Below are 55,326 nucleotides of genomic sequence, written 5' to 3'. Positions count from 1 at the left end.
TTCGCAAGACACCAGCGCTTACGGCGTTGACGTGAAATACCGCACCGGTTTCTGGAACGGCGCGCCGGTGAAAACCCGCATGACCGAACTCTGTGAAGCACTGAGCACTTTGGGCGTCTGGGTACGTCTGCACTACGTTTACCCGTACCCGCACGTTGACGAACTGATCCCGCTGATGGCCGCCGGCAAGATCCTGCCGTACCTGGACATCCCGTTCCAGCACGCCAGCCCGAAAGTCTTGAAGTCGATGAAACGTCCGGCGTTCGAAGACAAGACCCTGGCGCGGATCAAGAACTGGCGCGAAATCTGCCCGGATCTGATCATCCGTTCGACCTTCATCGTCGGCTTCCCGGGCGAAACCGAAGAAGACTTCCAGTACCTGCTGAACTGGTTGACCGAAGCGCAGCTCGACCGCGTCGGCTGCTTCCAGTACTCGCCGGTAGAAGGTGCTCCGGCCAACGATCTCGATCTGGAGATCGTTCCGGACGAGGTCAAGCAGGATCGTTGGGATCGCTTCATGGCGCACCAGCAAGCGATCAGCTCGGCGCGCCTGCAAATGCGCATCGGCCGTGAAATCGAAGTGTTGGTGGACGAAGTTGACGAGCAAGGCGCGGTTGGCCGCTGCTTCTTCGATGCCCCGGAAATCGACGGCAACGTGTTTATTGATAACGGCAGCAATCTGAAGCCGGGCGACAAGGTCTGGTGCAAAGTCACCGACGCTGACGAATACGATCTGTGGGCCGAACAGATCTAACACCGCATACCCTGTAGGAGCTGCCGAAGGCTGCGATCTTTTGATCTTGATCTCGATAAACAAGATCAAAAGATCGCAGCCTCGTTTCACTCGTCAGCTCCTACAGGGATTCGGGATAGCGCTGAATTCAAAAGCCCCGCTCTTTTTCCAAGATGCGGGGCTTTTTTACGGCTATCGTTTATCGGGGGACGGACTCCCTTGAACGAACAAGAGGCCAACAGGCATGCGTCACCACTCGGTTATCCACACGCCGAAACTCAGCGATTATCAGGAACTGACCCGGGTCTGGGAGGCCTCGGTTCGCGCCACCCATGATTTTCTGCCGGACAGCTACATCGAGCTGCTGCGTAATCTGGTGCTCACGCGTTATCTGGATGCGGTGATGCTGATCTGCACCAAGGACGCCGACCAGCGCATCACCGGGTTTGCCGGGGTTGCGGCGGGCAAGATTGAGATGCTGTTCATTGATCCCGATTTTCGCGGTCAAGGTTTGGGCAAGAAGCTGCTCAACTACGCGATGCAGCATTTGAACGCCGATGAGCTGGACGTCAACGAACAGAACCCGCAGGCACTGGGGTTTTACTTCAAGCAGGGTTTTGAGGTGATCGGCCGCTCGGAGGTGGATGGCATGGGCCAGCCGTATCCGTTGCTGCATATGCGTTTGCGGCAAAATCAGCAACGCTCCAGTAATGGTTGAAACCCTGTAGAACCCTGTGGGAGCGAGCTTGCTCGCGAATGCGGTGTACCAGTCACTGCACACATAGACTGGCAGGACGCCTTCGCGAGCAAGCTCGCTCCCACATTGAATTCAGCGCCTGTAAATGGAACCGGGCTTAACCGGCGCCACACAGGTACAATGCCCACCCCTTTTTTGTTACGGCCCTGTCATGACTGACCCGATTCGCCTCTCCAAACGCCTCATTGAACTGGTCGGTTGCTCCCGCCGGGAGGCCGAGCTGTTCATCGAGGGCGGCTGGGTCACCGTGGACGGCGAAGTCATCGACGAACCGCAGTTCAAGGTCGGCGACCAGAAGGTCGAGCTCGACAAGGACGCCCAGGCCACCGCGCCGGAGCCGGTGACTATCCTGCTCAACGCGCCGGCCGGCATGGACGTCGAAAGCGCCATGCAATCGCTGAGCATCGACACCCTCAGCGAAGAACACCGCTATGGCAAACGCCCGTTGCGCGGGCACTTCCTGCGCCTGACCGCCAGCGCCGACCTGCAAGCCAAGGCCAGCGGGCTGCTGGTGTTCACCCAGGACTGGAAAATCCTGCGCAAGCTCACCGCCGACGCCGCGAAGATCGAGCAGGAATACGTGGTCGAAGTCGAAGGTGACATGGTCGCCCACGGCCTCAACCGCTTGCAGCACGGCCTGACGCACAAGGGCAAGGAGTTGCCGCCGGTCAAGGCCAGCTGGCAGAACGAAAACCGCCTGCGCTTCGCCATGAAAAACCCGCAGCCGGGGATCATCGCCCAGTTCTGCGAAGCGGTGGGCCTGAAGGTCATCGGCATCCGCCGCATCCGCATCGGCGGCGTCTCGATCGGCAAAGTCCCGGTCGGCCAATGGCGCTACCTGTCCGGCAAAGAGAAGTTCTAAGACTTCCACTGCCGCCACACATTCCGGCAGCGCGCCCGCGTGCTGCCCACAACGCTTATCAGGATTACTCACATGATTCATAACGACGTATTGCGCAGCGTGCGCTACATGCTCGACATCAGTGACAAGAAAGTTGTCGAAATCATCAAACTCGGCGGCATGGACGTAGCACTCGCTGACGTGCTGACCTGGCTCGACAAGAAAGAAGAAGACGAAGAAGGTTTCGTGCGCTGCCCGGACCAAGTCATCGCGCACTTCCTCGACGGCCTGGTGATCTTCAAGCGTGGCAAGGATGAAAGCCGTCCGCCGCAGCCGATCGAAGTGCCGGTGACCAACAACATCATCCTGAAAAAGCTGCGCGTGGCCTTCGAACTGAAAGAAGACGACATGCACGCGATTCTCAAGGCTGCTGAGTTCCCGGTGTCCAAGCCTGAGCTCAGCGCACTGTTCCGCAAGGTCGGCCACACCAACTACCGCCCGTGTGGCGACCAGTTGTTGCGCAACTTCCTCAAGGGTCTGACCCTTCGCGTTCGCCCGGCCTGATCCTCGCTGCGGTGGCGATCGATGGTCGCCACTGCAATGCATGACCGTTCATTCCCTCCGAAAATAGTGGCTCCGCTTTTCGCGGCTGACGACTAGGGTGTATTGATCCCTAGCACTCAGGACTCGCCATGCACCCGTATTTCTCCCTGCAAGGCCGCACCGCTCTGGTGACCGGCGGCACCCGTGGTATCGGCAAAATGATCGCCAAAGCCTTCGTCGAGGCTGGCGCGCGTGTCTATGTCTGCTCGCGCGACGCCGAAGCCTGTCATCAAACCGCGGAAGAACTCAGCGCTTTGGGTACTTGCTACGGCATGGCAGCGAATCTGGCGACTGAAGAAGGCGTGCAGGAACTGGCCGCGCGTCTGGGCGAGCAAATCACCCATCTGGATATTCTGGTGAACAACGCCGGCACCACGTGGGGCGCGCCGCTGGAGAGCTACCCGGTCAAGGGCTGGGAAAAGGTCATGCAGCTCAACGTGACGTCGGTGTTCACCTGCATCCAGCAGTTTCTGCCGTTGCTGCGCAAGGCAGGCTCAGCGGCGAATCCGGCGCGGATTATCAATATTGGTTCGGTGGCGGGGATTTCTTCTTTTGGTGAACAGGCGTATGCCTACGGGCCGAGTAAGGCTGCCCTGCACCAATTGTCGCGAATTCTGGCGCGGGAGCTGGTGAGCCAGCACATCAATGTCAACGTGATCGCACCGGGAAGGTTTCCGAGCAAGATGACTCAGCATATTGGCAATGATGAAAAGGCGCTGGCGGAGGACACAGCGGTGATCCCGATGAAGCGTTGGGGGCGTGAGGAAGAGATGGCGGCGTTGGCGATCAGTTTGGCGAGTACCGCCGGGGCCTACATGACCGGGAATATCATTCCGTTGGATGGTGGGTTCAGCCTTTAAAAGATCGCAGCCTTCGGCAGCTCCTACATGGGATCGACGCGCCCCTGTAGGAGCTGCCGAAGGCTGCGATCTTTTGATCTTTAGTGCATCATTCCCACCCTGCCCCGCTTCGAATGCAAACCATGACTTACAGCGTCTCCCCCATCGGCTTCGTGCGCTCCTGCTTCAAGGAGAAATTCGCCATCCCGCGCCAGCCGCAACTGGCCCCCGCCGCCCGTGGCGTGCTGGAACTGGTGGCGCCGTTCGATCAGGGTGACGCCGTGCAAGGCCTGGAAAAGGTCAGTCACGTCTGGTTGCTGTTCCTGTTCCACCAAGCACTCGAAGAAAAACCACGCCTGAAAGTCCGCCCACCCCGCTTGGGCGGCAACAAGTCCATGGGCGTGTTCGCCACCCGCGCGACTCACCGACCCAACGGCATCGGCCAATCTGTGGTGAAACTGGACAAGGTCGAAGCCAATCGCCTGTTCATCTCGGGCATCGACTTGCTCGACGGCACGCCGGTTCTCGACGTCAAACCCTACGTGCCCTATGCCGATATCATCCCCGAAGCCTCCAACAGCATCGCCAGTGCAGCACCGCAGCTGATTGACGTGCAGTGGACGGACTCGGCACTGAAACAAGCGCACACACACGCTCAGCGCCTTGATGAGCCGTTGGTTGCGTTGATTGAACAGTGTCTGGCCCAGGATCCGCGTCCGGCATATCAGACCCCGGTGCCAGAGCGTGAATACGGCGCGCAGTTCTGGGATCTGGACGTACGCTGGCATTACCCGACGCCTGAGCAGATTCGCGTGCTAGAAGTTATCCCTGCCGCAGCCTGAGACCTCGGTCAATGTAGGAGCTGCCGAAGGCTGCGATCTTTTGATTTTGATCTTAAAAGCAAGATCAAAAGATCGCAGCCTTCGGCAGCTCCTACATGGATTGTGGCAGGCATGAAGGAAATGTTTCGGGCATAAAAAAGCCCCCATTGCCTTTGCAGGCAGTGGGGGCTGATCGTTCCCACGCTCTGCGTGGGAACGCATCCGTTGACGCTCTGCGTCACCTGAACAGCTTACTTCTCGACGAACGCACGCTCGATCAGGTAATCACCCGGCTCGCGCATCCGCGCCGAGATCTTCAGGCCGAAGCTATCAAGCACTTCACTGGTCTCGTCGAGCATGCTCGGGCTGCCGCAGATCATTGCACGGTCGTCCTGCGGGTTGATCGGTGGCAGGCCGATGTCGCTGAACAGCTTGCCGCTGCGCATCAGGTCGGTCAAACGGCCCTGATTCTCGAAAGGCTCGCGGGTCACGGTCGGGTAGTAGATCAGCTTGTCACGCAGCGCTTCGCCGAAGAACTCGTTCTGCGGCAGGTGCTCGGTGATGAATTCGCGGTAGGCGACTTCGTTGACGTAGCGTACGCCGTGAACCAGGATCACTTTTTCAAAGCGCTCGTAGGTTTCCGGATCCTGAATCACGCTCATGAACGGCGCCAGACCGGTGCCGGTGCTCAGCAGGTACAGGTGCTTACCCGGGTTCAGGTCATCAAGCACCAGGGTGCCGGTAGGCTTCTTCGAGATGATGATCTCGTCGCCTTCCTTCAAATGCTGCAGCTGCGAGGTCAGCGGGCCGTCCTGCACCTTGATGCTGAAGAACTCCAGATGCTCTTCCCAGTTCGGGCTGGCGATCGAGTAAGCGCGCATAAGCGGGCGGCCGTTAGGCTGTTGCAGGCCGATCATCACGAACTGACCGTTCTCGAAGCGCAGGCCCGGATCGCGGGTGCACTTGAAGCTGAACAGAGTGTCGTTCCAGTGATGAACACTGAGGACACGCTCGTGGTTCATGTTGCTCATGTACGTTTGACTCCTGGAGATTGGGTCTGCGCTGGCTTTTGAAGGCGACGGTGCGCAATTGCATCGCATTCTAATAGCGACGACAATATCTGTTAACTGGATTATTAAGATAAGGGTTATCGGTTATATCGATATGCGATTTACTCTCCGTCAACTGCAAGTCTTCGTCGCCGTCGCCCAGCAGGAAAGCGTATCCCGTGCTGCGGGTCTGCTCAACCTCTCGCAATCGGCCGCCAGCACCTCGATCACCGAGCTTGAGCGCCAGTCCAGCTGCCAGCTGTTCGACCGTGCCGGCAAACGGCTGAGCCTCAACGCCCTCGGCAAACAGCTGCTGCCGCAGGCGGTGGCCCTGCTCGATCAGGCCAAGGAAATCGAAGACCTGCTCAACGGCAAATCCGGTTTCGGCTCGCTGTCGGTCGGCGCCACGCTGACCATCGGCAATTACCTGGCGACCCTGTTGATCGGCAGTTTCATGCAGCGCCACCCGGAAAGTCAGGTGAAGCTGCACGTGCAGAACACTGCCAATATCGTGCAACAAGTTGCCCACTACGAAATTGATCTGGGTCTAATCGAAGGCGATTGCAGCCACCCGGACATCGAAGTGCAGAGCTGGGTTGAGGATGAGCTGGTGGTGTTTTGCGCGCCGCAGCATCCGTTGGCCAAACGCGGCACCGCAACGATGGAAGAGCTGACGCACGAGGCGTGGATTCTGCGTGAACAAGGTTCCGGCACGCGGCTGACCTTCGATCAGGCCATGCGTCATCATCGCAGCGCGCTGAATATCCGTCTGGAGCTGGAACACACCGAAGCGATCAAACGCGCGGTGGAATCGGGGCTGGGGATTGGCTGCATCTCGCGACTGGCGCTGCGTGATGCGTTCCGACGCGGCAGTCTGGTGCCGGTGGAAACGCCGGATCTGGATCTGGCGCGGCAGTTCTACTTCATCTGGCACAAACAGAAATACCAGACCTCGGCGATGCGCGAGTTTCTCGAACTGTGCCGCGCTTTCACCGCCGGGGTTCAGCGCAGCGACGAGATCGTCTTGCCAACGATCGCTTAAAGCAGAATCACTGCCCACACCAGACCGATCATGCTCAGCGCGACGAATTGCGCGGCGCTGCCCATGTCCTTGGCGTTCTTCGACAGTGGGTGCAGTTCCAGCGAGATGCGGTCGATGGCCGCTTCGACCGCCGAATTCAGCAGCTCGACGATCAGCGCCAGCAGGCACACCGCGATCAACAGCGCCTGCTCGACACGGCTGACATTCAGAAAGAACGTCACCGGAATCAGGATCACGTTGAGCAACACCAGTTGGCGGAACGCCGCTTCACCGGTGAAAGCTGCGCGCAGACCGTCCAGTGAATAACCGGAGGCATTAAGGATGCGTTTCAGGCCGGTCTGGCCCTTGAAAGGTGACATAACGTTGAGACCAACCAAAAAGGAGTGAGAAAGCTAGATCAACAAAAGTCAAAAAAGCGTGAAGGCGCCAGGCTTTATTGGCTCGGAATTGACTCAAGTTGTTGCAGAAGCAACGCAGCCTGCGTGCGGGTGCGCACATTCAGCTTGCGGAAGATCGCCGTGACGTGGGCCTTGATGGTCGCTTCCGACACACTCAACTCATAGGCAATCTGCTTGTTCAACAGGCCTTCGCAGACCATGGTCAGCACGCGGAACTGCTGCGGCGTCAGGCTGGCGAGGCCATCGCTGGCGGCTTTGGCTTCGTCGGAGACGGCGACTGCTTCGAACGCTTGCGGCGGCCAGAACACATCGCCATCGAGCACTTTGCGCACGGCTTGCTGAATCACGCTGAGGTCGCTGGACTTGGGAATAAAGCCACTGGCGCCGAACTCACGCGATTTGACCACCACCGAGGCTTCTTCCTGAGCCGAGACCATCACCACCGGAATCTGCGGATACTGCCCACGCAGCATGACCAACCCGGAAAAGCCGAAAGCGCCGGGCATGTTCAGATCCAGCAGCACCAGATCCCAGTCAGATTTTTCGGTCAGGCGCGCTTCCAGTTCGGCGATGCTCGCCACCTCCACCAGTCGCACATCGGGGCCAAGACCCAGCGTCACCGCTTGATGCAGGGCGCTACGAAACAGGGGGTGATCATCGGCAATCAGGATGTCGTATGTGGCCATTTTTCAAATGATCCTGTTTTTGATGGCAGACCCGATGCAGTCGGGTCTGGCCAAAGCAACTCAAGATGCCGCTTGCAAGCGGTATCCACAGGGGCACGTTCAACGCCAATAACCAGCAAAGACGGCGTTTCAAACCTTGGCCGCACCCTAATCGGCGCCAAGCATGCCCAGCGAAGACTGGGTGGTCAAGCAGCAAGGCCGCCGGTAGCTACAGTATGGGCCACTATTGCGCCAACTCCGGCTGCGGCTTTCGTATATAGGGCAGCAACTCGGCGTGCGCGGGGGTGGATTCGTTCATGTCCAGTTGTTGCTTGGCGCCGAGGTAATGCTGGCTGAACACATCGAAATAGGCGTCCAGCGCCGAGGCGGCATCCGAGTCGCCGGCCAGCTCCAGGCACAGCGCCGCGACTTCGGCGGTGCACAGGTGCTCGCTGCGGGTGGAACGGCGCAGGCGATAACGCGAGAGTTTGTCGGGCAGCAGGCTCAAGATCGGCAAGCGATCGAAATACGGGCTCTTGCGGAAAATTTTTCGCGCTTCCGTCCACGTCGCATCCAGCAGAATAAACAGCGGGCGCTTGCTGCTATCGGGCGCGACCGTATTGGTCACCCGCGACGGCTCGACGTATTCGCCGGGGAACACCAGATACGGCTGCCATTGCGGGTCGTTGAGCAGCGCCAGCATCTGCGGATCGGGCTCGGTGCGCGACCAGATGAACGCATGGTTATCGCGAACCACGTCGGCAATCAGCCAACCGGTGTTGCTTGGTTTGAACACTTCCTTGCCGGTCATGATCAGGCACACGCCTGAACGCGTGTCGACGCTTGGTCGCCACGCACACAGGCAATGGCTGATGATCACCCGGCAATCGCGGCAACGCTCGGAGCGAAAGCCACGGGCCTGAATCGGCTTGATGCCTTCATCTTCGCGCTGGTCACGCAAACGGGCGACGGCATTGGGGGCATGGTTCATCGCGGGCAACGCCGGCAGACAGGGAAACTCGACACGAACAGCACTCGGCAGGGCAATAAAGGCCGGCAGTTTACCAGAGCAACGGGGACAAGCCTGTACCCTCCCGACCGGCTCCCCTATAATTCGGCGCCACTGAACGCACAGCCCCGAGGCTGGTCGAACCACCAGTCACCGAATCAGGAGAGTTTCATGCTGCGCCTTATCGTTCCCACCGCTGCCATTCTGCTGGCGTCGTCCTTCACCGCTCAGGCTGCATCCTTGAGTGAGCAGAATCTGAACCGCGAGCTGCGCAACGTCGCCGCCCAGAGCAGCGTCGGCACGCCACGCGCCATCAGTGAAGACATTCTTGATCAGGGTTTCACCGTTGAAGGCACCACGCTGATCAACCACCTGAGCGTGCAGGCCAGTCATGCGCAGAAAATGCGTGCTGATCCCAAGGCTGTGTACTTTCAACTGGGCGCGTCGGTGTGCAACAACCCGGCGTTTCGCAAGCTGATGGCCAAAGGCGCGGTCATGCGTTACGACTTCACCGAAGTGAAAACCAACAAGGCGATCGGCTCCGCCAGCTATCAGGATTCGGATTGCCCGAAATCCGCTCCGGCGAAGAAGAAGTAATCATCGCGAATTCGCGCGCCGCTGTTCATCCTCGGCGCGCAATTCGGCCAGCAAGGCCTGAAGATACTGCGACGGATGCTCGCCACCCGCCAAACGCCGGCAGCATTCCTCTTCGAGACTGACCTGATGGGTCTCGGCAGATGCTTTCAACATTCGATACAACTGTGCATCGATCTCCAGAACCACTCTGGTCATGTCCCGCCTCCTGGCTACCCGCAAATCCTTCAAAAACGTGCACCTTGCGTACGGTTATTGCCGCAACGCTGTCGTACGGCGCCTGTAAGTTAGTTAATCAGAGGGTTTACCGCGCGTAGCACGTTCAGACGAGCGGTGTGCCGATCCCTGAATATCAACAAGCGGTTGCCAGTCAGAACATTGCGGCGCAATGATCGAGTCAGCGCAATTGCACGCAAGGGTCTAAATTCAAAGTATTCCCGATCATCTGTTAACGGCAGAAATGGAACTGCCGATCGTGTGTGTTTTTGCAGCGCGGCCCTGACGCCGCTCGTCAGGGCCACCCGCTCTGTGCAGAAGGAGACGTTGAATGCCTTACCAACCGAATGACCTGTTGAGTCGTCATTTTCAGGAAAGCGGCCCCGACCTCATCAGCCAGGTCGAAGCACAACTCAGCCGTGTTTCCCCCGACAGCCCGAACCTTCCCATTTACCGCGACATGATCCTGACCGTGCTGCGCATGGCTCAGGAAGACCACAATCGCTGGAACGCCAAGATCACCCTGCAAGCCCTGCGCGAACTGGAGCAAGCGTTTCGCGTGCTTGAGCAATTCAAGGGCCGACGTAAAGTCACTGTGTTCGGCTCGGCACGCACACCGGTCGAACATCCGCTGTATGCACTGGCCCGAGAACTCGGCGCGCAACTGGCACGCTCCGAAATGATGGTCATCACTGGTGCCGGTGGCGGCATCATGGCCGCCGCCCACGAAGGTGCCGGCCTCGATCACAGCCTCGGCTTCAATATCACCCTGCCCTTCGAACAGCATGCGAACCCGACTGTCGACGGCACCGGCAATTTGCTGCCGTTCCACTTCTTCTTCACCCGGAAACTGTTCTTCGTCAAAGAGGCCGACGCGCTGGTGCTGTGCCCCGGGGGTTTCGGCACGCTGGATGAAGCACTGGAAGTGCTGACGTTGATTCAGACCGGCAAAAGTCCGCTGGTGCCGGTGGTATTGCTGGATGTTCCGGGCGGCACGTTCTGGCAGGGCGCGATGGATTTCATTCGCCAGCAACTGGAGGAAAATCACTACATCCTGCCGACCGACATGAAACTGATGCGTCTGGTGTACACGGTCGAAGAGGCGGTGGAGCAGATCAACCAGTTCTACAGCAACTTCCACTCCAGCCGCTGGCTCAAGCGACAGTTTGTCATTCGCATGAATCACAAGCTCAGCGATCAGGCGCTAGAACATATGCAGGTCGCGTTTGCCGATCTGTGCCTCAGCGACCAATTCCATCAACACGCTTACAGCGGCGAGGAACATGATGACGCGCAATACAGCCATCTGGCGCGACTGGCTTTCGCCTTCAATGCGCGTAATCAAGGGCGTTTGAGGGAACTGATCGACTACATCAACCTGACGGAAAACTGGGCGCAGTCCAAACCGCAAGCAGCGCAACGTACGCGTGAGCCGTCAAAGGCAATTTAAAGGCAAAAAAAAACGGCCCGCTATTTCCATAGCGGGCCGTTTTTATTGAGGCGTCTTAATCGTCCATCCCTCGACCGCTGAACAAGCGGTTGATCATCTCCATCGAGAAGCCCCGATACGCAAGGAACCGGCCTTGCTTGGCTCGTTCTTTCGCATCAATCGGCAAGTGCCCGGAGAATTTGCGCTGCCACGTTTCCTGAAGTTGCTCGTGCCAACTGATACCGCTTTCGCGCAGGGCGAGTTCGATATCGGCGCGTTGCAAACCGCGCTGGCTCAGTTCTTCACGAATCCGCAATGGGCCATAGCCGGAGCGGGCACGGTAGGAAACAAAGCTTTCAAGGTAACGGGCTTCGGAAAGCAGTCCCTCTTCCGTCAAACGGTCGAGGGCTGTTTCGATCATCTCCGCCTCAGCGCCGCGCTGACGCAGTTTGCGCGTCAGCTCGACTCGACCGTGCTCGCGACGTGCAAGCAGATCCATGGCGGTTCGCCGCACCGCGACGAGGGTTTCGAGTACGACGGTGCTCATCGTTGCTATCAGATATCAGCGTCGGCCAGGTCGTCTTCGGTCTCTTTGACTGCAGAGGCCTTGGAATCGATCACCGCTGGGGTCAGCAGCTTGTCACGCAGTTGCTTCTCAAGCTTTTTCGCGACTTCCGGGTTGTCCGCCAGGAACTTGGCCGAGTTGGCCTTGCCCTGACCGATCTTGGTGCCTTCGTAGGCGTACCAGGCGCCAGACTTCTCGACGAAACCGTGCAGCACGCCCAGGTCGATCATCTCGCCGTTGAGGTAGATGCCCTTGCCGTAAAGAATCTGGAACTCGGCCTGACGGAACGGCGAAGCCACCTTGTTCTTCACAACCTTGACGCGGGTTTCGCTGCCGACTACTTCGTCGCCTTCTTTCACCGCGCCGGTACGGCGGATGTCGAGACGAACCGACGCATAGAACTTCAGCGCGTTACCACCGGTGGTGGTTTCCGGGCTACCGAACATCACGCCGATCTTCATACGGATCTGGTTGATGAAGATCACCAGGCAGTTGGCGTTCTTGATGTTACCGGTGATTTTACGCAGCGCCTGGGACATCAGACGGGCTTGCAGGCCCACGTGCATGTCACCCATTTCGCCTTCGATTTCAGCCTTCGGTACCAGGGCTGCCACGGAGTCGACGATGATCACGTCAACGGCGTTGGAGCGCACCAGCATGTCGGTGATTTCCAGTGCCTGTTCACCGGTGTCCGGCTGGGACACCAGCAAGTCGTCGACGTTGACGCCCAGTTTGCCGGCGTACTCAGGGTCGAGGGCGTGTTCGGCATCGACGAATGCGCAGGTCGCGCCAGCTTTCTGAGCCTGGGCAATCACGGACAGAGTCAATGTGGTTTTACCGGAGGATTCAGGACCGTAGATTTCAACGATACGGCCTTTTGGCAGACCGCCAATGCCGAGCGCGATGTCCAGACCCAGAGAGCCAGTGGAGATAGCCGGGATCGCCTGACGGTCCTGATCGCCCATACGCATTACGGCACCCTTGCCGAATTGACGTTCGATCTGACCCAGGGCCGCAGCCATGGCTTTCTTCTTGTTGTCGTCCCTTAATGTCCGCCCGTAAGGAATAAGGCCTGACGGCCAACACCTGTATAAGTAGCCAGTATTATTCCACAGCGTTCGCGGATCGCCTACCCCTGATTTTCGATTTCTCGTGCCGCTAGTCGCAGGAGCCCCTCTAGCGCGGCCTTCACCGTTTGTCGGCGGACTTCATCGCGGTTACCGGGGAAGTGTTGAACCTCACTGGTCACCGTCTCGCCAACGCCCCATGCCAGCCACACAGTGCCGACCGGCTTGTTCGGTGAACCACCGTCCGGCCCCGCCACACCGCTGACCGCCACGGCAAATCGCGCCAGACTTTTATCCTGCGCGCCACGCACCATCGCCTCGACCACCTCGGCACTGACCGCGCCCACCGTCTCGAACAACCCGGTCGGCACATTCAGTTGCTGGGTTTTCTGCCGGTTGGAATACGTCACGTAACCCGCTTCAAACCAGGCCGAGCTGCCGGGAATCCGCGTGATCGCTTCGGCGATGCCGCCACCGGTACACGACTCCGCAGTGGTGACATGGGCATTGAGCACTTGCAGGCGTCGGCCCAGTTCAGCTGCCAATTGGGTGATCTCTTTCACGGCGCACTCCGGATCGTGTGGAATGCCTCCACCGTACACGAGCCGGTTGCGCTTTCAAGACACAGAGTCATTCAAAATGTTCGGGCGCGAGCGCTCTGACATAGGCCTGACACGCCTGCAAGGCAATCAGTCCGCGGTCGCCGGTGTCGGTGATGGCGATAATTCGTTGAGCATGCGCCGGGTCAAGTCGGGCGCGTACGGCTGCATGATCCACGCCGCCGGGGCTGGCGGTGGCTGGCAGTTTGCAGCCTTGGGCAACATCGCCGGCGTCGAGGAGGACTGACAGGCGCACATCAGCAGTGGCAAGGCGATCGCGCAGGCGATCCTGATCACGTTGGGCATCGCTCAGTGCTCGATAGTGAGTTTGTTCACTGGTCGCGAGCCGTTGCTCGAGCGCCAGGCGTTTATCCTGCTCGGCCTGTTGCGCCGAGGCGGCGGCGAGATTCTGTTGATTCAACGTTTCGGTGTTTAAACGCGATTGCTCGGCGAGTTGGCGGCCGTAGCGCCAGTCCTGAAACTGCCAGGCCGCCACAAAAGCGCCGACGGCCAATAAGAGTAAGCCAATCATTCGCCAGGGGATTGGCATAGCACCGCCCTCGCCCGCGCCCAGATTTCCAGGCGATCCTGCAAGCCGTTCAACCCGCCGTTTATTCGCCGGGTGATGGTGTTGAACTGGTCGCGATCAGCCAGTTCGTTGAGGCCGTTCTGTTGCCAGAACCATGCGGCAGATTCGGCCGCCCATTGCGGTTGTTCGAGCAGTTCTGGCAGCGACAACAGGCGTTCATCGCCAAACAGACCGAGGCTGCACTGGCGATAGTTGCTGCGCCCGGTGATCTGGATGAGCCCGCGCCCGCGGTATTTTTGCCCGTCGCCGTCAGCTTCGGGCGTGTTGCCCAAGCGCAAGGCCAGGGTGCCGGTGTCGTATTTGCTCAGGTATTGGTTGTTGCCCAGTTCGCGTACGTACTGCAATTGCCCGGATTCGTGACCGACTTGCGCAAGAAACGCGGCGATGCGTTTGGGTGTGTCGATGCGCCGGCGAGCCATTGCGGTGTTGAGTGCAGAAACAAAAACGCCCGCTTGGGTGCGGGCGTTGGGCATGATGTTAGTTAAGTTGTTTTCGGTTATTTGCATAATGCTTGATCCTCCCTGGATATCCTTTGACTGATATCACGACTGACGGGAAATACCTGCCAGCCATTTTTTTGCCAGAGTTTTCAGAGGGCTCCCCGGCACCGCGTCCTCGACTGTTTCACCGACTGGCAGCACCTCGCCGCCCGATAACAGCCATTGCTGATACGCGAGCCAATCACGGTTGTCGGGATCTTGCGGAATAAACGCGGAATCCTCCATGCGCAACACACCGCTTGCGGTCAGTTGATAAGTCATGAGTTTCAACCCCTATATTTCTGCGTCTGCTGTCCATTCCAGTTGCAAGGTCTGGCCTGGCGCACTGTTAACGGGTGTGACTGTGGCAAACGAGATACTGCGATCCGTAACACCTTGCAGTGTGGTGCCGGTGCAAGCCTTCATCATCGTCTGATTCCAGACCTGATTGCTGGTGTCAGCCGGGCAATAAGTAGTGACGGTCGGCTGAACTCTTTTCTGCACCAGAAAGCCGATCGTCATACCGTATTGGCCAGTGTTGCCCGCCGGAACTTGGGTGAACGTCGAAATACACGTGTTGGTTCCGTTATTCGCTTTGACGGGAAGTCCGCTCGCAAAAGACTTTTCGAAATAACGCTGACAAAGCATCAACTCGTCAACGACAGATCGCTGCTCAAAGGGAGTGGAAACCGGGCCCTCCTCCAGTTGAATCAAGGTCAGATCGACTGTTTGCATAACGTTCAACGGTAAATCAAACGACAGCGTCAGGCAGTCGTTGACCCCCTTCATTTTTCCGGCGATGGCAGGTACCTGGAACGTCGCGGTGTATCGGGTCCACGCCGTATTCAGCTGAAAAACATCCACCACCTTCACAACCGCTTCTGAACCTCCGGTACCAAACTGTTGAGCGACAGCCACTTTCAATGGCCGCGCCGCATCCGATCGGGCCCAGAACGTCAGGGTCGCGGTTTTGCCAGCAAGCGTTCTGACCGATTCAATGTTCTGATAAATCCGGTGAGTGGTAGCGCCCACCCCCGCGGTGATTTGCTGCCAGCGAAGGAAACAGGCGGGTTCGCCAGGCACTTCCGTTTGCCCAAGGGAGAAACTTTGACGGGTGATACTGACGCCCGCGTTGCCGTTCCAGTCGCAGCGAAAACGATCCGCGACATATCCGCCAATATTCGGCGCCTGATTGGAAGCCCCCCGCTGCCAGATATCAAACCCGCCATTGATCAACAGATTCCTGCGATACACCTGCACCGGAAACTGTTGCAGCGGATCCGGTTTCGACAACTCTTTGATTGCCAGCGCCAGTTGATTGGTCTGCTCCTCATCGGGAGTCAATCCGGCAGCCTTGATGGCGTTGAGAATCTCTTGAGTAACGCTGTTACCCCAACTGGCCGGAATCAGTGAACCGGGTGTACCTGCGATGGCATCTTCATCGACAAACTTACCGTTCTCCAGGCCTGAACCGGGAACGTTTTTTGGATAATCCATTTCAACATCCTTGCTGACTTAAAACGCAGCCGCCAACCAACGCGGCGCGACTGGCCGATGCTCGCTAAAGGGAAAGAAAGAGCCTTGCGGCCAGTCGCGTAGTGCACGCCGGTAGGTTTGCAGTTCGGTGTATTGATCGGTGGTTAGCGTGGTACCGCCACCGTCTTCGAGTTCATCACGATCGCGCGCTACCAGACCATCAGTGGCGGCCAGTTGTGAAGTGCGCCAGTGACGTTCGGTTTCGGCTGCCTGATCCGCCGAAGGTGTTGGTGGATCAACCAATATCGGATAACCGTTAGCGAGGTTAACCCCGACCATTTTTGGCGTAACAGCCAGTTGCTGTAGCAGTGAAGTCCAGTAGGCCTGCGGGATTTCGATCACGTCTTCGGGAATGTCGGAAGAATTGATCCCCGGCACATAGACGCCAAGCGTACTGGCGCTGAACAAAACATTGTAAGCGTTCATTCAATAGCCCTTCGCATGATAGATAACAGTCCAGCCAGCCGAGACGCCCCCATTGAAACTACGAATCTTCAGCTGACAACCTTGTTTGCCTGCCGGAGATCCATTGAGGATGACCATCGCCCCATCACCCCCCGAATGCATCGCCACTATCGAACAGAAAGCGTTGGGGAAGGAGATTGGGAAAGAGACATAGATATCGCCGGCGGCATTTGAAATACCGGTGCCCCATTGATCGATGTTGCCACTCGGATGTTTCTGATAACCGGAGAAACCTGACTGGCCGGCAAACGCAGCTGCGTACTTCAGACTCGCCGTACCATGAACAGCCCAAATCCCGCTCTCATTAACAATGGTCGCACTCTCGCCACTGTTCATGATGATCGAAGTCAGATATGCACCTTGCGGGGTTATTTGCGCAGTGCCCGTGCATGCAATGGTGACGACCGCGTTACTCCGGCAATGCAGCGAAAATGTCCCACCATTGGGCACAGTCTTGATATCGGGCAAGCTCACCGTATAAGGCGAGTTTCCACCTATACCAATCGTCCATCCCACATCCGCAACGGTCAGTTGTGTCGCGGCAGTGACGCTGCGTGCCCCGGCGTAGTTGCCCAACGAACGCTGCACAAACTCGGTTGTAGCCACCGAACGACTGACGTCAAATGGTGCCCGGGTCTGATACAGCTGCGCACTTCGAAGTGCAGTTAACAATTGCGTGTTTGAAGTTTCGCTGGGCGTCATTCCGGCGGCCTGTACAACCCCGAGAATTTCCTGGGTCACACCATTGCCCCAACTCGCCGGAATCAAGGACCCGGGAGATCCGGCAAGCGGATCCTCATCGACAAATTTGCCATTGACCAAGCCAGCACTGGGAACGCTGATTGGATAATCCATTGCATTTCTCCTTTGCGATGTTTCAGGTGTTCGCGATCGTGCCTGGCACGATTGGCCAAGTGATTTGCGCAGGGAAACCTGGCTGTTTCTCGATGCGGTTCAACTCCACGCTGTAGAGCTTCCATTCGAGCAATTGCAACTGCTCTTCATGGCTGGCATCACCGATATCCTCGGCGTATTGCAGCGGAGCAATTCGCAGAACGGCCTCACGAAGCAGTGCATCGCGCGCTTGCAAAGTCTGCTGTCTGGCATCAGCCAATTGAGCCTGCTCATCCAGTTGCCAGTCGTTATCACGCCAGACGTAGAAATCACCCGGCCAAGGCTGCGGGGTGAAGGTCTCAGGCAACTCGCCCAACTCGTTCCAGAGTTGCTGAGCACCACCGTCCTTTCGGTAAACCCGACCCCGACGGTCGATGACTTCCCGCGGCACACCATTGACCAGCGCCCAGGTGCGGCCGGTTTCCGGTTCAGGCAATTCAAAAGACAGTTGCACGGCGTTGGCAGGAAGCTGAACGCCGATTCCGGGCGTGACGAAAAACTCGACAGGCCCGGACAATGCGCCCGAGCCGTCAAACAGATAATTGAACATGGGGAAGCCTCAGATAAGCTTGATTCGACCGGGATAGGCGATGTTGCGCGGGCGGGATTTGAAGGTGTAAAGCACAGTGCTGGCCGTATCTCGCTGATAATTGGTGCCGACCGGATAAACAGGACCACCATTGAGTAATCCTGAAACGAATTCGGCTTCTTCGCGGGTTTCAGCACCAAATCCGGTCAAGCTATCCGACCAGTAGGCACCCACAGCACCTCCGCCATTTGCACCTTGGGCGTAGGAATGAATCGAGCCTGATTGAGAGGTACCTGTTTGGCGATCTATGTCCACGCCCCGGCCTTCGTCCAGCACTCGCAAAAACTCACCCCTCCCCTCTGGCCCACGAAAGGTTGCTGCGCCATCGCCCGACGTCCACTTACCTTCGTTGCCGACGCGAGCAGCCTCGGTGCCGAGCATTCCCGATTGCTGCGCGTGATCCCAAAGCCACGGCCACTCGACACGCTTCATGACGGCGCCGTTGAGCGCACCGTAACCTCCGGGGCTCAGCAAGACTGTCGTCTCGAAAAACGGTCGCCCCAACGGCGTGTTATCGAAGCGCCCAACCGGCCACCAACTCCCCGCGCCATCGCTGCGCAAATGCCACCAGTCACCGCCCCCCATCAGGACCAAAAATGGATAACCACTGGCCGAAAGGTGCGTGTGAAAACGAATCCGGTCGCTGCCGGATGCTTGAACGACGAGCCGACTGCCGCTGTTGTCCACACGACGAACAATCACATCGCGCACACCCAATGGACCATCGGCCGCTGGCAACACAACAGTGACCGGCGCCGGACTGGCATCAATCAACACGAGACCAAGTTCCTGCTCGGTCAACGTCTTTGAAGCGGCTAGCCGGGTGATCACCGATCGCATCGGGTTGGCATTGCCGACAATCGATTGAATGGCTTTGAGCAGTTGCCGGGTGTCCGTCTCGGACGCAGCCATCCCGGCCGCATTGATCACATTCAGAATTTCTTGAGTAACGCTGTTGCCCCATGCCGCCGGGATCAATGAACCCGGTTTGCCTGCCTCCGGGTCTTCATCGGCGAAACGGCCGTTGACCAGGCCGACACTGGGGACAGTTATTGGATAATCCATAGGTTGTCTTTTCCTCTGTCATAACAAATGAACCGCACTGACGATCAAGGCGCTGCCTTCGTACCCACGGCTTTTTTCTGAAAATAAAAAGCCCACGGTGAAGTGGGCTTGGGGTGTTCAAGAAGGAAGGTATTGATTAGCCGGAGAGACCACCGAGCAGTTCGCGGATGGCGAGCAATCCCTCATCAGCGGCATCCCTCGCCAAGTCCATTCTGCCCTTGGCAGCCTGCGCACGAATTTGCGCTTTGGCCTTGAGGCGCAAGGTGCGCAGCGTCAGCAAATGATCCGTCAACTGATCGGCCTTGCTGAGGATTTGATCGGCGGCCTGTTTGGCCGTTCGACCTTTGACGACCCACGCAGCAACGGAAACCGGCACTTCTTTTTTCGGGTAACCCGCGTCTAGATAAGCCTGAGCGTCTGCGGCGGCCTGGGAGTACTCCATGGCTTTGAGGGGATCGCCGGCCAGTACGGGTCGGGCGCGGTCGGCGGCGGTGTCGACTTTGGTGCAAAGGCGCTCCGACTCCTTTTGCTCCAGCGCAGCCATTAACAAAGGATCCTGTATCCATTGCTGACCGTCCCACGTGTGATCAGGCGACGGTTGTGGCGAACGCAGTTCGTTACCAAATTGATGAAGTTCCTGGATAACCCTCATCGGATCAACTCCCACACGAAATGAACGTTGACGGCATTGACGAAGTTCAAGGCGATACCGGTGGTGTAATCCGCGATCGGGTGACCTTTTATTCCGATACCGTGTAGCAATTCGTCCTTATCGGCACTGCTGGAACCAAGCTGGTGCTGAGCCTGAAAGGTCTGCCACAGCGAGCGAAATTGCGAATGATCGAAACTGGCCGTCAACGACGACACGGTGACATCACCTATCTGATTGTTGGTGAAAATCACGCTTGTCGATTTGTCCGCCCACCCCGCCGGATTTCCACCAATCGCTTGAATTCCGGGACTCAGGAAGGTGTAGCTGGCTCCCACCCAATCTCCTTGGGCAAACGCTGCGTTAGTCACTAAAGTAGTCGAAGGCGTCGGGTTGCTGGCAATAAGCCGCGCAGAACGCGCATGCGCATCCAGTGGCAGATAAATCACCCCGGTGCCATTAACTGTCTGGCTCCAAGTGAGGCGCGAGCGGTTATAGATTGCTAGTACTGACGGCAGGGTTCCCACGGCGCCAGTGAGTATCCAGGCCACGCACATGTCCAGGCTGGTGGACGCAAAACCGCCGCCACCAACCGCTTCGGCGGTTCCTTTGAGTGAGGCAGGTGCAACGTCAGTCGGCAGACCACGCTGTACATAGAAAAACAATGCGCCGGCGACCACCTGAGCTCGCAAAAAATACGCGGTATTGGGTAACAGATCAGCGCTGACCCAGGCTGCGGTGGTGAACGTGCGCGAACGGGCCAACTGACCTGCGATCACTTCCTGAGCCAGGCTGACGGGCACTCCGGGGGGCACAGAAACTTTGCCTCCACTGGTGGCAGCAGCGCTGGCCACAACATTCAACCGGCCCTCGGTATTCGCCACGGTAGGCAGCGGCAACGACACAATCGGCAAAGCCGAATCCAGACTCCAGCCTTTGGCCGAAACGCTCTGAATCGCCTTCAACAATTGATCGTATTTCTTCTCGTCAGGCGTCAAACCACCAGCCTCGATCACGCTGATGATTTCCTGCGTGACACCGTTACCCCAGGCCGCCGGAATCAACGATCCCGGCGTGCCCAACAGCGGATTTTCATCGACAAATTTCCCATCCACCAAACCTGCGCTGGCGACACTCCTCGGATAATCCATCCCGTCACTCCTCCTTAGTCATAATTGATATGCACCGTGGTATGCGCCGGCGCGCTGCGATGGATCAAACACTCCAGCGCCGAGCCCGGATTGACGCCGAAGCGCTCACCCCAGTAACTCGCGCCGAAACGCCGACCTAGCAGCAAGCGCCCGCCGGTGTTAAGCGTCCACATGAATTGCGCCTCCCACGTGCCCCAGCGCGCTGAACCAAAACGTGCGCGGCCCATGCGCGGTGCCTCGTGCTCGGTGATGGTTGCGTTGGGGTAACCTTGGCTTTTGGCGATTTCCAGGTAGTAACCGACAGCCTGGCTGCCGACCGCTAGCAAGCGCCGGCGTACGGCGAGGCGACGGTCGTCGAACAACGGTTCGGCACCGAGGCAGGGGTCGGGCAGGTTCATCACCTGTTCCCAGTCCGGCACCAGTTCGCTGACGCCGGCCGGATCCATCTCGTTGAGCAGGTCGGCGGCGCGAGCATCGAGACGCGCCAGTTCGACCGCGACGCTTTGCAGGACTTCATCAAGTTCCGGCACGCGCTCCGGATCCCACGCCGGGCCGCTGGGCAGCAGCGCACGAAGCTGCGCCTGATATTGCGCGGCGGTTCTTATGCCCCCCATACGCAACCTCCGAAAGTGAGCAGCTCGCTTTTACCAACACCGACATCGGTGGCCGGTGCAGTCAGTACGTGATCGAACTCGCCACCGGCACTGCTGATCGCTTCGCGGATGTGGCTGATCAGCAACGACACGCCGAGATCGGCCTCACGGTTATGCAAGTCGCGCAACTGCGCTTCGATGGCCGCACGAACGGCAGTGGTGTCCGGGTTGACGCTTTTGAATCGATAAACCACTGGCACCTGAACCGGGCTTTGCACATGCACTTCGGCGGTGACCGGGCGCAGCGGCTCGATGTAACCCTGAACCTCGGCCAATTGCTCATCGTTAGGCACGGGTTGCGGATCTTCGTCGCGCATGATGAATACCGTCACCGTGCCCGGCCCGAGCAAACCGCCACGGCACCACGCCCGCGTCACACCCGGCACTTCCAGCGCCCAGGTTTCATAATCACTGGCCGAGCCACCGTGAGGGATCACGCGATAGGAACGGATCACTCGCGAACGCAGCGACTCCAGACTCTCCCGCGCGACACCACCGCTGAGTCCCGGCGCCTGCACCACAAAACTACTACCGACAATGCCGGCAACCGGCTGCACCGGCGTCAATACGAGGCCCGCATCGGCATTACCGAGGCTGCCGGCGTCAAGCGCGGCGATGGTGGTGCTGTTGACACCGTTGGCCGTGACCCGCGCAGTGGTGACTTTGTAAGTACGGCCATCGTTGGTTTGCAGCAACGTATCAACGTCCAGAATCGCACCGGCCGTAGCGCTGAAACTGACGCTGCCAGTGGCCACCTGCGCGGGTTTGCGCGGCTGGTTCAGACGCAACGCGGCGATGCGTTCCAGCGTCGATTCATCGGCTTTGTCGGGGAGGATCTGCTCGGCAATCCAGTCGAGATAACCGTACAGACCAAACGCGGCGCCGCCGAGGGTGCGGGCCAGCACTTGCGCATCGGACTGGCGCAGCGAATCGCCGGCCAGGTCGCTTTGGGTGCGCTTGATCAGCACCGGCAGCGAAGGGGTTTCAAACGGCATAGATCACCTGCCAACTGTTATCGGGGTTAATGTCCAGACGTTCGCCGTCGGCCAGGGTCAGCACCGTGCGCAGGTTCAGACGCTGGGCGTCGAGGCGTTCGCTGAGGATATCGATGGCGCTGCAGTGGCCGTCGTCGATCAGCCATTGCAAGGCTTCGCGGGCATAGAACTCGGCGTCCATCTGGGTTTGTCGGGTCAGCTTGACCCGGCGCAACAGCCACAGCCGCGAGCCGATGCGATCGTCAGCGACGGTAGGGAAACTGTCGCCCCACCAGCCGAATCGTTCTTCATCGTCGAGTGCGTCGTCATCGGCAGCGCGGCGCCAGGTGAACAGGCTGATGAGCACGGCGCGGGTCAGTGCGGCGTGGAGGTTCTGGCTGATAAACATCACTGGCCTCCTGCCGGCACACCGGTCTGGCCGCTACCGGCTTGTACGCCGACGTGGACGTGTTTGATCTGGCTGATACCGCCAGCGAGCTGGTCACCGGTGGAGACGATTTTTCCGCTCTGATTGATCACCGGCGTGTCGAAATTCACCGCGCTGCTGGCGCGGATGTTCAGCGTGGCGGTTTCGATGTCGATGATCCGTCCGCGCTTGAAGTGGATCTTGTCGCCCTCGTCGGTGTAGATCGCCACTTCGCCGGAGGCCAGCGCTTGCAGGCGATAGCGGCGGTCGGCGATGACTAAAGCGATGGCGTGGGAACGGTCGCCGCCGATGAAGGTGACGACGCCTTCGGCACCGGCCAGTGGATGGCTGGTGAAGCCGTAGGGTTCGAAGTGTTCGAGGTCGTCGTTGACTTCACCGGCGGTGAGGCGCATTTGCAGCGATTGCAGCTTGGCGGCCGAATTGGCGAGCACGACAGTGCCGCGCGCCAGCAGGCGTGTCATCAGGCTCATGTTGAATTCCTATGAGGCCCTAAAAGATCGCAGCCTTCGGCAGCTCCTACATTGGATCGGTGTGCATATGTAGGAGCTGCCGAAGGCTGCGATCTTTTAAGGAACAGTCAGGTTTTGGGGGGACTGGGATTGGCGTCGAAGGTATGCGGCGGGGCCACTTGCAGCGTGGTCACCGAGCCTTGTGCCGACAATGAATACGTCACTTTTGAAATGAGCATGTCGCCGTCAAAACCAAGCACCGGATCTTTCACTCGCACCAGCGTGTTGTGACGCCACAAATCGCCATTGGCCTGACGCCAGCCCTGCACCTGATACGTGGTGGTTTGCGCGCGGCCCAGGCGGGTGGCGCTTTCCCATTGGGCACGCTGCTGCGCCAACTCAAAGGTCAGTTGCGTGCCCTCGTTGATCACCGTGGTGCGCCGACGTTTGAAGGTCAGGTCAGCCGCCGTCGATTCAACTTCGCTGACCGCCGCTCCGCTCTTGGCATCAGAGCCTTTTTGCTGACCGATCACCCGGTATTCGGAGAACACCTGGCTCTGATCCATCGCCGCATTGGCCGACAAAATATTCTTGCCCAGTTCCAGCGCATCACTGGCACGACCGCCGCTGCCGGGCTTGGCCAGCACCAGCCGGCCCTGCTCGTCATCGGTGGAAAAAACCCGCAACAACGAGAGCAAACGGTCGATCGACTGAAACACCGTTTCACCCGGCACGATCGTGTGTTTGGCCAGCCGCGACGTCTCGGGAATTTCGTTCACGACCTTCAGCGAATACTCACTCGCCAAGGCCTCGACGATACTCAGCAAGGGTTGATCCTGCCATTGATTCGGCCGGTTGGCGGCAGCGCAATCGACCAGATCCTGTGTCCTGGAACTGCCTTCGATGCTCAGGCTGATCTGGCGTCCGTCATAACTGATCGGCGCTTTGAACACATAACCGGTGAGCACCAGATCCTTGCCGATTTTCACTTCGCAGGGGTCACCGGGTTTGATCCGCTGATCCACAGTTTGTCCCGGCCATTGCCAAGTGATATCCAGTTTGAAGGTGCGAAACTGACGCTCCAGATCGGCGCTGATTTCGACGCTTTTCCAGCCGCCGTACTCCATGTCATTAACCGTCAGCGTGACGCGATTATCCATCTCGCTCATGGCTTACTCCCTGGAAACTTTCACGTCGTTGGGCGGCAGATACAACGGATGAACAGTACCGTTGCGTTGAATCACTTCAGTGACGCGAGTGGCATCGGCAAACTGTTTGTAGGCCACCACCAGCGCCGGCAAACTTTCCTGAAACGACTTGCTGACCTGCCGCACACCGGACGATGCCACCGCTTTGAGGTGATTGATCAACGCCTCTTTCACATCGTTGATCGCCTGAAAATGTGCGGCCCCCGCTTTGTCCAGCATCGGATCAATCGCCGCGCTCACCGCTTCGCGCAGGGCCTGCATGTCATCACTGACGGGCACTTCCTGACGGGTCACCGGCGTGGTCGCCTGTTGCCCCACCGACGGTGTCGATTGCAGCTTCACCGGCGTGGTCGCGACCGGCATCGACGCCACCCATTGCGCGACTTTGACCAGCAGCGTGTCCTGCACCAGATCGGCCATGGCTTGCGCCGCCGCGTTGGTGTCCTTGCCGGTGGTGATCTTCGGCGCATCGGCTTTGCGAATTGCTTCGAGTTGTTGGGAGACGTCGGCAATCACGCCACGGTAGCCCTCCTTCGCGAACGCTTTCAGCTCCTTGATATCGCCGAGCAAGCCTTTGAATTCCGCTGCCACTTCCTTGGGCAATTCCTTGACCGCTTTCACCAGTTCAGTGATCTGCTTGTACTGCGCGATCAGCGGTTTCAGCTGCTCTTTGATCACCTCGTAAACCCCGGTGAGGCTGTTGCGCAGATTGGCGATGCCGATCCGCGCAGCCTTGATCAGCGTCATCGCCTGTTCGAAACGCGCCACCGCAGAACCGAGCAGCGAGTCGGCTTTCACCAGCAGGACTTTCTGCGTACTGACAGTCGCCGTCGGAAACGGCAGCGGCTGATCGGGATAGAACTTCAGCGTGAACGTGACCATGCCGCCGTCCTGGCGGGTGTGGGTCATGTCGCATTCGCCGACCTTGACTTGCAGGCGTCCGAGCCACGGATGCACCAGCTCACCGCTGCCCGCCTCCAACGCCTTGAGCAACTTGTCACGTTGCTCCAGGCAATCGGCGCCGATGATGAACGCGGTGATGTCGTGGGTCTTGGCTTGTTGGCCAAGGTCTTCGAAAAACGGCAAGTCGCGCTGCGGGTATTCGTGCAACTGCCCCTTGCGACCGACCGGGGTTTTCGCCTGATCGATCCAGAAACCGACACCACGAAAGGATGCCGGCAATAAACGGTCACGCCAGTTCATTGGAACCTCCTGCCGACAGCGAGCGATAACCGATGCGCGACGACAGCGCCAGGCCTGGTTGATTGGTTTGTGGTTGATCGGTGCGCAGCCCCGGCGGCGCGTTGACGAAGCTGACGGTCAGGCCACCTTCGAGTTGCGTGCGGTTGTTGATTGCGCTTTGTTGGATCAGGGCGCTGGAGGATTGTGGCAACGAGCTGTTGAGGCCCGACGCGCTCGCCGTGCCTGCATCGTTGTTGCCGAAAAACGGCGCTGGCTGAGCGCTTTCGCCATCCGCACCGGGTTTGCCGGTGATCTTCGCGACGAACCCGGACACGTTACCGCTGAGCAGTTCCCTGATCGGCCCGACGAGACTTTGCAACTTCGTCCAGAGTCCGGCGAACCAACCGAGCAGCGGTTCCCAGGCTTGCTGGATCGACTCCAGCGGCGACTGACTGAACAGGTTATTGAAAGCGTCCGTCACCGGTTGTGCATCTGAAGTCAACGATGCCCACAAGCCGGAAAAGTAACCTTTCAGACCTTCCCAATTAGCCGTCACTGCCGCCAGCGGCGAAAGGTTGAACATGTTTTGCAGATAGTTTTTCAACGTTTCCGCGCCCGCCCGCAGAACATCCCACAGCGCAGAAAAAACCGGCGCCAGTGGCTGCCAGACGCTTTCGATCAAGGCGCTCGGCGACCAGGAGAAAACCGACTTCAATTGCTCCCACGCCGCGAGCGCGGTGCGGGTCAGATTGCCGATGGCCGTAGCGACGACGTTCTGCGCCGCATTCCAGATGCCCGACAGATGCCCGTTCAGCGTGCTGTCGAACGTCGACTTGATCGAAGTCCAGCCTGTCACGGCTTTATCGCGCATTTCACCGATGGCGCTGGAAACGACGTTTTGCGCAGCATTCCAGATGCCGCTTAATCGTCTGCTCAGCGTGCCGTCGAATGTCGATTTGATCGATGTCCAACCGCTCACGGCGCTGTCGCGCATTTCACCGATGGCGGTGGAAACGACGTTTTGCGCAGCGTTCCAAACGCCAGCCAGTTGCCCGCTCAGCGTGCCGTCGAATGTCGATTTGATCGACGTCCAGCCAGTCACGGCTCGGTCGCGCATATCTGTAAGCGCCGAGGAAACAGCGCTTTGCGCAGAGCCCCATGCTTCAGCCAGTCTCGCCGTTAATGAGCCGTCGAAGCTCGACTTGATCGAGTTCCAACCGGACATCGTCGCCGCCGACGCACGATTCCAGTAGCCGACGACAACTTCATCGGCGGATTGCCAAAGGGCAGACATTTTTTCCAATGGCGAGGTGTAGAGTTTGGCTTTGAGTGAAGCCAGACCGGTCGCCGTATCGGCAGCCGCACGATCCCAAAAGCCAATGACGGCGTTGCTGGCCAAATCCCAGGTTTCGCCCATTGATGCACCAAACGCCCGCAGACCTGCGGACGCGCCTGCCGCCAGACCACTGACACCCGCAATGGCGTCGGCGGTCATTTCGTCCCACTTGGCGAGTGCATCGGCGCGTATCGCGGCATAACTTTGCTTCGCGTCGGTGACCATTTCGTCCCAACCCTTACGCACAGCTTCGACGCCGCGCCCGGTTGCATCGCTGATCGACTGCCAGGTTTTGCTGAAAAATCCCGAGATCGAAGCCCAGTTGTCAGTGATCAGTCGGGCACCGATCACGATGAGGGCCACCGCCCCCGCGATGAGGGCAGCAATCAGACCAATCGGTGAGGCCAGAATGCCCAGCACACCGACCAGTCCCATCGCCCCGACAGTGACCACAGTGAAAGCCACCGCAGCCGCCGCCAGCCCTTCGACCAGATACGGATTATTCGCGACGAACTCGCCGATCGAGGTAATCACCGGCGTCAGCGCGGTGACAATACTGTTGACCGCCGGCAACAACGCCTGGCCGATGTTCAGTGAAATCTTGTCCAGAGCTTCGTTGAATTTTGCCAGGTTGGCCGAAGTTTCCCCCTGCACGACCTTGGGCACTTTCAGGCCTTTGTTCGCCAGCACCTTTTTCGCCAGCGCATCCTGCGCCTCGATGGCTTTCTTGATGCCATCCTGAAACGGCTTGAGCAAGCCGCCCTCGGAAATGAACCCGGCGATGTCCAGCGGCGCAAGGCCGCTGTCTTCCATGCTTTTCTTGAATGCTGCGACCTTGCCGCGCAGCCCTTTCATTTCGGTCTCGACCTTCTCGGCGCCCTTGAGCACCACGAGCATATTGACCGTAACGGGGAAGGTCTGCGGGATCAGGCTTAATTGTGTATTAGCCATCACTGCACCTGCTGCATCGCATTGATCCGTTGCGCGTGCTCCAGCGATTCGCGGAGCACATCCAGTGGCCTGGCCATCATCTGTTCGGGGTCAACCTTCCAGAACCAGGCCAGGTCATAGGCGACTGCGATCAGGTCGGTGATGGCGCCGACGCCGCACTCATGAAAAAACTCGCAACGGCCCAGCTCAGCGCGTTGAGGTCGGCCAGATCCAGCTGGTTGACCGACGACGGCGGAATGCCGGCGCACACGGCGATGTATTTGGCCGCCACGTCCATGTCGAGACTGACTTCTTCGCTCTTGTCGATCTTGTACGGCAGCGCCTTGATCGCTCGCACTTCCTGCACCGTCGGGCGGCGCAGAACGAGTTCGGTCAGGGGCTCGCCGTGAGCTTCGATCGCGACTTGAAGCTTCACGGCGCCGCTCATTGCCAGGTTCCTTTGATGCCTTCGAATTTCAGTTCGATAGCGGCGTCATCGCCTTTGGAGACTGGCTCTTCAACCAGATACGCACCGGCCAGCACGTAGACTTTGCCGTTGCTGAATTCGCAGGTGACGGTCATGTCGACGCCTTCGATCAGTTGCTTGAGCGGGAAGTCCGGGGTGTGCAGCGCGGTCACTTTGAACGACGCTGCCACGTCGGTTTCCTTGTAAAAACCCGGCACGATGGTTTCGCGTTTGGTGGACATCAGCGGGGCTTCGCAGCCGCCGTTGATCGTCAGTTGTGCGCCGTCGACTTTGACGTAGCAGGTGCCTGCAATCAGTTGACCCATGGTGTTACTCCCTTGAATAAAAAAGCCCACGCGAGGTGGGCTGAATGCTTGCCGTCAAACGCGCGGATCAAGCCGCGTCGTCGTACTGCAGACGGAATTGGTTGAGCAGTGCGAACACGCGCAGACCGTTGATGTAATCCGGCGGGAACAACACGTTCACGCGGCTAGGATCCTGCACGTCGCGCTCGACGATCAGGTGCTCGGCGAACAGCTCGGCGTTCTCCACGTGACCTTCCAGTTCGAGTTTGGCGTACTGCGCAATCAGCTCTCCGCGAATGGTGCTCGGCGTGACGATCGGCTGGCCGGCGCCGAAACGGGTGCCGTCGGAAGCCAGTTTGTGCCGACCGTATTTGCTGGTGATCACGCTTTGCAGACGGCGCACGATGAACGCCGACTGGTGCATGGTTTCGCTGTCCAGATAGGAGTTGTCGGCCTGGCCGTAAGCGTTTTTCTGGTAAGTAGTAATCGAGCGCTGGATGCGCACGTAGCCGCCTTCGTAGTACGCGGTGGCGATGCCGTAGTTGAGCAGCGACTGACGCTCGGTCAGGGTGAAGCGCTCGCTCGCCGGTGCTGGATCAACGCCCGGCAGGCTGCCGCTTTGCGTCGGACGGCTGGCGTCGGCGGAGATGAATACGGCGGTGCGTGCAGCCAATGCAGCGGCTTGTACCCAGAACGGTTGCGGAACGCCCGGCTCCAGCGCCTGAATGGTCATGTGCTGATCATTGCGCGCCTGGCCGGCGGCAACCAGAGTGCCAACGGTGCCGCGCTTGGCGCTGTAGACGTGACCGAACAATTGCTTGGCCCACGACCAGCGACCGGTGCTGTCATCCATGACCGCTTGCCAGGTGTTGAGCGTCGACAGATCCGACCATGGTAGTGCGATGAATTCGAACGGTTCATCACCCAGTGCGGCGATCGCTTCAACCTGATCCGGCACACCGGCGCCGCCCGTCATGGCGGTGATTGCGGCGGTCAGACCGGCCGGAGTTTCTTCGCCGTTGCTCTTGCCCAGACGATTGAATTGCAGGCTGATGTCGTTGCCGCTGTCGCCCGTCCATTTGGCGTTCAGGGTGACCACACCTTCGGCAGCGGCAGCGCTCACCGGCAGATCGGCCGTGGCGTTGATTTTCTGCGCCAGCGCGGTGGCGGCCTGAGCGGCGGTAGCACCGTTGACCACGGTGGCTTGCACTCGCACACCGCCGACATACAGATTCAGCACGCCAGCCTGAGTGGCGGCGCCGGTCAGGGTCAGCACACCTTTGGCGACCGCACCTTCAGCGTTGTGCAGCGGCAAGCACCAGATCTCGCCGATCGGGTCAGCCTTGCGGAAGGTCTCGTACATCGCGGCGAGCATCGAGCCCTGACCGCCGATGCTTTTCGCCAGCGCAACGCTGGAGACCAACACCAGTTTGCCGACCTCGGTCGGCGCAATGTTGTCGTTGACCTGAGCGACGATCAAACGACGCAGGGTCGAGCTCGCGCTATTGGCGGCCGAGTTGTCCATTTCGGCATAGAACAGCGGTACACGAATGTCCGCGGGGATGTTGCTGAATCCGATCGCCATTATTTGGCTCCCTTTTGTTTAGCGGTTGCGGTTTTGAGGGTGATATCGCCGTCGGCCAGACGTCGGCGCCACCAGGCGCTGTCCAGCACTTCACGGCCTTCCAGCGGCAGCAGATCGCCCGCCTCCGGGTCAGGTACGACGCGGCCGGCGGCCGGCAGTACGGTGATGCGATTGCTCATGGGGTTACGTCTCCAGAGAAAGTCATTTCCACGCGCCCATCGGGGCCCGGGCGTTTCAGATTGGGGTCGGCCGGGTCGATCGCATCGACCCGCACGGTGGCCCCGGTGAAGGACGACAAACCGTCCAGTTCGCGTTCGTGCCAACTCTCCGCAGGCTGACTCGGCAGATTGCGGCCGAGCTGGAACTCGGCAAAAAAACGCAGCCGGTAAAACGCCCGGCTGCTGTTGATCGACAGCAGTTCACCGCCGTCGTAGACGATGGCGCTGTAGTCGGTATCGGGCTTGAAACCCACCAGCGCACGCCACAGTTCGGCGCGCAGGTCGTGCAACAGATCCAGCGCTTTTGTAGGGTCGCTGGCGTCGAGCGCCAGAACGATTTCAAAGCGGTCGCGGATTGGTTGGGTGGTGAGGTTTTGTGCGGTGCTGTTACTGGCCAGATCGGCCAGCGGCAGCACGTGGGCCGAAGGTGTCGGCAGAGCGGAGTTGCCCTGCAACAACGCCAGATCGATACCCACCGAAATGTGATTGGCCAGGCTTGGGCATTGCGCACGCAATTGCGTGAGGATCGGGGTGATCTTCATGGGGGTGTTCCGGATTATGAAACTGACCACAGGTCACTGTAGGAGTGAGCCTGCTCGCGATTGCGGTGGATCAGTTAGATGAAGTTCGACTGTGGCACCGCTATCGCGAGCAGGCTCACTCCTACAAGGGATTTGCGGCGTTTTCAGGTCAGTCTTAAGCAGCGACTTCAGGACTGAGGCGCTGTAGAAAATGCAGAATTACTGCGGATCGCGCGGCGGAATTTCGCAGACGCCAATCCGCTTGGCCGCCCAGCGTTCATAAAGACCAATCGCCACATCGGCCCCGGCCATCGCAGTCAGGCAACCAAAAGCGCCAGCCGCCCAGATCGACATGCCAGCGGCATACAGCAGCATGATCGCCGAGACACCGCAGATCATGCAGGCGCCGGAGCGCAGGGCCAGGCGGCGCATCAGCGACCAGCCACGGGCGCCCTCTTTGTCAGCGCGCCACATTTCGCCGGACACCCCGCCCACCACGGCAAGGAGGATGACCAGCCAGATCGGCATGTCTGCCAATGCTTGTTGCTCGTTTGTCATGTCACGCCTCCTTGAGGATTTGATGAGTGAAAAGTGTTTGATTTAAGAGAGCGCTGGACTGGATAGAGCACGCGCAAAAAAAGCTCGACAGTTAATTTACTTCGAGCTTTTCTAATCTACGAGTTAAGGACATTCGGTTGTCAGCGCCTCATTGCAGAGGCGGGGAATTCTTTTTGCTCAATCGATGACCTATAACGACAGGTAAATGCCGAAAGAGCAAATACGTGGACAGCACCATCACATTCAGTAAAAACATAACACCGCATGAGAACAGAATGTAGGCGATCGGATTGCGACCAAATAAAGACAGGGGCGCGCGAGCATGAGCCAGATCAGTTTCGCGCATATAAAGCATCCAAAAAACCAAAATCATCAGAAGCACCCAACCCGCCAACAAAGACATCATCTTGAAAAGAGAGCTCTCCTCATACTCGGCATCCTCGAACAATGAGTTCTTCACAACCAGACAAGTAAACAAAACAGAAAAAAATGGAGACAACCATCCTATATAATTAACCACAGTACTGGACAGGGTATAAAATCTTGAAGAAATAAAACCAGCCCCTGTCAGCCAATAGCCGTCGACTATTGACCGGGGCAGTGAAAAAATTCCGCTGCGTGCATCGTCAGAAATAAAGAACGCAAAAACAAACAAAGGCGCCCAGGACAGCAAGAGCAAGACCACCGGAATTTTCATTTTAATGAAGCGTTTACCTGAAACCCTCACGACTCCCCCTTGTTATTGACCAGTGCCCTCGGCGCGAAAACACCGAGGGCAAATTCCGGTCTAACAGACTTCGCTAGTCCGGCATAATGCTATTTAAAAAAATAGCCATTGATTTCATCAACTTTCGCCGCGTCAATGTACGCAGAGATTAATGCCATCAGCACTGCAACTGCTGGAATGGAAACGATAGCAGGGATACCGAAGAGCGCCAAAACCACGGCCAACAATGCTCCCGCTGCAGACGCGGCAGCAGTGCCGACCGCCATCGATTCGATTTCGAGACCCAACGGTTTCCAGTCACCGGTCTCATAACCAGAAACTGCTTTCTGTCGAATAGCTTCTCCCTGAACAATCTTCCCAACCACGCCGAAGGCTTTACCCAGTCGCGTCAAATTGGCTGCAAAAGTGGCTTTATCAAGTGCCTTCAGAGCATCGGCGACGGCTTTGGAATCCTGGCCACTGAGCTTTGCCCGCGGATTGCTGCGAACCGTTTCAAATGTCGCCATGGCGTCGTTGTAGCTGCGGATTTTCTTCCCGGAAATATTGCTCTGAAGATCACGGGCAACCTTACTCATACGCTCGCCGTATTTAGTCAGAATCCCCTCATTGGTGTCTGCCAGAAAGCTCAGACCATCCTTCAAAGACTCTGCCTCCAGATAGGCTTGCGCGGTATTAAGCGCAGGCAGTCTGCCCTCCAGGCTGTTTATTTCCCGCGTGATGACGTCGGCACGATACGCCGTACTGATCAATGAAAGTTCGTGCTCGAAAGCAGCATCGGAAGGCAATTTTCCGTCCCTTGCCCGTTCGAGGAAACCCTTCAGATCGCTATTTTTGAAATCCACGCCGGGATACTGCGACAGCGCGAAATTCAAAGCCTTCAAGGAATCGTACTTACGCTGCGACAGCACATTGACGACAGCCAATGCACGGCTGACCCACTCACCAGCCGTTTGCTGCGGGAGAGGTCCTATCCTTGCGTTTTCGGCATCAAGTTCGGACTGCACTTTGGGTTCGACAGCCGCGACATCAGCGTTGTATTGATTGACGATGGGATTGCGTCGCGCAGTCAGCTTTTCGCCCCAGGCACGAATCTCTGCCCACATGGTGGCTTCTTTTACGGCAGCCTGGTTCTCCGTCAGTTGCAAAGCATCAAGAAAACGAAGAACAGACGTGTATTGGGTGTTCAACGCCGTGACCGTATCGGCATGCAACTTTGCTGAATAGGCTGCCCGATAGGAACGCTCCCATGCCTTCAACGAGTCGGCATACTGAATCTTGCCTTTTTCAAAATTATTAAACGACTTGAGTGCGATTTCATTTTGCGTTTTTGGTAACGGGTCACTGCCGAAGAAACTATTCGCCGTAGCGGCATCCGCCTGATAGGCCGCTGCCTTACGTGTGACAAGTGTCTGGCGGACGGACATCTCGCGTTTTACCGCTTCGACGGGAGGTAGACTATTAGTTCCAAATTCCAGTCGCGTCGCCGCCAGTTGAGCTTCAATGGATGCTGCCAACGCCTGCGAGTCCGCGGCATACTGATCTTGCACTGGCTTCAGAATCGCATTGGTAAATGCAACCGTATAGGAGATGGAGGTGTTGAGCCGTCCCATCACCGTGCTCATTTGATGCGAAGTAAATACCGGCATACCGACATAATTACCAGGAATGAAGTTGTAACCACCGCCATTGCCCCAGTCTCGAACAGGGTCATATTTGTTATCAGGGTATACAAAACTTGTATCAAGCAGAATTGGACCAGCCATGACAATCTCCGAATATCTTGTGCAAACATGCACTTGATGAAGTCGAGCATGTATTACTCAACTTCCGCTCTCTGGCGCTGTTCGAGACTCATCGGTCTTCATGTTATTCAAGGTTCCACAGCGTGGACACTTGATTTGTATTTCGCTATACCGTCCCGCCCGGGCCAGAAGCTTGTTGCACTTTCCACATCTGCATTCCGTTAGCATGTGCAAGTCCCTTTGTTTGTGCAGGGTGTCATGCCAATCGCACCTGCCACCTGCGACCCGCCATCTCTCATGCTGTCCCATAGATGGAATTTCAACAGTCCGACCGGCTTGCGAGAGATAGGCATTCCAAAAAGCCCGGCAGTCCCCCGCCAGGCGTTTCAGTAATGCGCTCCTTCGCCTTCCTTCAATTCCTGTAACCCGGAAGGAAGCTGACTTTTCGGCGCTACTGGCGCGGTACGAGTCCATTCAGATTGTTTTTCCGACCGCGGTCCCTGCCCGCCGGATAACTGCTTCTGGTGCTTTACGCTGCACACCCGGGTCAGTTGCCAACCCTCTGAACCGTTGAGGCCGGTTCATCGCTGCCTGTTCTTGTCGAACTAAAGAGCTTGTCTTGCCAGCCGCTTTGTCGAGCGGCTTGGTGACAAGAATATGCATGGATGCATATACAGTCAATGCATAAATGCATTTATTTATGCACAAGAAATGCACGAGCGCATGAAAAGCCGCGTGGTTAAAGGTCTTGGTGGCTTTTTCGAGGCGAAAAAAAACCCGCTGAGGGCGGGTTCTATCTGACGGCGATCTGCTTATCGGGCGTACATGCCCCACCAGAAGACGTGACCAATGATGACGATCTGCTCTTCTTGGATTTCCTGGAAGCTGTAGTCCTCGTCCGGATGTTCGTCACGATTGAAGCTGCGCAAACGGATACCGGTGGGCAGGCGATAGAGTTGCTTCACCCGCAATTGACCGTTGTGGTTGATTGCATAAAGGTCGCCATCGATGATGTCGCCAATGCCGCATTTGCCGGCGTTGACACCGACGGTGGCGCCGTCACGCAGCACCGGCAACATGCTGTTGCCGCGCACGGTCACGCATTTGGCCTGGTCGAATTGCACACCGTTATGGCGCAAGCTGCGCTTGCCGAAGCGCAGACTAGAGCGCTCGCTCTCTTCCACGATGAATCTTCCTGATCCAGCCGCCAATTCAACCTCGCGAAGAAACGGTACCGACACCTCGTCATCATCGACCGGTGTGTCGTCGTCCCACAGGCTTATGTCCTTGAGTTCCGCGTGCACATCATTGTTGCGCGCGCCAGCGCTCGCCGGCGGCGCATCCGCGCGCCCGCGCAACAAGTCGGTGCTCACGGCGAAGTACTCGGCGATCTTCGAGATATGTTTATCCGAGGGATCGACGATCTTCCCGCTGAGAATTCGCGAGAGAGTGGATTGCGGCACGCCGGTGCGACGGTGAAGCTCCGTGGGGGAGATCCCGTGCTGATCAAGCAGTGCTCTTAAGACGGTTGCTACATTGCGTTTTTGCATAACGCGCATAGTGCTTGAAGTTTTATCTCAAGACAAATGCCGAATTGCATAAAAAGCGCATAAAAAACGCATAAATCAATATTTGACGCGTCGAGCCGCCGCGTTGGCGCGTTTGATCCGATCATTGCGCGCCTTTTTGTCGTAATCGTCTTTGGCGCCCATGATGCCACCGGCGGCGTGTACCCAATCGGTGGCGGTGCAGCCGGTGAGCAAAATGGCTGAGGTAAAGATTGAAACGAAGATCACTGCGGTTTTCATTGGAAGGTTTCCTGATGTCATTGACACATACGTCGTTCACAACGGCGGCTGTCACTCATCCACAAGCCGCTGCAATTTTTCCTCGGCGCGTTCGAGCCTGGCTTCGTGCTTCTTGATGACTTTCACATCGCCGTACTGACGCGCTGCTTTCAAATGGTTTTGTCGGCGCCGCACTTCGGCTTCGGCCTTGCGAATCGCTCTTGAATGATCATCCTCGGCAGAAGGCTCTCGGCAATAACGCTCGACATTGGCCAGCGCCTGCTCAAGTCCGGCCTGGCGATAAACGTTATCCGCCGCTTCTGCACGGTCTATTTGGCGAATAAGTTCAGCGCGGCGCTCGGCGCAACTTTGTCGCGAGTCGGCGAATGAGTTTTCAATGATAAATACGCCGCTGACTGCGAGGGACAGACTGCAGAAAAGACTCAGTTTCATGAGGCATACCCCAAGTAACTTCTCTCGCCATAATGCCCACGGAGATAACTGACGCGAGACCAGGCATCGCGACAATTCAAGTTTCTTTGTATCGCAGTTAATGCTGCAATGACCATGTCGCGACAACGTGCCTTGCACATAGGAAAGTGTTCAACCATCCACGCCATCGGCACATAAACATGATCAAAACACAGTAACACCGGGATCCGTTCTGACAGTGTGGAAATACTTACCTCTTTTTCTTTCCCACCCACCGCCGCCGCAATAAACACAGTGCCTTGTCTGTTTATCGCAATTGATCGTTTCCAGGCTGGAGCCTGAACGCCATAACTACTGCGCACGCAAAACCAGAGCATGTATAAAACCCCTCAACACTCTAAACATCGTCACATTCTTCAAGGCAATAAAAACAGCCGAACTGCGCGGACTCTTCGGTGCCGTCGCAGAGGCTGTTGGCTTGAATCGCTTCCTTTGTAGGAGCTGCCGAAGGCTGCGATCTGTTGATCCTGATCTTCTTAAAGCAAGATCAACAGATCGCAGCCTTCGGCAGCTCCTACGGGGAATGACATTAACAATGTGGGGCTGTCGTGGCCTTACTGGCGTCTTACTCAGTCTTACTTAGTCGCGCCGGGGGCTGAGTCAGCGAGGGACGTGGCAGACACCATTGATCAGGTTGTTGATATTGTAGTAGTACTCGGCATCGGAGAAATAATTGAACGTGACCATGCCGCCTTGAAAGCCTCGCTCCATAAACGGCAGTTCATCTCCAGCGGTATCGGCGTCGAATTTTACTACTGAACGGGTTTTGAACAGGAACCTTGAAGTATCCAGATGCGTTAGCGCAATACCGAACTTTCGATCATAGGTATAAACTTTCCCCTCTGGCGTTTTCACTACGTAATACACATAGAGAGCGCCTTCCTTTGGATCAATCGTCATATCACCGACACCATGCCAGCGGACTTTGTGATCATGGGTATGAACGAAGTCGATAGAAGCAAAACACGGTGCACGTGGAATATCACGATTGATCAAGTAGAAATCCCTGACCACCAGTCCACCGAAAACCAACACAGAGGCGATTGCCATCAATGCGATTATTTTTTTCCAACGAGCTGGTAATTCACGCATATGGCCTCCCCTTTACTTTCAGGCTTGACGCACTTGATCAATAACTGGGAGAGCGGCTTTCTTACATAATAATTAATGTCGGATAACACAATGGGCGGTTCAAACTCGCCGAGTGCTTTTACAATCTCGTCCTTGGACATTTTTTCACTTTCTTCCACATACAACTGCGCATCACCGTCTTGCCAGATGAGTTTCCACTCTTCCAGGTCGGCTGGTTTTTTAAACATCAGGTAGGCGTAAAACAAAGGAAGCGCGATAGCCGGTACAACCAATGCAGGCAGCAGAAAACGCCAATAGCGGCGCCGCGGCTTCGTCACCGAGATGACTGCCGGCGCTGCGGGTACGGATTCAGGCACCTCTGCGCTGATCAAACGGATCTCACACAACAGCACCACGCCCCGGCGCGGCAACGTCTTGAGACTGTCACGCGGCAAACCAACATCAGCAAAATGCGTGCGCAGCATGTGCAGCGTCTTGTAATAACTGCTGTCGGAAATCACCAGCCCGCGCTCACCCCAGACCCGCGAAATCAGCTGCTCCTTGTCCGTCACCCCGGCAATCAACGCCAGCAACAGATCACTCTCATTACTGCCCAGAATGACCGACTGCTGCGCCCGAGTGAGGGTCATTTTTTCTGCATCGTAGTAACAATCGCTCGATGACGATCCCGAGCCGATGCCTTCAGACTGTTCCACGCCGCTTCCTCAACTGACCTTCAACCCACGAACTCCGATGATTCGATAGCTTTTCGGCACTATAGGACACAATGCCGACCCGAGCGGCGGCGCGTTGCTGCATCCACCTCAAAAAAACTTCATACTCCGCCCACTGAATCAACTCAGGGGCCTGCACCTCTGCCCCGACACATTTTCTCGGTATAGCTAAACCTCTGATGAATAAAGCAATTTCAGATCTGTCCTCCCACACTCCGATGATGCAGCAGTACTGGCGGCTGAAGAATCAGCACCCGGATCAGCTGATGTTCTACCGCATGGGCGACTTCTACGAGATCTTCTACGAAGACGCGAAGAAGGCTGCCAAGTTGCTCGACATCACCCTGACCGCGCGCGGGCAGTCGGCGGGGCAGGCGATTCCGATGTGTGGGATTCCTTACCACGCGGCGGAAGGTTATCTGGCGAAACTGGTCAAGCTCGGCGAATCCGTGGTGATTTGCGAGCAGGTCGGCGACCCGGCCACCAGCAAAGGCCCGGTTGATCGTCAGGTCGTGCGGATTCTCACGCCGGGAACGGTCAGCGACGAGGCGCTGCTCGATGAGCGCCGCGACAACCTGATCGCCGCGCTGTTGGGGGACGAGCGACTGTTTGGTCTGGCCGTACTGGATATCACCAGCGGCAACTTCAGCGTGCTGGAAATCAAGGGATGGGAAAACCTGCTGGCGGAACTGGAGCGGGTTAATCCGGTTGAGTTGTTGATCCCGGACGACTGGCCACGTGACCTGCCGGCGGAAAAACGCCGTGGCGTCAGTCGTCGTGCGCCGTGGGATTTTGAGCGTGATTCGGCGCTGAAAAGTCTCTGCCAACAGTTTTCCACTCAGGATCTGAAAGGCTTCGGTTGCGAGAATCTGACGCTGGCCATCGGCGCTGCCGGTTGCCTGCTGGCCTACGCCAAAGAAACCCAGCGCACCGCCCTGCCCCATTTGCGCAGCCTGCGTCACGAACGTCTCGATGACACCGTGGTGCTCGACGGCGCGAGCCGTCGCAACCTCGAGCTCGACACTAACCTGGCCGGTGGCCGCGACAACACTTTGCAATCGGTGGTCGATCGTTGCCAGACCGCGATGGGCAGCCGTCTGCTGACGCGTTGGTTGAATCGTCCGTTACGCGACCTGACCGTGTTGTTGGCGCGCCAGACCTCGATCACTTGCCTGCTCGATCGCTACCGTTTCGAAAAGCTGCAGCCACAGCTCAAGGAAATTGGCGACATCGAGCGGATTCTTGCGCGGATCGGCCTGCGCAATGCCCGTCCTCGTGACCTCGCGCGTCTGCGCGACGCCCTCGGCGCCCTGCCTGAACTGCAAGTGGCGATGACCGATCTGGAAGCGCCGCACCTGCAAGGTCTGGCGACCACCACCAGCACTTACCCGGAACTCGCGGCGCTGCTGGCCAAAGCCATCATCGACAACCCGCCGGCGGTAATCCGTGACGGCGGCGTGTTGAAAACCGGTTACGACAGCGAACTCGACGAGCTGCAATCGCTGAGCGAAAACGCCGGCCAGTTCCTTATCGATCTGGAAGCCCGCGAGAAGGCCCGTACCGGCCTGAGCCACCTGAAAGTCGGCTATAACCGCATTCACGGCTACTTCATCGAGTTGCCGAGCAAGCAGGCCGAGTCGGCGCCAGCGGATTACATTCGCCGGCAAACCCTGAAAGGCGCTGAGCGTTTCATCACGCCTGAGCTGAAAGAGTTTGAAGACAAGGCGCTGTCGGCCAAGAGCCGCGCCCTCGCCCGGGAGAAAATGCTCTACGAAGCGCTGCTGGAAGATTTGATCAGCCAGTTGCCACCGTTGCAGGACACCGCTGCGGCGCTGGCCGAACTGGACGTGCTGAGCAACCTCGCCGAGCGTGCGCTGAACCTCGATCTGAACTGCCCGCGTTTCGTCAGCGAGCCGTGCATGCGCATTACTCAGGGTCGTCACCCGGTGGTCGAGCAAGTGCTGACCACGCCGTTCGTGGCCAACGACCTGAGCCTGGATGACAACACGCGCATGCTGGTGATCACCGGCCCGAACATGGGCGGTAAATCCACTTACATGCGGCAAACCGCTTTGATCGTGCTGTTGGCGCACATTGGCAGCTTCGTGCCGGCGGCCAGTTGTGAACTGTCGCTGGTCGACCGCATCTTCACGCGGATCGGTTCCAGCGATGACCTCGCCGGTGGCCGTTCGACCTTCATGGTCGAGATGAGCGAAACCGCCAACATTCTGCACAACGCCACCGAACGCAGTCTGGTGCTGATGGACGAAGTCGGTCGCGGCACCAGCACCTTCGACGGTCTGTCGCTGGCATGGGCGGCGGCTGAGCGTCTGGCGCATCTACGCGCGTACACGCTGTTCGCCACTCACTACTTTGAACTGACCGTGCTGCCGGAAGCCGAGCCGTTGGTGGCGAACGTTCACCTCAATGCGACCGAGCACAACGAACGCATCGTCTTCCTGCACCACGTGCTGCCGGGGCCTGCCAGCCAGAGCTACGGCCTGGCGGTGGCGCAATTGGCCGGTGTGCCAAGCGAAGTGATCGTGCGTGCCCGCGAGCACCTGAGCCGACTGGAAGAGACCGCGTTGCCCCATGAAGCGCCGAAACCGGCGGCCAAGGGCAAACCGGCGACGCCGCAGCAAAGCGATATGTTTGCCAGCCTGCCGCACCCGGTTCTCGATGAGCTGGCTAAACTGGATTTGGACGACCTGACACCACGCCGTGCGCTCGAAATGCTCTATGCCCTGAAGAACCGGATATAAGCACTGAAGAAGCGGATATAACGCAAACGGCTTCAAGCTGTTAGAATCTCGCGCGGTTTGGGATGCTGCTGGCTAATAGCCTGGCCAGCAGGTATCGCTCCCGAACCTGGCGACCCCAACCGTGAAGGGGCAACGCTGCCGCCGCCTGAGGAGAAAATTAGAAATGACCTTCGTCGTCACCGACAACTGCATCAAGTGCAAGTACACCGACTGCGTAGAAGTCTGTCCGGTGGACTGCTTTTACGAAGGCCCGAACTTCCTGGTGATTCACCCGGATGAGTGCATCGACTGCGCCCTGTGCGAACCAGAATGCCCGGCCGTGGCCATTTTCTCCGAGGACGAAGTTCCGGAAGAGATGCAGGAGTTCATCCAGCTGAACGTTGATCTGGCTGAAATCTGGCCAAACATCACCGAGAAGAAAGAATCGCTGCCGGATGCCGAAGAGTGGGATGGCGTCAAAGGCAAGATCAAAGACCTCGAACGCTGATCTGTCACGCGCTCGAATAAAAGGCCCCTTGCGGGCCTTTTTGTTTGTCTGCGATTTACTTTTCTGCGGGCAAAAAAAGGGGCGGTTTGACCCGCCCACATTTTTTCCCTAATCCCTGTATTCCTTTTCATCGTCCTGATGAATCGCATCCTGCGATGTCCATCCCCCTCTTCCTTGAAGGGTGTGTCTGTCCGTCGACACAACCTGAATACTAGAGGGTTATGCGGCGGGGGCAATCGGCCTTCCGTGCTGAAATCGTTTTTCATAACCGCTTCATATTTCAAAATAAGCCTACTAGTCAGTAGGTTACCGATCGCGGACTGACTGAATGGGCGTCTGCCGAAGTGTAAAAATAACGAACACCTACGAAAGAGTAAGCCAAGGCTTACAGCAGCAAACTACAAACCCTCCCGTGTAGGAGCTGCCGAAGGCTGCGATCTTTTGATTCTGCTTTTTAAAATCAAAGTCAAAAGATCGCAGCCTTCGGCAGCTCCTACAAAAGCAGCAACAACAACAACAACAACAACAACATCAAAAGCTGCAGGCAACAAAAAGCCCCGAACCAGTCGGGGCTTTTTGCGGGCGGTCGTGTGAGGCGCTTACTGGAACAGCGACTCGCTCGACAGGCCATTCTTCTCAAGGATTTCGCGAAGGCGCTTGAGGCCCTCTACCTGGATCTGCCGCACCCGCTCGCGCGTCAGGCCGATCTCCAGGCCTACATCTTCCAGCGTACTGCTCTCGTGGCCGCGCAGGCCGAAGCGGCGAATCACCACCTCGCGCTGCTTGTCGGTCAGTTCCGAGAGCCATTGATCGATGCTCTGCGACAGGTCGTCATCCTGCAGCAGTTCGCATGGATCGGTCGGACGATCATCCGTCAGAGTGTCCAGCAGGGTTTTATCCGAATCCGGACCCAGCGAGACGTCGACCGAAGAAACCCGTTCGTTGAGGCCGAGCATGCGCTTGACCTCGCCCACCGGTTTTTCCAGCAGGTTGGCGATTTCTTCGGGTGAAGGTTCGTGGTCGAGTTTTTGCGTCAGCTCCCGTGCAGCCCGCAGGTACACGTTGAGCTCCTTGACCACATGAATCGGCAACCGGATGGTCCGGGTCTGATTCATGATGGCGCGCTCGATGGTTTGACGAATCCACCAGGTGGCGTAGGTCGAGAAGCGGAAGCCGCGCTCGGGGTCGAACTTTTCCACCGCGCGGATCAGTCCGAGGTTGCCCTCTTCGATCAGATCCAGCAGCGACAGGCCTCGATTGACGTAACGCCGGGCGATTTTAACCACCAGCCGCAGGTTACTTTCGATCATGCGCTTGCGTCCGGCAGGGTCGCCACTTTGCGACAAGCGCGCAAAATGAACTTCTTCTTCCGGAGAGAGCAATGGGGAAAAGCCGATTTCGTTGAGATACAGCTGCGTAGCATCGAGTGCCCGCGTGTAGTCGATGTACTTATGCTGTTTGAGTGTCGCAGATTGTCTGGATTTGGAACGAACGGAAGGCGGTGCAGCCCCTTCATCATTCGACATCGAAGAATCCGAATCGATGCCGGCCTCCATAAGGAGAACCTCATCGTCGATGTCAAACTCCGGCACTTCTTTACTGAGAGCCATTGTTATAGTCCTTTGGTGAGTTCGACCCCAAGCTCAAGCGACGCCTTTATCCTTGGCAACGCTGGAGCCTGTCCCCTCTACGCGACGGAACAGGCTGGATGACAAATCAACGTCGTGGCAGGAACTGCAGTGGATCTACAGGTTTACCTTGGCGGCGAATCTCAAAATGCAGTTTCACCCGGTCTGTACCCGTTGACCCCATTTCGGCAATTGTCTGTCCGACCTTGACCTGCTGACCCTCCCGAACCAACAGCCTGCGGTTGTGACCGTAAGCACTGACGTAGGTTTCGCTGTGTTTGATGATGACTAATTCGCCGTAGCCCCTTAAGCCACTCCCGGCGTAAACCACCGTCCCATCAGACGCAGCTAAAACAGGCTGTCCCAAATCCCCGGCGATATCAATTCCTTTATTCAAACTACCGTTTGAAGAGAATTTTCCAATGAGAATGCCATTAGATGGCCATCCCCAGCCGGTCGGGGCCGGGCCTGCAGGAGGCATCGGAGCGGGCGTTTGCTTATTCGCGACGGACGGTGCAGCGCCCGTAGAACCGGTGGTTGTGGTGGTCGTCGTGCCATTCGCCTGGCGCCGGATTACCGTGGTTTTGCTCGACGAAGAAGGCGAAGAACTCGAGTTGCTTACCACCGCGCTCGACGTTGAACCGGTGCGCCCGTCAAAGCGAATTGTCTGACCCGGATGGATCGTATACGGCGTAGGAATATTGTTCCGGGCGGCGAGGGCTTTGTAGTCCCAGCCGTAGCGAAAAGCGATCGAAAACATCGTATCGCCCGGACGGACTACGTACTGCCCGGTCGTCACTGTCGGACGCTGGGCGACCGCCTTGTTGCGATCGACGACACTCACGTTGCTCGATTTGGTGCTGGAGCAACCGACCAGCAAGGTGCTCAAGACAAGGCCAGTCACCAGGCGCTGAAAGCTCGTGTTACCCATACGCTGCGCAATGACTGTGAGACTCACCCGCCGCTCCCTTTGTGGTGGCTGAAAAATTTGGAATGCCGGATTTCGGCATGAACTGTCGCAAGTATAACGGGCAGATTCGGCTTTACCCTTAATGAAGCGAAATCGCTTCGCGCACACGTTTGCCAGCTGGCAATACGCTACGTTTAATCCGCTATCGCCGGTGTAAGACCGGAGCCGTTGAAAGGAATTCAACAGCAGCGAACAAATGCTCAGGCCAACGGCCCGTTGAGCAATGGAACGAAGCGCACCGCCCCCAGAACGTGACGGGAAAAACCGTTTTCTTCACGCACGATCAACAGCAATTGCTGAACTTCGCCGGAGCCGACCGGAATCACCATGCGCCCGCCCGGGGCCAATTGATCCAGCAAGGCTTGCGGCACATCGGTGGCCACGGCGGTTACGATGATGCCGTTGTACGGCGCCAGAGCCGGCCAGCCTTCCCAGCCATCGCCCCAACGAAACACCACATTGCGCAGGTTCAGCTCGACCAGACGTTCCTTGGCCCGATCCTGCAAAACCTTGATCCGCTCAACCGAAAAAACTCGCTCGACCAGTTGCGACAACACCGCCGTCTGGTAACCGGAACCGGTGCCGATCTCCATCACTTTATCCAGCGGCCCGGCCTCGAGCAGCAGCTCGCTCATGCGCGCCACCATATAAGGCTGGGAAATGGTCTGGTTGTGGCCGATCGGCAGTGCCGTGTCTTCGTATGCGCGATGCGCCAGCGCTTCATCGACGAACAGATGACGCGGCGTGCGGCGAATCACTTCGAGTACCTTGGCGTTCGACACGCCTTCTTCATACAGACGCTGGATCAGGCGCTCCCGCGTGCGCTGGGAGGTCATGCCGATGCCGCTGCGCAGTCTGTCGTCGTGTTCGCGAGCCATCAGCGCAGTCCCTCCAGCCAGCCGTCGAGACTTCTGAAGGCATCGTTGAAGGTGCGATCAAGCTGCAACGGGGTGATGGAAACGTAGCCCTGCATCACCGCATGGAAATCGGTGCCCGGGCCGCCGTCTTCAGCGTCGCCGGCGGCAGCAATCCAGTAACCGGCCTTGCCACGCGGATCGACCACTTTCATCGGCGCCGCTGCCCGAGCGCGATGGCCGAGACGGGTCAGCTGAATGCCGCGAATGTGATCGATTGGCAGGTTGGGAATGTTCACGTTGAGCACCGTGCGCGGCGGCAGATCGAGCCCGGCGTGGGCCTCGACCAGTTTGCGCGCGAAGTACGCCGCTGTCGGCAGATTATCCACCTGACGCGAGACCAGCGAAAAAGCGAACGACGGACGTTCGAGGAAGCGCCCTTCAAGGGCCGCTGCCACGGTTCCGGAATACAGCACATCGTCACCGAGATTGGCGCCGAGATTGATCCCCGACACCACCATGTCCGGCTGGCGTTCCAGCAAGCCATTGAGGCCCAGGTGCACGCAGTCGGTCGGGGTGCCGTTGAGGCTGATAAAGCCGTTGGCCAGGTATTGCGGGTGCAACGGACGGTCGAGCGTCAGCGAACTGCTGGCGCCGCTTTTGTCCTGCTCCGGGGCGATAACCACGCATTCGGTGTAATCCGCCAGCGCAGCATAAAGCGCGGCGAGACCGGGTGCGGTTACCCCATCGTCGTTAGAAATCAGAATACGCATGGGCTGTCCGTCTGCCCCACCGGCACCAGATCAACGAGCTCGCGCACCAATACGGTGGCAAAGCATCCGGCCGGGAGGACGAATTCCAGTTGCAGAATGTCAGGCTGGGGATAATGCCACGTCAACCCGCCAATGGGCAGCCGCAGGATGCGACGCTCGTGGCTCATGCCGGCGTGAATCAACCAATCGCGCAGCTCCGCTTCGCGCGCGGCAATCCCCTGCTCCAGTTCATGGACAACGCCTGCGGTCGGCGAGTCACCTTCGCCCCACTGCGGGCCGGTCGGATGCAGATCGAGAATCGCCAGACGCGGGTCGCTGCATTCAGCTTCACCGGCGGGGAAAAAGCTGCGACTGTCGGTGAACGCGAGCAGATCACCGACTTGCGCTTGCTGCCAGGTGCCATCGGCCACACGCGCCGCCAACACCTGATTGAACAGAAAGCTACGCGCCGTCGACAGCAGTCGCGAACGCACGTTGCGCTGCTCCGGCAAGGCTTTGCGCGCCGCCCATCCGCGCGCATCAACGACGTTACCGCCGTCATGGCCGAAACGCTGGGCGCCGAAATAATTGGGAATGCCTTGCCGGGCGATCAGTTGCAAACGTTGTTCGATCGCGTCTTTGTCGCCAGCGAACTGGGTCAGGCGCAAGGTGAAACCGTTGGCCGAGTGTGCGCCGCGCTGCAGCTTGCGCTTGTGGCGCGTGGTCTTGAGGATCTTCAGCGTGTCGTTTTCCGCCGCCGACAGATCCGGATCAGCCTTGCCCGGCAATTGCACGCTGAACCACTGACGGGTCAGCGCCTGCCGATCCTTGAGGCCGGCATAGCTGACGGTGCGCAACGGCACGCCGGCAGCCTTGGCAATACGCCGTGCAGCTTCTTCAGTGTTGAGGCCACGCTTTTCGACCCAGATCCACAGGTGTTCACCGTCGCCGCTGAACGGGATGTCGAGGACTTCATCAACCTGAAAATCTTCAGCGATGGCTTTCAGTACCGCCGTGCCGAGGGGTTCGCCATAGGCACGCGGGCCGAGCAGTTGCAGTTCATTCATGCGCGCAGCAACAAGGCAACGGAGTGCACAGCGATGCCTTCTTCGCGACCGACAAAGCCAAGCTTTTCGGTGGTGGTAGCTTTCACGTTCACTTGATCCAACTCAACTTGAAGATCCGCCGCGATCAGCGCGCGCATCGATTCGATATGCGGGGCCATTTTCGGTGCCTGGGCAACGATGGTGTTGTCGACGTTGCCGACTTTCCAGCCTTTGACATGGATCAGCGCGACCACATGACGCAGCAGCGCGCGGCTGTCGGCGCCCTTGAATTGCGGGTCGGTGTCCGGGAAGTGTTTGCCGATATCACCCAGCGCCGCAGCACCGAGCAAGGCATCGCTCAAGGCGTGCAGCAGGACGTCACCGTCGGAATGAGCGAGCAGCCCGAAGCTGTGTGCAATGCGCACGCCGCCCAGAGTAATGAAATCGCCTTCAGCGAAACGATGCACATCATAGCCGTGGCCAATACGCATAAAAAAAACGCCCCGATTTTTGTCAGGGCGTGATTCTACCCGCATTAGCCCTTGAGGGCGCGTGCATGATGTTGCAAGTGGTCGTCAATGAAGCTGGCGATGAAGAAATAGCTGTGGTCGTAGCCCGGTTGCAGACGCAATGTCAGCGGATGGCCCGCTTGTTTTGCCGCTTGTTGCAGGGCTTCGGGTTTCAGCTGTTTTTCAAGGAAGTCGTCGCGATCACCTTGATCGACCAGCAGCGGCAATTGTTCATCCGCTTCAGCGATCAGTGCGCAGGCATCCCACTCTTTCCATTTCGAACGATCCTCGCCCAGATAACGCGAAAATGCTTTCTGCCCCCACGGGCAATCCATCGGGTTATTGATCGGCGAAAAGGCTGACACCGATTGGTAACGTCCCGGGTTGCGCAGCGCACAGACCAGCGCACCGTGGCCACCCATGGAATGACCGCTGATGCTGCGTTTGTCCGACGCGGGGAAATGCGCTTCAACCAATGAAGGCAATTCCTGCACGACGTAGTCATGCATCCGATAGTGCCGCGACCACGGCTCCTGCGTGGCATTCAGATAGAAGCCGGCACCGAGACCGAAATCCCAGGCGCCATCCGGATCGCCCGGCACATCCGGGCCACGCGGACTGGTGTCGGGCGCGACGATGATTAAACCAAGTTCGGCGGCCATGCGCAGGGCGCCAGCCTTGTGCATAAAGTTCTCGTCGGTACAGGTCAGGCCGGACAGCCAGTACAGCACCGGCAATTTGCCGCCCTGCTCCGCTTGCGGCGGCAGGTACACGGCGAACACCATGTCGCAACCGAGCACATCGGAGCGATGGCGGTAACGCTTGTGCCAGCCGCCAAAACTTTTCTGACAGGAGATGTTTTCCAGACTCATGTAAAGACTCCTACGCGGTCACGGCAACACGCCTTCACGACGTGTCGCCATATCCCGGCGATTGATCAGAAATGAATGACGGTACGGATGCTCTTGCCTTCGTGCATCAGGTCGAACGCTTTGTTGATGTCTTCCAGGCCCATGGTGTGGGTGATGAACGTATCCAGCGGGATCTCGCCGCTTTGCGCCATGTCGACGTAGCTTGGCAACTCGGTACGGCCGCGCACGCCGCCGAATGCCGAACCGCGCCAGACGCGACCGGTGACTAACTGGAATGGACGGGTGGCGATTTCCTGGCCGGCACCGGCCACGCCGATGATGACGGATTCGCCCCAACCTTTGTGGCAGCACTCAAGCGCGGCGCGCATCAATTGCACGTTGCCGATGCATTCGAAGGAGAAGTCGACGCCGCCATCGGTCATGTCGACGATCACTTCCTGAATCGGGCGATCGAAATCTTTCGGGTTCACGCAGTCGGTGGCACCGAGTTGCTTGGCGATCTCGAACTTGGCCGGGTTGATGTCGATGGCGATGATACGCGCAGCCTTGGCTTTCACGGCGCCGATCACCGCAGACAAACCGATACCGCCCAGACCGAAGATGGCCACGGTGTCACCCGGTTTCACCTTGGCAGTGTTGAGCACTGCGCCAATGCCGGTGGTAACGCCGCAACCGAGCAGGCAAACCTTTTCCAGCGGGGCGTCTTTGGAAATCTTCGCTACGGAGATTTCCGGCAGCACGGTGTATTCCGAGAATGTCGAAGTACCCATGTAGTGGAAAATCGTTTCGCCCTTGTAGGAAAAACGCGAGGTGCCGTCCGGCATCAGACCTTTGCCCTGAGTCGCGCGAATCGCCTGACACAGGTTGGTCTTGCCCGACTTACAGAATTTGCACTGGCCACATTCCGGGGTGTACAGCGGAATCACGTGATCGCCAACGGCAACCGAGGTTACGCCCTCGCCGATCGCTTCAACGATGGCGCCACCTTCGTGGCCAAGGATCGACGGGAAGATACCTTCCGGGTCAGCGCCGGACAGGGTGTAGGCGTCAGTGTGGCAAACACCGGAAGCGACGACGCGCAGCAATACTTCACCGGCCTTGGGCATGGCGACATCGACTTCTACGATTTCCAGCGGCTTTTTGGCCTCGAAGGCAACGGCGGCGCGCGACTTGATCATGCTGACTCTCCAGTGAATCCAATGAATAAAAAAACCAGACAGCGAGTGTAGTTCAGCGCTGGCTGATGAATAATCCGGACAAATGCAAAATATTATTGCCGTACAGGGATAATCCAATGTCCGAGAACCGCTGGGAAGGCATCGACGAGTTCGTCGCCGTCGCCGAGTGCAGCCAATTCACCGCTGCGGCCGAACGCCTTGGGGTTTCTTCCTCCCACGTCAGTCGACAAATCGTACGACTGGAAGAGCGTTTGCAGACGCGTCTGCTCTATCGCAGTACCCGCCGGGTGACGCTGACCGAGGCCGGGCAGACTTTCCTCCAGCATTGCCAACGTTTGCAGGATGGTCGTGAGGAAGCATTGCGCGCGGTCGGCGACCTGACCAGCGAACCAAAAGGCATGCTGCGCATGACCTGCGCGGTAGCGTACGGCGAACGCTTTATCGTGCCGTTGGTGACACGGTTTATGGGGCTGTATCCGCAGTTGCGCATCGATATCGAGCTGAGCAATCGCCAACTCGATCTGGTGCATGAAGGACTGGATCTGGCGATTCGGCTGGGTCGGTTACAGGACTCACGATTGGTCGCCGCACGGCTGGCACCCCGGCGCATGTACCTGTGCGCATCACCGTCCTACCTGGAACGGTATGGACGCCCACATAGTTTGTCGGAATTGAGCCGGCATAATTGCCTGATCGGCAGCTCGGACATCTGGCAACTGGAACAGAACGGGCGAGAATTTTCTCAGCGGGTGCAGGGAAACTGGCGCTGCAACAGTGGGCAAGCGGTGCTGGACGCGGCGTTGCAGGGCGTCGGGTTGTGTCAGTTGCCGGATTATTACGTACTGGAGCATCTGCACAGTGGCGCGTTGATTTCACTGCTGGAGGCGCATCAGCCGCCGAATACGGCGGTGTGGGCGTTGTATCCACAGCAACGGCATCTGTCGCCGAAGGTGCGCAAGTTGGTGGATTTTTTGAAGGAGGGATTGGCTGAGCGGCCGGAATATCGGAGCTGAGTTATGCGTCGCTTGGGCTATCGCTTTCGCGAGCAAGCCCGCTCCCACATTTGATCGCAGTTACCTGTCGAACACGGTCAAATGTGGGAGCGGGCTTGCTCGCGAAGGCAATCTGACAAACGCCACAACACTCAGCGGCGATTCGCCCAACGCTGGCGCAACCACTCCAGATCTTCCGGCCGCGTCACCTTGAGGTTATCCGCGCGCCCTTCGATCAGTCGCGGCTTCAGCCCCGCCCACTCCATCGCTGACGCTTCATCAGTAATCACGGCATCCGCGACCAGGCTGTCCGCCAGCGCCCGATGCAACGCCCCGAGACGAAACATCTGCGGCGTATACGCTTGCCAGATCACGCTGCGATCGACGGTTTCAAGCACACGACCGTGCTTGTCGACCCGCTTCAACGTGTCGCGTGCCGGCACGGCGAGCAAACCGCCGACCGGGTCATCCATCAGTTCAGCAAGTAACTTGTCGAGATCATCGCGACTCAGATTCGGCCGCGCCGCATCGTGCACCAGCACCCAATCGTCATCATCGGCACCCTGCGCATGCAAGTGCAGCAAGGCATTGAGCACCGAAGCCGATCGCTCGGCCCCGCCGTCAACCCGCTGAATTCGCGAGTCGCTTGCGCACGCCAGGTTCGGCCAGTAGGGATCATCAACTGCAAGACTGACCACCAACCCTTGCAGGCTTGGGTGATCGAGGAAACAGCCGAGGCTGTGTTCGAGAATTGTGCGTCCGCCCAGTTGCAGGTATTGCTTGGGACGATCCGCGGCCATTCGGGCACCGACGCCCGCGGCAGGAATCACGGCCCAGAAGGCCGGCAGGGAATTGATCATTGGGCCAACTGGTAAAGGGTTTCGCCGTCCTTGACCATGCCCAACTCATGGCGAGCGCGTTCTTCAACGGTCTCCATGCCTTTCTTCAGCTCGCTGACTTCAGCGTCCATCACCCGATTGCGCTCCAGCAGGGCTTCGTTCTCGGCGTGTTGATCAGCAATCTGCTGATTCAGCTCGGCGACTTGCGCCAGACTGCCATTGCCCACCCACAGGCGGTACTGCAGACCGGCCAGCAGCAAGAGCAAAACGAGAAACAACCAGTAGGGACTGCGCATCGAATATCAGGTATCCAGTGAAAAAAGACAGCCATGCCAAAACTTTGAAGCATCTGATAGCACGAAGCCTGGAAGATCCAGGCTTGTGCATATAAGGCATCAGATTAGTGGCAAATCCATCGCTGTCACGACTTTTCCGACACAATCCGGTGTCTTTTTACCATCTACGGCTTAACCGCGAAACTCGGAGCGACCGTTGTACTTGGCTTTGCCATTCAACTGCTCTTCGATACGCAGCAGTTGGTTGTACTTGGAAACGCGGTCGGAACGGCACAGCGAACCGGTTTTGATCTGGCCAGCCGAGGTGCCCACAGCCAGGTCGGCGATGGTCGAATCTTCGGTTTCGCCCGAACGGTGCGAGATCACTGCAGTGTAACCGGCAGCCTTGGCCATCTGGATGGCTTCCAGCGTTTCGGTCAGAGTGCCGATCTGGTTGAACTTGATCAGGATCGAGTTGGCGATGTTTTTATCGATGCCCTCTTTCAGGATCTTGGTGTTGGTCACGAACAGGTCGTCGCCCACCAGTTGCACCTTCTCGCCGATCTTGTCGGTGAGGATTTTCCAGCCAGCCCAGTCGGACTCGTCCAGACCGTCTTCGATCGAGATGATCGGATAACGTTCGGTCAGGCCCTTCAGGTAATCAGCGAAACCTTCAGCGGTGAACACCTGGCCTTCGCCGGACAGGTTGTACTTGCCGTCTTCGTAGAATTCGCTCGCCGCGCAGTCCAGCGCCAGGGTCACGTCAGTGCCCAGCTTGTAACCGGCGTTGGCCACCGCTTCGGAGATAACTTTCAGCGCGTCTTCGTTGGACGCCAGGTTCGGTGCGAAACCGCCTTCGTCGCCAACGGCAGTGCTCAGGCCACGGGCCTTCAGCACAGCTTTCAAGTGATGGAAAATCTCGGTGCCCATGCGCAGACCTTCCGAGAAAGACTTGGCGCCAACCGGCTGTACCATGAATTCCTGGATGTCGACGTTGTTATCGGCGTGCTCGCCACCGTTGATGATGTTCATCATCGGCACCGGCATCGAGTAAACACCCGGAGTGCCGTTCAGGTTGGCGATGTGTGCGTACAACGGCAGATCCTGATCCTGTGCAGCAGCCTTGGCCGCAGCCAGGGACACGGCGAGGATGGCGTTGGCGCCCAGGGTCGCTTTGTTTTCGGTACCGTCGAGCTTGATCATCGCGTGATCCAGCGCTTTCTGGTCGCTTGGGTCGGTGCCCAGCAGCAGATCGCGGATCGGGCCGTTGATATTGGCGACTGCTTTCAGTACGCCTTTGCCCAGATAACGGCTCTTGTCGCCATCACGCAGCTCGAGCGCTTCACGCGAGCCAGTGGATGCACCGGACGGCGCGCAAGCGCTGCCGATGATGCCGTTGTCGAGAAGCACATCCGCTTCCACGGTGGGATTGCCACGGGAGTCGAGAACTTCACGACCTTTGATGTCGACGATTTTTGCCATTGTTGTAAACACTCCAATGTTGACTAAAACGACGCAGCTAGAGGAAATCTTTTTACCGTCGGCAAGTGGTGTGCAGCGGGCAGCTTGCAGACGACAACGCACATGCCCGAGGGCATGTGCGACAAATCGTGCGGTACTTTACCGGAGAATTGAGTGTTACGCGGTTTCTACCGTCGGAAAACTCTTCACCAGTTCGTCCAAAGCTTTGAGCTGGGCCAGAAATGGCTCCAGTTTGTCCAGACGCAAGGCGCAAGGGCCGTCGCATTTGGCATTGTCCGGATCCGGATGCGCTTCGAGGAACAGACCCGCCAGCGACTGGCTCATGCCGGCCTTGGCCAGATCCAGCACCTGCGCACGGCGACCGCCAGCGGAGTCGGAACGACCGCCAGGCATTTGCAGCGCGTGGGTCACGTCGAAGAAAACCGGGTACTCGAACTGCTTCATGATGCCGAAGCCGAGCATGTCGACCACGAGGTTGTTGTAGCCGAAGCTCGAACCACGCTCGCAGAGGATCAGTTGATCGTTACCCGCTTCCACGCACTTGCTCAGGATGTGTTTCATTTCCTGAGGCGCGAGGAACTGGGCTTTCTTGATATTGATCACTGCGTTGGTCTTGGCCATTGCGACGACCAGATCGGTCTGGCGCGACAGGAAGGCCGGCAGTTGAATGATGTCGCAGACCTCAGCAACGACCGCGGCCTGATCAGGCTCGTGGACGTCGGTGATGATCGGTACGCCGAAGGCTTGTTTGATGTCCTGGAAGATGCGCATGCCTTCTTCCAGGCCAGGGCCACGATACGAATGCACAGAAGACCGGTTGGCCTTGTCGAAACTGGCCTTGAACACGTAAGGGATATCGAGTTTTTCGGTGACCTTTACGTACTCTTCGCAAACCTGCATGGCCATGTCACGGCTTTCCAGCACGTTCATGCCGCCGAACAGCACCATGGGTTTGTCGTTGGCAATCTCGATGTCGCCGACGCGGATGATCTTCTGTGCCATCGGGGTTACGCCTTCTTCTGGTGTTGAGCCAACGCTGCTTTGACGAAACCGCTGAACAGCGGGTGGCCATCGCGTGGTGTCGAGGTGAACTCAGGGTGGAACTGGCAAGCGACGAACCATGGGTGATCGGCCGCTTCTACCACTTCAACCAGCGCTGCGTCAGCCGAGCGACCGGAGATTTTCAGGCCGGCTTCGATCAGTTGTGGCAGCAGCTTGTTGTTCACTTCGTAACGGTGACGGTGACGCTCGACAATCACATCCTTGGCGTAGCAGTCGTGCACCTTGGAGCCGGCTTCGAGCAGGCATTCCTGAGCGCCGAGGCGCATGGTGCCGCCCAGATCGGACGCTTCGGTACGCACTTCAACGGCGCCGGTCGCGTCTTCCCATTCGGTGATCAGACCCACAACCGGGTGGCCGCTGGCGCGATCGAACTCGGTGGAGTTGGCGTCTTTCCAGCCCATCACGTTACGGGCGAACTCGATGACCGCCACTTGCATGCCGAGGCAGATGCCCAGGTACGGAACCTTGTTCTCACGAGCGTACTGAACGGCGGTGATCTTGCCTTCCACGCCGCGCAGACCGAAGCCGCCCGGTACGAGGATCGCGTCGACACCTTCGAGCAGCGCGGTGCCCTGGTTTTCGATGTCTTCGGAATCGATGTAACGCAGGTTGACCTTGGTGCGGTTGCTGATACCGGCGTGACTCATCGCTTCGATCAGCGACTTGTAGGCGTCCAGCAGCTCCATGTACTTGCCGACCATGGCGATGGTCACTTCGTGTTCCGGGTTCAGCTTGGCGTCAACCACCGCTTCCCACTCGGACAGATCAGCGCTGCCGCACTGCAGACCGAAACGCTCAACGACGAAATCGTCCAGACCCTGCGAGTGCAGGATGCCCGGGATCTTGTAGATGGTATCGGCGTCTTCCAGCGCGATCACCGCACGTTCTTCAACGTTGGTGAACTGAGCGATCTTGCGACGCGATGAGATGTCGATCGGGTGATCGGAACGGCACACCAGTACGTCTGGCTGCAGGCCGATCGAACGCAGTTCTTTCACCGAGTGCTGGGTTGGCTTGGTTTTGGTCTCGCCGGCAGTGGCGATGTACGGCACCAAAGTCAGGTGCATCAGCATCGCGCGCTTGGCGCCGACTTCGAAACGCAGTTGGCGGATCGCTTCGAGGAACGGTTGCGACTCGATGTCACCGACGGTGCCACCGATTTCAACCATCGCCACGTCAGCGTCGCCAGCACCCTTGATGATGCGGCGCTTGATTTCGTCGGTGATGTGCGGAATCACCTGGATGGTTGCACCCAGGTAATCACCACGGCGCTCTTTGCGCAGCACGTGTTCGTAAACACGGCCAGTGGTGAAGTTGTTGTTCTGGGTCATGGTCGTGCGGATGAACCGCTCGTAGTGGCCCAGATCCAGGTCGGTCTCGGCGCCGTCGTGGGTGACGAACACTTCGCCGTGCTGGAACGGGCTCATGGTGCCCGGGTCAACGTTGATGTACGGATCCAGCTTCAGCATGGTGACCTTAAGTCCCCGCGCCTCCAGGATGGCTGCCAATGAAGCCGATGCAATGCCTTTCCCCAAAGAACAAACCACACCGCCCGTGACGAATATGTAGCGCGTCATGAAAAACCCTA

The 55,326-nt window shown here is 58.1% G+C and carries 64 protein-coding genes (1 of these 64 only partly in view); 12 read left to right on the top strand and 52 right to left on the bottom strand.

What is annotated here, in order from left to right:
• The 6 genes from rimO to tsaA all read left to right on the top strand — a co-directional run.
• On the top strand, positions 1-754 hold the 3' portion of the coding sequence (gene rimO / locus ACIOMO_RS17285; RefSeq protein ID WP_008088939.1) for a 30S ribosomal protein S12 methylthiotransferase RimO. The gene continues 584 nt to the left of window position 1, outside the view; the window shows 754 of its 1,338 coding nt (coding positions 585-1,338); the start codon falls outside the window, past its left edge; the stop codon is at positions 752-754.
• 223 nt (positions 755-977) lie between these two features.
• Positions 978-1,451 carry a GNAT family N-acetyltransferase gene (locus ACIOMO_RS17280; RefSeq protein ID WP_212545309.1) on the top strand — a complete coding sequence of 158 codons (474 nt, stop codon included), beginning with the start codon at positions 978-980 and terminating at the stop codon, positions 1,449-1,451.
• A 190-nt stretch (positions 1,452-1,641) separates the two neighbouring features.
• Complete coding sequence (locus ACIOMO_RS17275; protein ID WP_159813160.1) at positions 1,642-2,352, top strand: rRNA pseudouridine synthase; 711 nt, start codon at positions 1,642-1,644, stop codon at positions 2,350-2,352.
• 72 nt (positions 2,353-2,424) lie between these two features.
• Positions 2,425-2,895, top strand: a complete 471-nt coding sequence (locus ACIOMO_RS17270) for a DUF1456 family protein (protein ID WP_401242327.1) — start codon at positions 2,425-2,427, stop codon at positions 2,893-2,895.
• Between the two features lie 128 nt (positions 2,896-3,023).
• Entirely contained in the window at positions 3,024-3,794 is a 771-nt protein-coding gene (locus tag ACIOMO_RS17265; protein WP_159813158.1) for an SDR family oxidoreductase, read from the top strand.
• A gap of 122 nt (positions 3,795-3,916) precedes the next feature.
• A complete protein-coding gene (tsaA, locus tag ACIOMO_RS17260) occupies positions 3,917-4,615 on the top strand; it encodes a tRNA (N6-threonylcarbamoyladenosine(37)-N6)-methyltransferase TrmO (RefSeq protein WP_401242323.1) in 699 nt (232 codons plus the stop codon).
• Between the two features lie 230 nt (positions 4,616-4,845).
• On the opposite strand, the gene fpr is transcribed toward tsaA, so the two are convergent.
• Positions 4,846-5,625 carry a ferredoxin-NADP reductase gene (gene fpr / locus ACIOMO_RS17255; RefSeq protein ID WP_007908723.1) on the bottom strand — a complete coding sequence of 260 codons (780 nt, stop codon included), beginning with the start codon at positions 5,623-5,625 and terminating at the stop codon, positions 4,846-4,848.
• Between the two features lie 133 nt (positions 5,626-5,758).
• Here fpr and ACIOMO_RS17250 point away from each other — a divergent pair, with 133 nt between their 5' ends.
• Positions 5,759-6,685, top strand: coding sequence for a LysR family transcriptional regulator (locus ACIOMO_RS17250; RefSeq protein ID WP_053117737.1), 927 nt, complete (start codon positions 5,759-5,761; stop codon positions 6,683-6,685).
• Here the strand turns inward: ACIOMO_RS17250 and ACIOMO_RS17245 are convergent.
• From ACIOMO_RS17245 to ACIOMO_RS17235, 3 genes are all read right to left on the bottom strand, one after another.
• Positions 6,682-7,044 carry a diacylglycerol kinase gene (locus ACIOMO_RS17245; RefSeq protein WP_053117735.1) on the bottom strand — a complete coding sequence of 121 codons (363 nt, stop codon included), beginning with the start codon at positions 7,042-7,044 and terminating at the stop codon, positions 6,682-6,684. The two genes, ACIOMO_RS17250 and ACIOMO_RS17245, sit on opposite strands and share 4 nt — an antisense overlap.
• Before the next feature lie 74 nt (positions 7,045-7,118).
• Positions 7,119-7,769, bottom strand: coding sequence for a response regulator transcription factor ErdR (erdR, locus tag ACIOMO_RS17240; protein ID WP_053117733.1), 651 nt, complete (start codon positions 7,767-7,769; stop codon positions 7,119-7,121).
• Positions 7,770-7,992: 223 nt separating this feature from the next.
• Positions 7,993-8,739: a tRNA-uridine aminocarboxypropyltransferase gene (locus ACIOMO_RS17235; RefSeq protein ID WP_400754903.1), complete on the bottom strand. Its 747-nt coding sequence runs from the start codon at positions 8,737-8,739 to the stop codon at positions 7,993-7,995.
• A gap of 189 nt (positions 8,740-8,928) precedes the next feature.
• Here ACIOMO_RS17235 and ACIOMO_RS17230 point away from each other — a divergent pair, with 189 nt between their 5' ends.
• On the top strand, positions 8,929-9,354 hold the full coding sequence (locus ACIOMO_RS17230; RefSeq protein ID WP_401242317.1) for a PA3611 family quorum-sensing-regulated virulence factor: 426 nt from the start codon (positions 8,929-8,931) through the stop codon (positions 9,352-9,354).
• Here ACIOMO_RS17230 and ACIOMO_RS17225 read toward each other — a convergent pair whose 3' ends face one another.
• Complete coding sequence (locus tag ACIOMO_RS17225; protein WP_053117727.1) at positions 9,355-9,549, bottom strand: hypothetical protein; 195 nt, start codon at positions 9,547-9,549, stop codon at positions 9,355-9,357.
• 349 nt (positions 9,550-9,898) lie between these two features.
• Between ACIOMO_RS17225 and ACIOMO_RS17220 the strand changes: the two genes are divergently transcribed.
• Complete coding sequence (locus ACIOMO_RS17220) at positions 9,899-11,017, top strand: TIGR00730 family Rossman fold protein (RefSeq protein ID WP_401242313.1); 1,119 nt, start codon at positions 9,899-9,901, stop codon at positions 11,015-11,017.
• Positions 11,018-11,072: 55 nt separating this feature from the next.
• Here the strand turns inward: ACIOMO_RS17220 and recX are convergent, their stop codons facing one another.
• From recX to ACIOMO_RS17050, 34 genes are all read right to left on the bottom strand, one after another.
• Positions 11,073-11,543, bottom strand: a complete 471-nt coding sequence (gene recX / locus ACIOMO_RS17215; protein WP_053117724.1) for a recombination regulator RecX — start codon at positions 11,541-11,543, stop codon at positions 11,073-11,075.
• An 8-nt stretch (positions 11,544-11,551) separates the two neighbouring features.
• A complete protein-coding gene (gene recA / locus ACIOMO_RS17210) occupies positions 11,552-12,628 on the bottom strand; it encodes a recombinase RecA (RefSeq protein WP_401242438.1) in 1,077 nt (358 codons plus the stop codon).
• Positions 12,629-12,690: 62 nt separating this feature from the next.
• Positions 12,691-13,191 (bottom strand): CinA family protein, encoded by a 501-nt coding sequence (locus ACIOMO_RS17205; protein ID WP_053117718.1) that lies wholly within the window; start codon positions 13,189-13,191, stop codon positions 12,691-12,693.
• Positions 13,192-13,258: 67 nt separating this feature from the next.
• Positions 13,259-13,777, bottom strand: coding sequence for a lysis system i-spanin subunit Rz (locus tag ACIOMO_RS17200; RefSeq protein WP_400755263.1), 519 nt, complete (start codon positions 13,775-13,777; stop codon positions 13,259-13,261).
• The gene (locus ACIOMO_RS17195) at positions 13,756-14,322 is read right to left on the bottom strand and encodes a glycoside hydrolase family 19 protein (protein ID WP_053117715.1); all 567 of its coding nucleotides are present in this window, start codon (positions 14,320-14,322) and stop codon (positions 13,756-13,758) included. Before ACIOMO_RS17195 ends, ACIOMO_RS17200 begins: the two co-directional genes overlap by 22 nt.
• 36 nt (positions 14,323-14,358) lie before the next feature.
• Positions 14,359-14,577: a hypothetical protein gene (locus tag ACIOMO_RS17190; RefSeq protein WP_212549576.1), complete on the bottom strand. Its 219-nt coding sequence runs from the start codon at positions 14,575-14,577 to the stop codon at positions 14,359-14,361.
• Between the two features lie 12 nt (positions 14,578-14,589).
• Positions 14,590-15,792: a carbohydrate-binding protein CenC gene (locus ACIOMO_RS17185; protein ID WP_401242307.1), complete on the bottom strand. Its 1,203-nt coding sequence runs from the start codon at positions 15,790-15,792 to the stop codon at positions 14,590-14,592.
• Positions 15,793-15,810: 18 nt separating this feature from the next.
• Complete coding sequence (locus tag ACIOMO_RS17180; protein WP_401242304.1) at positions 15,811-16,257, bottom strand: phage tail assembly chaperone; 447 nt, start codon at positions 16,255-16,257, stop codon at positions 15,811-15,813.
• Positions 16,258-17,151, bottom strand: a complete 894-nt coding sequence (locus ACIOMO_RS17175; protein WP_401242301.1) for a phage tail protein — start codon at positions 17,149-17,151, stop codon at positions 16,258-16,260. It abuts the gene before it with no gap.
• A 22-nt stretch (positions 17,152-17,173) separates the two neighbouring features.
• Positions 17,174-17,740, bottom strand: a complete 567-nt coding sequence (locus ACIOMO_RS17170) for a tail fiber assembly protein (RefSeq protein WP_401242298.1) — start codon at positions 17,738-17,740, stop codon at positions 17,174-17,176.
• Positions 17,741-17,749: 9 nt separating this feature from the next.
• Complete coding sequence (locus ACIOMO_RS17165) at positions 17,750-18,844, bottom strand: phage tail protein (protein ID WP_401242295.1); 1,095 nt, start codon at positions 18,842-18,844, stop codon at positions 17,750-17,752.
• A 136-nt stretch (positions 18,845-18,980) separates the two neighbouring features.
• Positions 18,981-19,496 carry a phage tail protein gene (locus ACIOMO_RS17160; protein ID WP_401242292.1) on the bottom strand — a complete coding sequence of 172 codons (516 nt, stop codon included), beginning with the start codon at positions 19,494-19,496 and terminating at the stop codon, positions 18,981-18,983.
• On the bottom strand, positions 19,493-20,644 hold the full coding sequence (locus tag ACIOMO_RS17155; RefSeq protein ID WP_401242289.1) for a phage tail protein: 1,152 nt from the start codon (positions 20,642-20,644) through the stop codon (positions 19,493-19,495). Before ACIOMO_RS17155 ends, ACIOMO_RS17160 begins: the two co-directional genes overlap by 4 nt.
• A 14-nt stretch (positions 20,645-20,658) precedes the next feature.
• The gene (locus ACIOMO_RS17150; protein ID WP_053117696.1) at positions 20,659-21,258 is read right to left on the bottom strand and encodes a YmfQ family protein; all 600 of its coding nucleotides are present in this window, start codon (positions 21,256-21,258) and stop codon (positions 20,659-20,661) included.
• Entirely contained in the window at positions 21,246-22,292 is a 1,047-nt protein-coding gene (locus tag ACIOMO_RS17145; protein ID WP_401242286.1) for a baseplate J/gp47 family protein, read from the bottom strand. The genes ACIOMO_RS17150 and ACIOMO_RS17145 overlap by 13 nt, the downstream gene beginning before the upstream one ends.
• On the bottom strand, positions 22,282-22,680 hold the full coding sequence (locus ACIOMO_RS17140) for a phage GP46 family protein (protein WP_212545318.1): 399 nt from the start codon (positions 22,678-22,680) through the stop codon (positions 22,282-22,284). Before ACIOMO_RS17140 ends, ACIOMO_RS17145 begins: the two co-directional genes overlap by 11 nt.
• On the bottom strand, positions 22,680-23,189 hold the full coding sequence (locus ACIOMO_RS17135) for a phage baseplate assembly protein V (RefSeq protein ID WP_401242283.1): 510 nt from the start codon (positions 23,187-23,189) through the stop codon (positions 22,680-22,682). Before ACIOMO_RS17135 ends, ACIOMO_RS17140 begins: the two co-directional genes overlap by 1 nt.
• A gap of 107 nt (positions 23,190-23,296) precedes the next feature.
• Complete coding sequence (locus ACIOMO_RS17130; protein WP_401242280.1) at positions 23,297-24,337, bottom strand: phage baseplate assembly protein; 1,041 nt, start codon at positions 24,335-24,337, stop codon at positions 23,297-23,299.
• Between the two features lie 3 nt (positions 24,338-24,340).
• The gene (locus ACIOMO_RS17125) at positions 24,341-25,579 is read right to left on the bottom strand and encodes a DNA circularization protein (RefSeq protein ID WP_400755255.1); all 1,239 of its coding nucleotides are present in this window, start codon (positions 25,577-25,579) and stop codon (positions 24,341-24,343) included.
• Positions 25,566-27,845 carry a hypothetical protein gene (locus ACIOMO_RS17120; RefSeq protein ID WP_401242277.1) on the bottom strand — a complete coding sequence of 760 codons (2,280 nt, stop codon included), beginning with the start codon at positions 27,843-27,845 and terminating at the stop codon, positions 25,566-25,568. The genes ACIOMO_RS17125 and ACIOMO_RS17120 overlap by 14 nt, the downstream gene beginning before the upstream one ends.
• A 130-nt stretch (positions 27,846-27,975) precedes the next feature.
• Positions 27,976-28,272: a phage tail assembly protein gene (locus ACIOMO_RS17115; RefSeq protein WP_007908778.1), complete on the bottom strand. Its 297-nt coding sequence runs from the start codon at positions 28,270-28,272 to the stop codon at positions 27,976-27,978.
• On the bottom strand, positions 28,269-28,616 hold the full coding sequence (locus tag ACIOMO_RS17110; protein ID WP_053117683.1) for a phage tail tube protein: 348 nt from the start codon (positions 28,614-28,616) through the stop codon (positions 28,269-28,271). Before ACIOMO_RS17110 ends, ACIOMO_RS17115 begins: the two co-directional genes overlap by 4 nt.
• Positions 28,617-28,683: 67 nt before the next feature.
• Positions 28,684-30,180, bottom strand: coding sequence for a phage tail sheath subtilisin-like domain-containing protein (locus tag ACIOMO_RS17105; protein ID WP_053117681.1), 1,497 nt, complete (start codon positions 30,178-30,180; stop codon positions 28,684-28,686).
• Positions 30,180-30,359, bottom strand: a complete 180-nt coding sequence (locus ACIOMO_RS17100; RefSeq protein ID WP_053117680.1) for a DUF2635 domain-containing protein — start codon at positions 30,357-30,359, stop codon at positions 30,180-30,182. The genes ACIOMO_RS17105 and ACIOMO_RS17100 overlap by 1 nt, the downstream gene beginning before the upstream one ends.
• Positions 30,356-30,940: a hypothetical protein gene (locus tag ACIOMO_RS17095; protein WP_212545324.1), complete on the bottom strand. Its 585-nt coding sequence runs from the start codon at positions 30,938-30,940 to the stop codon at positions 30,356-30,358. The genes ACIOMO_RS17100 and ACIOMO_RS17095 overlap by 4 nt, the downstream gene beginning before the upstream one ends.
• Before the next feature lie 198 nt (positions 30,941-31,138).
• Positions 31,139-31,477, bottom strand: a complete 339-nt coding sequence (locus tag ACIOMO_RS17090; protein WP_053117676.1) for a phage holin family protein — start codon at positions 31,475-31,477, stop codon at positions 31,139-31,141.
• 148 nt (positions 31,478-31,625) lie between these two features.
• Complete coding sequence (locus tag ACIOMO_RS17085) at positions 31,626-32,174, bottom strand: hypothetical protein (protein WP_401242272.1); 549 nt, start codon at positions 32,172-32,174, stop codon at positions 31,626-31,628.
• Positions 32,175-32,293: 119 nt separating this feature from the next.
• Complete coding sequence (locus tag ACIOMO_RS17080; RefSeq protein WP_401242269.1) at positions 32,294-33,967, bottom strand: colicin-like pore-forming protein; 1,674 nt, start codon at positions 33,965-33,967, stop codon at positions 32,294-32,296.
• A gap of 57 nt (positions 33,968-34,024) precedes the next feature.
• The gene (locus tag ACIOMO_RS17075) at positions 34,025-34,180 is read right to left on the bottom strand and encodes a Com family DNA-binding transcriptional regulator (protein WP_371925983.1); all 156 of its coding nucleotides are present in this window, start codon (positions 34,178-34,180) and stop codon (positions 34,025-34,027) included.
• 578 nt (positions 34,181-34,758) lie between these two features.
• On the bottom strand, positions 34,759-35,496 hold the full coding sequence (locus tag ACIOMO_RS17070) for an XRE family transcriptional regulator (RefSeq protein WP_053117672.1): 738 nt from the start codon (positions 35,494-35,496) through the stop codon (positions 34,759-34,761).
• A gap of 75 nt (positions 35,497-35,571) precedes the next feature.
• A complete protein-coding gene (locus ACIOMO_RS17065) occupies positions 35,572-35,754 on the bottom strand; it encodes a hypothetical protein (protein ID WP_401242266.1) in 183 nt (60 codons plus the stop codon).
• Positions 35,755-35,805: 51 nt separating this feature from the next.
• A complete protein-coding gene (locus ACIOMO_RS17060) occupies positions 35,806-36,186 on the bottom strand; it encodes a DUF1090 domain-containing protein (protein WP_159813125.1) in 381 nt (126 codons plus the stop codon).
• Positions 36,187-36,825: 639 nt separating this feature from the next.
• Entirely contained in the window at positions 36,826-37,317 is a 492-nt protein-coding gene (locus ACIOMO_RS17055; RefSeq protein ID WP_401242263.1) for a hypothetical protein, read from the bottom strand.
• Entirely contained in the window at positions 37,284-38,012 is a 729-nt protein-coding gene (locus ACIOMO_RS17050; RefSeq protein WP_159813119.1) for a DNA-binding protein, read from the bottom strand. Before ACIOMO_RS17050 ends, ACIOMO_RS17055 begins: the two co-directional genes overlap by 34 nt.
• Before the next feature lie 209 nt (positions 38,013-38,221).
• Between ACIOMO_RS17050 and mutS the strand changes: the two genes are divergently transcribed.
• Together mutS and fdxA are read left to right on the top strand one after the other, a co-directional pair.
• A complete protein-coding gene (gene mutS, locus ACIOMO_RS17045; RefSeq protein ID WP_212549791.1) occupies positions 38,222-40,792 on the top strand; it encodes a DNA mismatch repair protein MutS in 2,571 nt (856 codons plus the stop codon).
• A gap of 163 nt (positions 40,793-40,955) precedes the next feature.
• Positions 40,956-41,279 carry a ferredoxin FdxA gene (gene fdxA, locus ACIOMO_RS17040; RefSeq protein ID WP_008077096.1) on the top strand — a complete coding sequence of 108 codons (324 nt, stop codon included), beginning with the start codon at positions 40,956-40,958 and terminating at the stop codon, positions 41,277-41,279.
• Between the two features lie 599 nt (positions 41,280-41,878).
• Here the strand turns inward: fdxA and rpoS are convergent.
• From rpoS to ACIOMO_RS17000, 8 genes are all read right to left on the bottom strand, one after another.
• Complete coding sequence (gene rpoS, locus ACIOMO_RS17035; protein ID WP_371925982.1) at positions 41,879-42,805, bottom strand: RNA polymerase sigma factor RpoS; 927 nt, start codon at positions 42,803-42,805, stop codon at positions 41,879-41,881.
• A 190-nt stretch (positions 42,806-42,995) separates the two neighbouring features.
• Positions 42,996-43,865, bottom strand: coding sequence for a peptidoglycan DD-metalloendopeptidase family protein (locus tag ACIOMO_RS17030; RefSeq protein ID WP_053117660.1), 870 nt, complete (start codon positions 43,863-43,865; stop codon positions 42,996-42,998).
• Positions 43,866-44,077: 212 nt separating this feature from the next.
• Entirely contained in the window at positions 44,078-44,713 is a 636-nt protein-coding gene (locus ACIOMO_RS17025; RefSeq protein ID WP_172680082.1) for a protein-L-isoaspartate(D-aspartate) O-methyltransferase, read from the bottom strand.
• Positions 44,714-44,754: 41 nt separating this feature from the next.
• Positions 44,755-45,504, bottom strand: a complete 750-nt coding sequence (surE, locus tag ACIOMO_RS17020; protein WP_008081730.1) for a 5'/3'-nucleotidase SurE — start codon at positions 45,502-45,504, stop codon at positions 44,755-44,757.
• Positions 45,492-46,550, bottom strand: coding sequence for a tRNA pseudouridine(13) synthase TruD (gene truD / locus ACIOMO_RS17015; protein WP_401242257.1), 1,059 nt, complete (start codon positions 46,548-46,550; stop codon positions 45,492-45,494). The genes surE and truD overlap by 13 nt, the downstream gene beginning before the upstream one ends.
• Positions 46,547-47,020: a 2-C-methyl-D-erythritol 2,4-cyclodiphosphate synthase gene (gene ispF, locus ACIOMO_RS17010; protein ID WP_401242254.1), complete on the bottom strand. Its 474-nt coding sequence runs from the start codon at positions 47,018-47,020 to the stop codon at positions 46,547-46,549. The genes truD and ispF overlap by 4 nt, the downstream gene beginning before the upstream one ends.
• 44 nt (positions 47,021-47,064) lie before the next feature.
• Positions 47,065-47,910 carry an S-formylglutathione hydrolase gene (gene fghA, locus ACIOMO_RS17005; RefSeq protein WP_053117654.1) on the bottom strand — a complete coding sequence of 282 codons (846 nt, stop codon included), beginning with the start codon at positions 47,908-47,910 and terminating at the stop codon, positions 47,065-47,067.
• A gap of 65 nt (positions 47,911-47,975) precedes the next feature.
• Positions 47,976-49,088, bottom strand: a complete 1,113-nt coding sequence (locus tag ACIOMO_RS17000; protein WP_007908835.1) for an S-(hydroxymethyl)glutathione dehydrogenase/class III alcohol dehydrogenase — start codon at positions 49,086-49,088, stop codon at positions 47,976-47,978.
• Between the two features lie 116 nt (positions 49,089-49,204).
• On the opposite strand from ACIOMO_RS17000, the gene ACIOMO_RS16995 reads away from it, so the two are divergent.
• Positions 49,205-50,101 (top strand): LysR substrate-binding domain-containing protein, encoded by an 897-nt coding sequence (locus tag ACIOMO_RS16995; protein ID WP_212549600.1) that lies wholly within the window; start codon positions 49,205-49,207, stop codon positions 50,099-50,101.
• A 131-nt stretch (positions 50,102-50,232) separates the two neighbouring features.
• Here ACIOMO_RS16995 and ispD read toward each other — a convergent pair whose 3' ends face one another.
• The 5 genes from ispD to ACIOMO_RS16970 all read right to left on the bottom strand — a co-directional run bounded on the left by ispD (position 50,233) and on the right by ACIOMO_RS16970 (position 55,315).
• Positions 50,233-50,940: a 2-C-methyl-D-erythritol 4-phosphate cytidylyltransferase gene (ispD, locus tag ACIOMO_RS16990; protein ID WP_053117650.1), complete on the bottom strand. Its 708-nt coding sequence runs from the start codon at positions 50,938-50,940 to the stop codon at positions 50,233-50,235.
• Positions 50,937-51,215 carry a cell division protein FtsB gene (gene ftsB, locus ACIOMO_RS16985; RefSeq protein WP_003222158.1) on the bottom strand — a complete coding sequence of 93 codons (279 nt, stop codon included), beginning with the start codon at positions 51,213-51,215 and terminating at the stop codon, positions 50,937-50,939. The genes ispD and ftsB overlap by 4 nt, the downstream gene beginning before the upstream one ends.
• 171 nt (positions 51,216-51,386) lie before the next feature.
• Positions 51,387-52,676, bottom strand: coding sequence for a phosphopyruvate hydratase (gene eno / locus ACIOMO_RS16980; protein WP_007908839.1), 1,290 nt, complete (start codon positions 52,674-52,676; stop codon positions 51,387-51,389).
• Between the two features lie 156 nt (positions 52,677-52,832).
• Complete coding sequence (gene kdsA, locus ACIOMO_RS16975) at positions 52,833-53,678, bottom strand: 3-deoxy-8-phosphooctulonate synthase (RefSeq protein ID WP_401242248.1); 846 nt, start codon at positions 53,676-53,678, stop codon at positions 52,833-52,835.
• A gap of 5 nt (positions 53,679-53,683) precedes the next feature.
• A complete protein-coding gene (locus ACIOMO_RS16970; RefSeq protein ID WP_401242433.1) occupies positions 53,684-55,315 on the bottom strand; it encodes a CTP synthase in 1,632 nt (543 codons plus the stop codon).
• Positions 55,316-55,326 lie beyond the last annotated feature (11 nt).

It is taken from the genome of Pseudomonas sp. NPDC087804, from assembly GCF_044742965.1.
GTDB classification, from domain to species: Bacteria; Pseudomonadota; Gammaproteobacteria; order Pseudomonadales; family Pseudomonadaceae; genus Aquipseudomonas; species Aquipseudomonas rustica.
This window is presented reverse-complemented; position numbering and strand designations above follow the sequence as displayed.

Coding starts and splice junctions, on each gene's coding strand:
- eno (WP_007908839.1), bottom strand. CDS start 52,676: ATGGCAAAAATCGTCGACATCAAAGGTCGTGAAGTTCTCGACTCCCGT.
- ACIOMO_RS16995 (WP_212549600.1), top strand. CDS start 49,205: ATGTCCGAGAACCGCTGGGAAGGCATCGACGAGTTCGTCGCCGTCGCC.
- ACIOMO_RS16970 (WP_401242433.1), bottom strand. CDS start 55,315: ATGACGCGCTACATATTCGTCACGGGCGGTGTGGTTTGTTCTTTGGGG.
- rpoS (WP_371925982.1), bottom strand. CDS start 42,805: ATGTCGAATGATGAAGGGGCTGCACCGCCTTCCGTTCGTTCCAAATCC.
- ispD (WP_053117650.1), bottom strand. CDS start 50,940: ATGATCAATTCCCTGCCGGCCTTCTGGGCCGTGATTCCTGCCGCGGGC.
- ACIOMO_RS17130 (WP_401242280.1), bottom strand. CDS start 24,337: ATGAGCGAGATGGATAATCGCGTCACGCTGACGGTTAATGACATGGAG.
- ACIOMO_RS17060 (WP_159813125.1), bottom strand. CDS start 36,186: ATGAAACTGAGTCTTTTCTGCAGTCTGTCCCTCGCAGTCAGCGGCGTA.
- ACIOMO_RS17090 (WP_053117676.1), bottom strand. CDS start 31,477: ATGACAAACGAGCAACAAGCATTGGCAGACATGCCGATCTGGCTGGTC.
- ACIOMO_RS17250 (WP_053117737.1), top strand. CDS start 5,759: ATGCGATTTACTCTCCGTCAACTGCAAGTCTTCGTCGCCGTCGCCCAG.
- ACIOMO_RS17175 (WP_401242301.1), bottom strand. CDS start 17,151: ATGGATTATCCAATCAGCGTTCCCAGTGCTGGCTTGGTCAATGGCAAA.
- ACIOMO_RS17070 (WP_053117672.1), bottom strand. CDS start 35,496: ATGCAAAAACGCAATGTAGCAACCGTCTTAAGAGCACTGCTTGATCAG.
- ACIOMO_RS17270 (WP_401242327.1), top strand. CDS start 2,425: ATGATTCATAACGACGTATTGCGCAGCGTGCGCTACATGCTCGACATC.
- ACIOMO_RS17085 (WP_401242272.1), bottom strand. CDS start 32,174: ATGAAAATTCCGGTGGTCTTGCTCTTGCTGTCCTGGGCGCCTTTGTTT.
- fdxA (WP_008077096.1), top strand. CDS start 40,956: ATGACCTTCGTCGTCACCGACAACTGCATCAAGTGCAAGTACACCGAC.
- erdR (WP_053117733.1), bottom strand. CDS start 7,769: ATGGCCACATACGACATCCTGATTGCCGATGATCACCCCCTGTTTCGT.
- ACIOMO_RS17245 (WP_053117735.1), bottom strand. CDS start 7,044: ATGTCACCTTTCAAGGGCCAGACCGGCCTGAAACGCATCCTTAATGCC.
- ACIOMO_RS17000 (WP_007908835.1), bottom strand. CDS start 49,088: ATGATCAAGTCGCGCGCCGCCGTTGCCTTCGAGGCCAAAAAGCCGCTG.
- tsaA (WP_401242323.1), top strand. CDS start 3,917: ATGACTTACAGCGTCTCCCCCATCGGCTTCGTGCGCTCCTGCTTCAAG.
- recX (WP_053117724.1), bottom strand. CDS start 11,543: ATGAGCACCGTCGTACTCGAAACCCTCGTCGCGGTGCGGCGAACCGCC.
- ACIOMO_RS17235 (WP_400754903.1), bottom strand. CDS start 8,739: ATGAACCATGCCCCCAATGCCGTCGCCCGTTTGCGTGACCAGCGCGAA.
- ACIOMO_RS17080 (WP_401242269.1), bottom strand. CDS start 33,967: ATGGCTGGTCCAATTCTGCTTGATACAAGTTTTGTATACCCTGATAAC.
- ACIOMO_RS17180 (WP_401242304.1), bottom strand. CDS start 16,257: ATGAACGCTTACAATGTTTTGTTCAGCGCCAGTACGCTTGGCGTCTAT.
- ACIOMO_RS17065 (WP_401242266.1), bottom strand. CDS start 35,754: ATGAAAACCGCAGTGATCTTCGTTTCAATCTTTACCTCAGCCATTTTG.
- ACIOMO_RS17185 (WP_401242307.1), bottom strand. CDS start 15,792: ATGGATTATCCAAAAAACGTTCCCGGTTCAGGCCTGGAGAACGGTAAG.
- ACIOMO_RS17160 (WP_401242292.1), bottom strand. CDS start 19,496: ATGAGGGTTATCCAGGAACTTCATCAATTTGGTAACGAACTGCGTTCG.
- ACIOMO_RS17165 (WP_401242295.1), bottom strand. CDS start 18,844: ATGGATTATCCAATAACTGTCCCCAGTGTCGGCCTGGTCAACGGCCGT.
- ACIOMO_RS17125 (WP_400755255.1), bottom strand. CDS start 25,579: ATGAACTGGCGTGACCGTTTATTGCCGGCATCCTTTCGTGGTGTCGGT.
- ACIOMO_RS17025 (WP_172680082.1), bottom strand. CDS start 44,713: ATGACCTCCCAGCGCACGCGGGAGCGCCTGATCCAGCGTCTGTATGAA.
- kdsA (WP_401242248.1), bottom strand. CDS start 53,678: ATGGCACAGAAGATCATCCGCGTCGGCGACATCGAGATTGCCAACGAC.
- ACIOMO_RS17145 (WP_401242286.1), bottom strand. CDS start 22,292: ATGCCGTTTGAAACCCCTTCGCTGCCGGTGCTGATCAAGCGCACCCAA.
- truD (WP_401242257.1), bottom strand. CDS start 46,550: ATGAATGAACTGCAACTGCTCGGCCCGCGTGCCTATGGCGAACCCCTC.
- ACIOMO_RS17155 (WP_401242289.1), bottom strand. CDS start 20,644: ATGGATTATCCGAGGAGTGTCGCCAGCGCAGGTTTGGTGGATGGGAAA.
- ispF (WP_401242254.1), bottom strand. CDS start 47,020: ATGCGTATTGGCCACGGCTATGATGTGCATCGTTTCGCTGAAGGCGAT.
- ACIOMO_RS17265 (WP_159813158.1), top strand. CDS start 3,024: ATGCACCCGTATTTCTCCCTGCAAGGCCGCACCGCTCTGGTGACCGGC.
- ACIOMO_RS17170 (WP_401242298.1), bottom strand. CDS start 17,740: ATGTTCAATTATCTGTTTGACGGCTCGGGCGCATTGTCCGGGCCTGTC.
- ACIOMO_RS17105 (WP_053117681.1), bottom strand. CDS start 30,180: ATGGCGATCGGATTCAGCAACATCCCCGCGGACATTCGTGTACCGCTG.
- ACIOMO_RS17095 (WP_212545324.1), bottom strand. CDS start 30,940: ATGAAGATCACCCCGATCCTCACGCAATTGCGTGCGCAATGCCCAAGC.
- ACIOMO_RS17140 (WP_212545318.1), bottom strand. CDS start 22,680: ATGTTTATCAGCCAGAACCTCCACGCCGCACTGACCCGCGCCGTGCTC.
- ACIOMO_RS17225 (WP_053117727.1), bottom strand. CDS start 9,549: ATGACCAGAGTGGTTCTGGAGATCGATGCACAGTTGTATCGAATGTTG.
- ACIOMO_RS17110 (WP_053117683.1), bottom strand. CDS start 28,616: ATGGGTCAACTGATTGCAGGCACCTGCTACGTCAAAGTCGACGGCGCA.
- ftsB (WP_003222158.1), bottom strand. CDS start 51,215: ATGCGCAGTCCCTACTGGTTGTTTCTCGTTTTGCTCTTGCTGCTGGCC.
- ACIOMO_RS17280 (WP_212545309.1), top strand. CDS start 978: ATGCGTCACCACTCGGTTATCCACACGCCGAAACTCAGCGATTATCAG.
- ACIOMO_RS17150 (WP_053117696.1), bottom strand. CDS start 21,258: ATGGGGGGCATAAGAACCGCCGCGCAATATCAGGCGCAGCTTCGTGCG.
- ACIOMO_RS17135 (WP_401242283.1), bottom strand. CDS start 23,189: ATGAGCCTGATGACACGCCTGCTGGCGCGCGGCACTGTCGTGCTCGCC.
- ACIOMO_RS17275 (WP_159813160.1), top strand. CDS start 1,642: ATGACTGACCCGATTCGCCTCTCCAAACGCCTCATTGAACTGGTCGGT.
- ACIOMO_RS17120 (WP_401242277.1), bottom strand. CDS start 27,845: ATGGCTAATACACAATTAAGCCTGATCCCGCAGACCTTCCCCGTTACG.
- ACIOMO_RS17100 (WP_053117680.1), bottom strand. CDS start 30,359: ATGAGCAATCGCATCACCGTACTGCCGGCCGCCGGCCGCGTCGTACCT.
- surE (WP_008081730.1), bottom strand. CDS start 45,504: ATGCGTATTCTGATTTCTAACGACGATGGGGTAACCGCACCCGGTCTC.
- ACIOMO_RS17200 (WP_400755263.1), bottom strand. CDS start 13,777: ATGCCAATCCCCTGGCGAATGATTGGCTTACTCTTATTGGCCGTCGGC.
- ACIOMO_RS17055 (WP_401242263.1), bottom strand. CDS start 37,317: ATGCGTGAATTACCAGCTCGTTGGAAAAAAATAATCGCATTGATGGCA.
- ACIOMO_RS17195 (WP_053117715.1), bottom strand. CDS start 14,322: ATGCAAATAACCGAAAACAACTTAACTAACATCATGCCCAACGCCCGC.
- fghA (WP_053117654.1), bottom strand. CDS start 47,910: ATGAGTCTGGAAAACATCTCCTGTCAGAAAAGTTTTGGCGGCTGGCAC.
- ACIOMO_RS17220 (WP_401242313.1), top strand. CDS start 9,899: ATGCCTTACCAACCGAATGACCTGTTGAGTCGTCATTTTCAGGAAAGC.
- ACIOMO_RS17115 (WP_007908778.1), bottom strand. CDS start 28,272: ATGAGCGGCGCCGTGAAGCTTCAAGTCGCGATCGAAGCTCACGGCGAG.
- fpr (WP_007908723.1), bottom strand. CDS start 5,625: ATGAGCAACATGAACCACGAGCGTGTCCTCAGTGTTCATCACTGGAAC.
- ACIOMO_RS17230 (WP_401242317.1), top strand. CDS start 8,929: ATGCTGCGCCTTATCGTTCCCACCGCTGCCATTCTGCTGGCGTCGTCC.
- ACIOMO_RS17190 (WP_212549576.1), bottom strand. CDS start 14,577: ATGACTTATCAACTGACCGCAAGCGGTGTGTTGCGCATGGAGGATTCC.